This is a genomic window from Corallococcus sp. AB032C (assembly GCF_003668935.1).
Classification (GTDB): domain Bacteria; phylum Myxococcota; class Myxococcia; order Myxococcales; family Myxococcaceae; genus Corallococcus; species Corallococcus exiguus.
In genome coordinates this window covers 1-53,946 of record NZ_RAWP01000069.1, presented here as the reverse complement: position 1 = coordinate 53,946, position 53,946 = coordinate 1, and the positions used below count along the sequence as shown (strand labels likewise).

General features: G+C 68.9%; 44 protein-coding genes and 1 pseudogene. 22 read left to right on the top strand and 23 right to left on the bottom strand.

Going from position 1 to position 53,946, the window contains the following annotated elements; genetic code table 11:
• Nucleotides 1–564 precede the first annotated feature (564 nt).
• Both D7X99_RS26825 and D7X99_RS26820 read right to left on the bottom strand, forming a co-directional pair.
• A complete protein-coding gene (locus D7X99_RS26825) occupies nt 565–1,134 on the bottom strand; it encodes a DUF1629 domain-containing protein (protein ID WP_121780277.1) in 570 nt (189 codons plus the stop codon).
• Between the two features lie 19 nt (nt 1,135–1,153).
• A complete protein-coding gene (locus tag D7X99_RS26820) occupies nt 1,154–2,434 on the bottom strand; it encodes an AHH domain-containing protein (protein WP_368667801.1) in 1,281 nt (426 codons plus the stop codon).
• Between the two features lie 286 nt (nt 2,435–2,720).
• Here D7X99_RS26820 and D7X99_RS43935 point away from each other — a divergent pair, with 286 nt between their 5' ends.
• Nucleotides 2,721–3,077: a LysR family transcriptional regulator gene (locus D7X99_RS43935; RefSeq protein ID WP_233613759.1), complete on the top strand. Its 357-nt coding sequence runs from the start codon at nt 2,721–2,723 to the stop codon at nt 3,075–3,077.
• Nucleotides 3,078–3,611 carry a LysR family transcriptional regulator substrate-binding protein gene (locus D7X99_RS43930; protein ID WP_233613757.1) on the top strand — a complete coding sequence of 178 codons (534 nt, stop codon included), beginning with the start codon at nt 3,078–3,080 and terminating at the stop codon, nt 3,609–3,611.
• A 69-nt stretch (nt 3,612–3,680) separates the two neighbouring features.
• Here D7X99_RS43930 and D7X99_RS44715 read toward each other — a convergent pair whose 3' ends face one another.
• From D7X99_RS44715 to D7X99_RS26805, 3 genes and pseudogenes are all read right to left on the bottom strand, one after another.
• Nucleotides 3,681–4,001, bottom strand: a complete 321-nt coding sequence (locus D7X99_RS44715; protein ID WP_199756368.1) for an antibiotic biosynthesis monooxygenase — start codon at nt 3,999–4,001, stop codon at nt 3,681–3,683.
• Between the two features lie 3 nt (nt 4,002–4,004).
• Nucleotides 4,005–4,319 (bottom strand): annotated as a pseudogene (locus D7X99_RS44710) (putative quinol monooxygenase); the annotation flags it as partial.
• 305 nt (nt 4,320–4,624) lie between these two features.
• The gene (locus tag D7X99_RS26805; protein WP_121780275.1) at nt 4,625–5,434 is read right to left on the bottom strand and encodes an oxidoreductase; all 810 of its coding nucleotides are present in this window, start codon (nt 5,432–5,434) and stop codon (nt 4,625–4,627) included.
• A gap of 122 nt (nt 5,435–5,556) precedes the next feature.
• On the opposite strand from D7X99_RS26805, the gene D7X99_RS26800 reads away from it, so the two are divergent.
• Nucleotides 5,557–6,444, top strand: a complete 888-nt coding sequence (locus tag D7X99_RS26800) for a LysR family transcriptional regulator (RefSeq protein ID WP_121780274.1) — start codon at nt 5,557–5,559, stop codon at nt 6,442–6,444.
• Nucleotides 6,445–6,545: 101 nt separating this feature from the next.
• On the opposite strand, the gene D7X99_RS26795 is transcribed toward D7X99_RS26800, so the two are convergent.
• Entirely contained in the window at nt 6,546–8,417 is a 1,872-nt protein-coding gene (locus D7X99_RS26795; protein ID WP_121780273.1) for a M23 family metallopeptidase, read from the bottom strand.
• A gap of 230 nt (nt 8,418–8,647) precedes the next feature.
• Here D7X99_RS26795 and D7X99_RS26790 point away from each other — a divergent pair, with 230 nt between their 5' ends.
• The 3 genes from D7X99_RS26790 to D7X99_RS26780 all read left to right on the top strand — a co-directional run bounded on the left by D7X99_RS26790 (nt 8,648) and on the right by D7X99_RS26780 (nt 13,113).
• Nucleotides 8,648–11,197 (top strand): hypothetical protein, encoded by a 2,550-nt coding sequence (locus D7X99_RS26790; protein WP_121780272.1) that lies wholly within the window; start codon nt 8,648–8,650, stop codon nt 11,195–11,197.
• On the top strand, nt 11,194–12,030 hold the full coding sequence (locus tag D7X99_RS26785) for a hypothetical protein (protein WP_121780271.1): 837 nt from the start codon (nt 11,194–11,196) through the stop codon (nt 12,028–12,030). Before D7X99_RS26790 ends, D7X99_RS26785 begins: the two co-directional genes overlap by 4 nt.
• 378 nt (nt 12,031–12,408) lie before the next feature.
• Complete coding sequence (locus tag D7X99_RS26780) at nt 12,409–13,113, top strand: hypothetical protein (RefSeq protein WP_233613753.1); 705 nt, start codon at nt 12,409–12,411, stop codon at nt 13,111–13,113.
• A gap of 12 nt (nt 13,114–13,125) precedes the next feature.
• On the opposite strand, the gene D7X99_RS26775 is transcribed toward D7X99_RS26780, so the two are convergent.
• Complete coding sequence (locus D7X99_RS26775; protein ID WP_147476277.1) at nt 13,126–14,523, bottom strand: hypothetical protein; 1,398 nt, start codon at nt 14,521–14,523, stop codon at nt 13,126–13,128.
• Between D7X99_RS26775 and D7X99_RS26770 the strand changes: the two genes are divergently transcribed.
• From D7X99_RS26770 to D7X99_RS26760, 3 genes are all read left to right on the top strand, one after another.
• A complete protein-coding gene (locus tag D7X99_RS26770) occupies nt 14,513–14,695 on the top strand; it encodes a hypothetical protein (RefSeq protein WP_147454607.1) in 183 nt (60 codons plus the stop codon). The genes D7X99_RS26775 and D7X99_RS26770 overlap by 11 nt on opposite strands.
• Before the next feature lie 158 nt (nt 14,696–14,853).
• Nucleotides 14,854–15,735 (top strand): monofunctional biosynthetic peptidoglycan transglycosylase, encoded by an 882-nt coding sequence (gene mtgA, locus D7X99_RS26765; RefSeq protein ID WP_121780267.1) that lies wholly within the window; start codon nt 14,854–14,856, stop codon nt 15,733–15,735.
• 57 nt (nt 15,736–15,792) lie between these two features.
• Nucleotides 15,793–16,734 (top strand): hypothetical protein, encoded by a 942-nt coding sequence (locus tag D7X99_RS26760; RefSeq protein WP_121780266.1) that lies wholly within the window; start codon nt 15,793–15,795, stop codon nt 16,732–16,734.
• A 19-nt stretch (nt 16,735–16,753) separates the two neighbouring features.
• Here the strand turns inward: D7X99_RS26760 and D7X99_RS26755 are convergent, their stop codons facing one another.
• Nucleotides 16,754–18,121: a hypothetical protein gene (locus D7X99_RS26755; RefSeq protein ID WP_121780265.1), complete on the bottom strand. Its 1,368-nt coding sequence runs from the start codon at nt 18,119–18,121 to the stop codon at nt 16,754–16,756.
• A gap of 40 nt (nt 18,122–18,161) precedes the next feature.
• Nucleotides 18,162–19,160 carry a glutaminase A gene (gene glsA / locus D7X99_RS26750; RefSeq protein WP_121780264.1) on the bottom strand — a complete coding sequence of 333 codons (999 nt, stop codon included), beginning with the start codon at nt 19,158–19,160 and terminating at the stop codon, nt 18,162–18,164.
• Nucleotides 19,161–19,363: 203 nt separating this feature from the next.
• On the opposite strand from glsA, the gene D7X99_RS26745 reads away from it, so the two are divergent.
• A complete protein-coding gene (locus D7X99_RS26745; protein ID WP_121780263.1) occupies nt 19,364–19,789 on the top strand; it encodes a hypothetical protein in 426 nt (141 codons plus the stop codon).
• A 35-nt stretch (nt 19,790–19,824) separates the two neighbouring features.
• Here D7X99_RS26745 and D7X99_RS26740 read toward each other — a convergent pair whose 3' ends face one another.
• The 3 genes from D7X99_RS26740 to D7X99_RS26730 all read right to left on the bottom strand — a co-directional run bounded on the left by D7X99_RS26740 (nt 19,825) and on the right by D7X99_RS26730 (nt 21,695).
• Complete coding sequence (locus D7X99_RS26740) at nt 19,825–20,292, bottom strand: hypothetical protein (protein WP_121780262.1); 468 nt, start codon at nt 20,290–20,292, stop codon at nt 19,825–19,827.
• A 96-nt stretch (nt 20,293–20,388) separates the two neighbouring features.
• Nucleotides 20,389–20,877 carry a VOC family protein gene (locus tag D7X99_RS26735; RefSeq protein WP_121780261.1) on the bottom strand — a complete coding sequence of 163 codons (489 nt, stop codon included), beginning with the start codon at nt 20,875–20,877 and terminating at the stop codon, nt 20,389–20,391.
• A 17-nt stretch (nt 20,878–20,894) separates the two neighbouring features.
• Entirely contained in the window at nt 20,895–21,695 is an 801-nt protein-coding gene (locus tag D7X99_RS26730; RefSeq protein ID WP_121780260.1) for a VOC family protein, read from the bottom strand.
• Nucleotides 21,696–21,895: 200 nt separating this feature from the next.
• Here D7X99_RS26730 and D7X99_RS26725 point away from each other — a divergent pair, with 200 nt between their 5' ends.
• The gene (locus tag D7X99_RS26725) at nt 21,896–22,936 is read left to right on the top strand and encodes a peptidoglycan-binding protein (RefSeq protein ID WP_158627076.1); all 1,041 of its coding nucleotides are present in this window, start codon (nt 21,896–21,898) and stop codon (nt 22,934–22,936) included.
• Nucleotides 22,937–23,377: 441 nt separating this feature from the next.
• Complete coding sequence (locus tag D7X99_RS42420; RefSeq protein WP_147476276.1) at nt 23,378–23,602, top strand: hypothetical protein; 225 nt, start codon at nt 23,378–23,380, stop codon at nt 23,600–23,602.
• A 42-nt stretch (nt 23,603–23,644) separates the two neighbouring features.
• Here the strand turns inward: D7X99_RS42420 and D7X99_RS26715 are convergent, their stop codons facing one another.
• Entirely contained in the window at nt 23,645–24,880 is a 1,236-nt protein-coding gene (locus D7X99_RS26715) for a hypothetical protein (protein WP_121780257.1), read from the bottom strand.
• Between the two features lie 127 nt (nt 24,881–25,007).
• On the opposite strand from D7X99_RS26715, the gene D7X99_RS26710 reads away from it, so the two are divergent.
• From D7X99_RS26710 to D7X99_RS26670, 9 genes are all read left to right on the top strand, one after another.
• Nucleotides 25,008–26,492 carry an NAD(P)-binding domain-containing protein gene (locus D7X99_RS26710; protein WP_121780256.1) on the top strand — a complete coding sequence of 495 codons (1,485 nt, stop codon included), beginning with the start codon at nt 25,008–25,010 and terminating at the stop codon, nt 26,490–26,492.
• 93 nt (nt 26,493–26,585) lie between these two features.
• Nucleotides 26,586–26,780, top strand: coding sequence for a class I lanthipeptide (locus D7X99_RS26705; protein WP_121780255.1), 195 nt, complete (start codon nt 26,586–26,588; stop codon nt 26,778–26,780).
• Between the two features lie 117 nt (nt 26,781–26,897).
• Nucleotides 26,898–30,182: a lantibiotic dehydratase gene (locus D7X99_RS26700; RefSeq protein ID WP_233613752.1), complete on the top strand. Its 3,285-nt coding sequence runs from the start codon at nt 26,898–26,900 to the stop codon at nt 30,180–30,182.
• A complete protein-coding gene (locus D7X99_RS26695) occupies nt 30,179–31,492 on the top strand; it encodes a lanthionine synthetase C family protein (RefSeq protein ID WP_121780253.1) in 1,314 nt (437 codons plus the stop codon). The genes D7X99_RS26700 and D7X99_RS26695 overlap by 4 nt, the downstream gene beginning before the upstream one ends.
• Entirely contained in the window at nt 31,482–32,048 is a 567-nt protein-coding gene (locus D7X99_RS26690) for a hypothetical protein (RefSeq protein ID WP_121780252.1), read from the top strand. The genes D7X99_RS26695 and D7X99_RS26690 overlap by 11 nt, the downstream gene beginning before the upstream one ends.
• Nucleotides 32,049–32,051: 3 nt before the next feature.
• Entirely contained in the window at nt 32,052–34,241 is a 2,190-nt protein-coding gene (locus D7X99_RS26685; protein WP_121780251.1) for a peptidase domain-containing ABC transporter, read from the top strand.
• Nucleotides 34,242–34,504: 263 nt separating this feature from the next.
• Nucleotides 34,505–35,947, top strand: a complete 1,443-nt coding sequence (locus D7X99_RS26680; RefSeq protein ID WP_121780250.1) for a hypothetical protein — start codon at nt 34,505–34,507, stop codon at nt 35,945–35,947.
• Between the two features lie 207 nt (nt 35,948–36,154).
• On the top strand, nt 36,155–38,518 hold the full coding sequence (locus tag D7X99_RS26675) for a peptidoglycan-binding protein (protein ID WP_233613761.1): 2,364 nt from the start codon (nt 36,155–36,157) through the stop codon (nt 38,516–38,518).
• 207 nt (nt 38,519–38,725) lie between these two features.
• Nucleotides 38,726–40,018: an OprO/OprP family phosphate-selective porin gene (locus tag D7X99_RS26670; protein WP_121780248.1), complete on the top strand. Its 1,293-nt coding sequence runs from the start codon at nt 38,726–38,728 to the stop codon at nt 40,016–40,018.
• 36 nt (nt 40,019–40,054) lie between these two features.
• On the opposite strand, the gene D7X99_RS26665 is transcribed toward D7X99_RS26670, so the two are convergent.
• The 6 genes from D7X99_RS26665 to D7X99_RS26635 all read right to left on the bottom strand — a co-directional run bounded on the left by D7X99_RS26665 (nt 40,055) and on the right by D7X99_RS26635 (nt 48,251).
• Nucleotides 40,055–42,499: an Ig-like domain-containing protein gene (locus D7X99_RS26665; RefSeq protein WP_121780247.1), complete on the bottom strand. Its 2,445-nt coding sequence runs from the start codon at nt 42,497–42,499 to the stop codon at nt 40,055–40,057.
• A gap of 206 nt (nt 42,500–42,705) precedes the next feature.
• The gene (locus tag D7X99_RS26660; RefSeq protein ID WP_121780246.1) at nt 42,706–42,954 is read right to left on the bottom strand and encodes a hypothetical protein; all 249 of its coding nucleotides are present in this window, start codon (nt 42,952–42,954) and stop codon (nt 42,706–42,708) included.
• 27 nt (nt 42,955–42,981) lie between these two features.
• Nucleotides 42,982–43,611: a hypothetical protein gene (locus D7X99_RS26655; RefSeq protein ID WP_121780245.1), complete on the bottom strand. Its 630-nt coding sequence runs from the start codon at nt 43,609–43,611 to the stop codon at nt 42,982–42,984.
• Nucleotides 43,612–43,750: 139 nt separating this feature from the next.
• A complete protein-coding gene (locus tag D7X99_RS26650; RefSeq protein WP_121780244.1) occupies nt 43,751–45,094 on the bottom strand; it encodes a sigma-54 dependent transcriptional regulator in 1,344 nt (447 codons plus the stop codon).
• Entirely contained in the window at nt 45,091–47,223 is a 2,133-nt protein-coding gene (locus tag D7X99_RS26645; protein ID WP_121780243.1) for an ATP-binding protein, read from the bottom strand. The genes D7X99_RS26650 and D7X99_RS26645 overlap by 4 nt, the downstream gene beginning before the upstream one ends.
• 395 nt (nt 47,224–47,618) lie before the next feature.
• Nucleotides 47,619–48,251 (bottom strand): OsmC family protein, encoded by a 633-nt coding sequence (locus tag D7X99_RS26635; protein WP_121780242.1) that lies wholly within the window; start codon nt 48,249–48,251, stop codon nt 47,619–47,621.
• A 441-nt stretch (nt 48,252–48,692) separates the two neighbouring features.
• Here D7X99_RS26635 and D7X99_RS26630 point away from each other — a divergent pair, with 441 nt between their 5' ends.
• Nucleotides 48,693–49,196 (top strand): SRPBCC family protein, encoded by a 504-nt coding sequence (locus tag D7X99_RS26630; protein WP_158627075.1) that lies wholly within the window; start codon nt 48,693–48,695, stop codon nt 49,194–49,196.
• Between the two features lie 10 nt (nt 49,197–49,206).
• Here D7X99_RS26630 and D7X99_RS26625 read toward each other — a convergent pair whose 3' ends face one another.
• The 4 genes from D7X99_RS26625 to D7X99_RS26610 form a co-directional block, all read right to left on the bottom strand.
• Nucleotides 49,207–50,646 carry a cytochrome-c peroxidase gene (locus D7X99_RS26625; protein ID WP_121780240.1) on the bottom strand — a complete coding sequence of 480 codons (1,440 nt, stop codon included), beginning with the start codon at nt 50,644–50,646 and terminating at the stop codon, nt 49,207–49,209.
• Nucleotides 50,647–50,732: 86 nt separating this feature from the next.
• Nucleotides 50,733–50,933 (bottom strand): hypothetical protein, encoded by a 201-nt coding sequence (locus D7X99_RS26620; RefSeq protein ID WP_147476274.1) that lies wholly within the window; start codon nt 50,931–50,933, stop codon nt 50,733–50,735.
• 195 nt (nt 50,934–51,128) lie between these two features.
• The gene (locus tag D7X99_RS26615) at nt 51,129–53,174 is read right to left on the bottom strand and encodes an Ig-like domain-containing protein (RefSeq protein ID WP_121780238.1); all 2,046 of its coding nucleotides are present in this window, start codon (nt 53,172–53,174) and stop codon (nt 51,129–51,131) included.
• Between the two features lie 58 nt (nt 53,175–53,232).
• Nucleotides 53,233–53,946: OmpA family protein (locus D7X99_RS26610; RefSeq protein WP_147476273.1), on the bottom strand; the 714-nt coding region annotated here is incomplete at its 5' end.

Here is a 53,946-nt window from a genome sequence, read left to right as displayed (position 1 = left end):
CCCCTTGCGTGGGTGGGTTGCCGGGTTCGGCCGTCGCGGGGGGGGCGCTACCTTGACGGATCCGTTCATCCTGAGGACGCTCGACTGGCTGCGCGCGGAGCTGGGTACGGGCCCGTTCTTGCGCCGGTACCGGATGGATAGGAGATCCACCCGCTGACGCGCGAGCAGTTGGGGAACCTCCCACAGGCCTTCAGCCACCTGGGCCTCATCAGCGCCGCCGCGCGCATCGACCGCGCGCTCAGGCTCCGAGACGAAGGGCAGTCGGAGCCCCCGCACCTCCTGGAGCCCGAGCCGCCATCCATTGAGTGACCCTGTTCTTCCTCGACACAGAAGCCTCTGGCGGCACAGTTTCATCGGGCCCGCGCGGTTCTGGGGGTGCAATGACACGCCAACCCATGCCGGCCTGTCGCTTGATTCGACAGTCACTTGTGGAGGCGGTGGGAATCGAAGCCTCGTAGGCGGACTTGGTCCCTGCTCGGACCACCGGCCGCCCACCCGGCTCTCCCTCTGAGAAAGGGGGCGGATTCCTGGCCGAGCGCTACCTCGGAGCCATGGAGTCCGTCCCTAGACTTCTTCAAATTCCGTCCCTGTGGCCCCCATGCGTTCCAGGGCTTCTTTGATATCGTCCCGGACAATCAGCGCGATAGCCCAGCCCCGGGCGCGGAATATTTTGGCGTCACCTACCTGCGCCGGGTCGATCCGCATCCCTCGCACGTCCCGGTACTTCCCCAGCTTCTCGGGCCGCCCATCTTCTGGGGTCCATTTCCTGACGTGCCTTGATGTTCGTTCGTCAATGCACTGAATGAGTTGGGTCGCCACGAGAATGAAGAACGGCTCAGGGTGGCCCTCTATCTCCACGGGCAGGGTCTGCACTTCCTCGGGGGCTAGCTCCGTGAGTGCGGAAGCCACTCGGGCGTGGACCACCGGGGCCGCGAACGCCGCTTGTGAGAAGTCGAGCGCCCTGCCGGGTACATCCATGGGAAGTTTCAAGCGTCCCAGGTCTGGAAGTTGCTGGCCCCGATAGAACATCCAGGGGTCGTCCACCTCCCGGCCTTGAGCGTCGGTGGGAGTGCCGAGCACCCACCGGCCTGGAATGGTCATGTCGTCGCTCAGATCGAAATAGCGCCTTACCATGCGATCCATTGTCGTGATCCTAGGTGCCAGTGACCAGCCTGTTGAGGTCGGACCCGTGGGTGGCGATTTCCCCCGCCAAGTCACGCAATTCCGTAGTCAGCGCTTCGCGGCATTGCTGCATGGTGCGACACCCCTCCGTTGCGTCAGACAGGCGGCGGAGAATCGCCTTGTGGTACGCCTGCGGGTGAGGTCCCTTGTGGCCCTTGACGTGGACGATGTTGGCCGGATCGTCCAGCGACATGCCCGCCTTATCGAAGATCCTCTGGAACTTGGGAGACCACGGACCTTCATTGTTCGTGGACTTCCACCACTTGTTCGAGGCGATGTGGTGGTCATGGCCCTTCGCGTCTACCGGTGCGGCAGCCGCGCCCCCCATGGCCCGTGCCGTCATGGCCACCGCGTTGGGGGCCAGCGCCACGGTGACAGCCTCGCCCGTCACCGCCACCGCTCCCACTTCGCCCACGGCGGCAAGGCGGATACCCGCCCGGCCCCCGGCCAGCGCCGCCGCCTGGGCGGAACCGGGCAGCGTCGGCACCTTCGAGGCGAAGCCCGCGGCCGTGTTACCGACGGCCACTGTCGCCAGCAGCGCGAAGGCTCGCGCCGCGTTCCGGCCCATCACCTTGCCGTAGTGCTCACCCGCATCGCGTAGTTCGTCAAACGTGGTGGCCCGGTCCGCTTCCTCCACCAGCCGTTTGAAGCCTGCGATCAGCGTCCAGAAGGTGTCCACCCCGAGGTAGACAATGGCAGTCGCCGTCATAACGGCAGCCAGGCCCTTGCTCACGGGCTCGGGCACCGACCAGAGGACCAGGTAGAGGGTCATGGTCCACAGCGCAGCCGAGAGCGCCGCGTGCGGGTCGGCCATGCCTTTGAAGGCATCCAGCATCTCTTCCAGGACAACACCTTGAGCCATGGCCATGGCCAGCGCATAGCGCCCGTCTCCGGTGACGGTGGGGCTCTCCGCCAGCAAGCGCAGACAGTCGCCCTTGCGCCCGGTGCGCTCACACCAACGCAGATATGCCCGCGTCAGGTCCATCTCCGCTTGCGGCATGTCGGAGGCCAGCGCAGCCCCCTCCAGTGGCGTCATCCGCCGGGTGCGCGGATCGAAGAGGTACGTGCCGCCTCGGGCGTCCACGCCCATCAGGCGCCGTGCGGCCTGCTCGGGATTGGCCGGGAGCCTCACGCCCAGCGCCAGCCTCGCCACGGCCGCTTTGAACTCGCGCCGCTCCACCTCCACCGGCCCCGCTTCGTCGTTGTGCGGAGTGAAGACGACTGGCGGCCCCTGGCCCGTTTCCAATCGCACCACGCGCCCTGAGGCACAGCCTGTCAGCCAAACCAGCAGGAGTAGCGCGACAGCGCGGTGAACACTCATCAAGTCCCCCAGCGGGAAAGTGCTTCATCCTCCAGGGCGAGGCAGGGCCACGACCAGAACCCATCGGATCGGGCCGCCCCGAGCGCCACCGCAGGGCGTGGCATCCGCGAGGTGCACAGCGGCGGCCTTGCCGATTGCCGCCGTCGCCTTGCGTGAAACTCCCACGGGAAGCCCGCGTGGGTTGCCTGTCCACCGGCAACGGGCGAGCCTGCGTCGCATGGAGATGCATCAGGTCCGGTACTTCCTGGCGGTGTCGGAGACGCACAGCTTCACGCGTGCCGCGGAGCGCTGCCACGTGTCGCAGCCCACGCTGACCGCCGCCATCAAGAAGCTGGAGGCGGAGCTGGGCGGACTGCTGCTCCTGCGAGACCGGAGTGGCGCGAAGCTCACGCCCCTGGGCCGGTTGGTGTTGCCCCGGCTCCAGCGCATCGACGATGAGAGCCGGAGCGTGGCGCTCATCGCGGAGAACCACCGCCGCCTGAAGCAGGTGCCCCTGCGCATCGGGGTGCTGTGCACCATCGGTCCCGCACGTCTGTCCGGCTACCTGGCGGCGTTCCGCGCCGTGGCACCCTGAGTGGAGGTAGAGCTTCAGGTCGGCACGCGCGACAAGGTGCTGCGGCAACTGGAGGAAGCGGAGGTGGACCTCGTCATCACCCACGCCGTGGCGCCCACGCCCGACTGGTGCGTCGTCACCCCAGTCTATGAGGAGCGCTACCTGGTCGTGCTTCCCCCCGGACATCGCCTGGCGGCGCAGGACACCGTGCGGCTGGCGGAATTGTCCGACGAGCCCTACATCGACCGGCTCTCCTGCGAGATGCGCGAACAGGTCGGGGCGCTGTGCACGTCTCGAAAGGTGGAGCTGTACGCCAGCTATCGCACCGAACGTGAGGAGTGGGTCCAGAGCCTGGTCGCCGCGGGCGTAGGCTTCGCCTTCATGCCCGAGCACTCGCTGATGCCGGGCGCCACCACCGCGCGGCCCCGCGTCGAACCGTCGCTCCAGCGCACCGTGTCCCTGCTGCGCTCGGGGGACCGCACCGCGCCACCGGCCGCGAAGCTCTTCTGGCGCACCCTCCTGGAGAGCGCGGGCCGGCCACGTCCCGGCGCCTGAAAGCAGACGGCGCGAGGCCCACCCCGTGAGGTGCGCCCCGCGCCCGGAACCCGGATGAAGCGGTGACGTTCAGCGCTTCACGGCGAGCACGTCCACCTGCTCGATGACTGGCGGCTTCGCGAGCAGCTCCGGCGCCTGCGCCATCAGCGCCGCGGCCACCTTGCCGCCCAGGTGCGCCTTGCGGCCCGCCTCGTCAGGGAACGTGTCCACGATGCCGAACGTGGTCGGCGACAGGCGAATCGCGTACCAGTGCAGGGTGGCCGGCTCGTCGCGCACGATGGGCAGCCCGCCTTCCAGGAACTTCCGCACGTCGCCTTCCTTGCCCGGCTTCGCCTCCAGTATGACGACCAGCGCCTTCGAGTCGGTCACCTCCGGAGTGCCCGGCGCCATGACGGCGAGCAGCTCCACGGCTTGGATGGACGGGGCCGTGGACAGCAGCTCCGGCGCCTGCGCCATCAGCGCCGCGGCCACCTTGCCACCCAGGTGCGCCTGACGGCCCGCCTCGTCGGCGAAGGTGTCGAAGATGCCGAACGAGGTCGGACCGAAGCGCAGCGCGAACCACTGCGCCGTCGCCGGTTCCTCGTGGACCAGGGGCAGGCCCCCCTCCAGGAACTTCTGCACGTCGCCTTCCTTGCCCGGCTTCGCCTCCAGGCGCACCAGCAGGCCCACGTGCACAGCCTCTGCCTTCTGCGATTGCGTCGTCGTCATGGTCTCACCCGTCGTGCTCTTGGAGGAAGCCGCGCAGCCCCATCCCACCAGGGAGGTGGCCAGCGCGAGGAAGGCTATTCGGTACGGATTCAGAAAGGCATACATGGAAGGCTCCAGGGGCCAGGGGGAGTCGGGTGGCGCACAGGTGCGTCAACGCGACCGCGACGTGGACACATATAGATGTCGCTTCCCTCCACCGTGAGAGCCCGGCGCCAATGGATCGATCGTTCCCACCCCGCCCGTTCCCTCAGCTCCCGGGAAACAGACGCCGGGCCTCAGGCCGCTGAGGGCAAGAGGCACAACGCTCAGGTGAAGTCCGTGGAGAGCGAGAGGGCACGGTGGGCCTCCAGCTCGCGGGCCACGAAGGCGTTCTTGTCCTCGAGGGCCTTCACTGTGTCGCTGCCCAGGGCCAGCCGCAGCGGAGGCTGCTCCAGCTTCACCAGTTCAATCATCGCGGTCGCGAGCTTCGCCGGGTCGCCCGGCTGCTGGTGGTTGAGCTCGACCGCGCGAGACCGCATCGCGCCGGACGTCTGCGCGTAGTCGGGGATGATCCGCTCCGCGCGGGTGAGTGACGCCGCGTCCAGGAAGTCGGTGCGGAAGTAGCCGGGCTCCACCACCGTGACGTGGATGCCCAGCGGGGCCAGTTCATCATGGAGCGCCTCGCTCAGGCCCTCCACGGCGAACTTCGTGGAGCAGTACACGCCCCATCCCGCGGACGAGCGGTAGCCGCCAATGGAGGACAGGTTGATGACGTGTCCGGAGCGTTGCTGCCTCATGACGGGCAGCACCGCGCGGGTGACGGCGAGCAGACCGAAGACATTGGTGCGGTAGAGCTTCTCGATTTCGGCGGCGCTCGACTCCTCCACGCCGCCGAGCAGTCCGAAGCCCGCGTTGTTGACGAGCACGTCGATGCGGCCCGCCTCCGCCACGACGCGCTGGGCCTCGGCCTCGTCGGTGACGTCCAGCTTCGCGGCCACCAGCCTCGGGTGGGCCGCCAGGGGAATGCTCTGGGGATTGCGCGCGGTGGCGATGACACGGTCTCCCGCGTCGAGCGCCGCCTGGGCGATGAGGACTCCGAAACCGCGGGATGCGCCAGTGATGAGCCAGGTCTTCATGTGCGTGCTCCTCGTCAGGGGTTGGCTACAAGCGAAGAGATAGACCTGGACCATCCATGAGAGAATGCGCACGGAAGACACAAGACCGTTGAATCCGGCTCAACAGCGGAAAGGGAGTCCCCATGCAGGCCGACGTCCGCGAGCTGACGGTGTTCCTGGAGATCGCCCGGCACCTGAACTTCCGCCGCGCGGCGGGGGCCCTGGGCGTGACGCCGTCCGCGCTGAGCCACAGTCTGCGGGGGCTGGAGGAGAAGCTGGGCCTGCGGTTGGTGCACCGCACCACCCGGAGCGTGGCGCTCACCGCGGCGGGCGAGCGGCTCGCCGAGCGGCTGCGGCCGGCGTTCCGGGACATCGACGACGCACTCGATGACCTGAACACGTTCCGTGAGGCCCCCGTGGGAAAGCTGCGCATCAGCGCGGCCCGGGTGGCGATCCGGTTGGCCTTGCTGCCGGTGCTGGGCCCGTTCCTGGAGGCGCATCCCGGCATCGAGGTGGAGGTCGTCGACGGCGCCGCGTTCGTGGACATCGTGAAGGAGGGGTTCGACGCGGGCGTGCGCTTTCACGAGCGCGTGGCCGCGGACATGGTGGCGATTGCGCTGGGCCCCCGGCTGCGTTCGGCCATCGTCGCCACGCCCGCGTACTTCGCGAAACATCCGCCGCCCAAGGCGCCCGGGGATCTGGCCGCGCATGACTGCATCCAGTTCCGGTTCTCCAATGGCTCACGCTACGCGTGGGAGCTGGAGCGCGACGGCAAGGCCCTGGAGGTGGAGACGCGAGGCTCCCTGGCGCTCAGCGACCAGGTGGAGATCCTCGAAGCCGCGCTCGCGGGCCTGGGGCTGGCGTATGTCTTCGAGTCGCAGGTGGAGTCACTGCTCCGGCAGCGACGGCTGGTTCGCGTGCTGGAGGACTGGTGCCCGTCCTACCCGGGCTTCTTCCTCTACTACCCGAGCCGCAGGCACCTGCCCCCCGTGCTCAAGGCCTTCGTGGACTTCGTGCGGGCCCGGACGTGAGTCCTCAGTGGCGGAGGTGATGCCCGCCGTGGCCGCTCCGCCGAACCGCACCTCGAAGGCTCGCAGGTGCGGTCCGTCCACTCATGGCCGTGCCGGGACGCTCAGGGCTGGACGACGTTGACGCGGGAGGAGCCGAAGGCCTCCTTCTTCCAGACGCCGTTGTCCAGGCCGCGCACGTACGGGGTGCCCTGGAACAGGGTGAGATCATAAGCGCGGATGCCGCCCGGGTGCTCGGCCCACGTGCTGCCGCTCGTGGAGAACCAGAGGCCGTCATTGGCCCCGATGCCCCACAGCATGCCGGTGGCGCCGTCCACCGCCAGCCGCTTCAGCGTCGTGGTGGCGGGCAGCTGCACGAAGGAGGATCCGTTGTGTTTCCAGACGCGGTCATCCATGCCGATGAGGTAGGGGATGCCCTGCGCGACCGCGATGTCCTTGCCCGTCGCGGACGTCGGAGTCTGCGCGCTCCACACGAGGGTGGCCGGGTTGAAGGAGTAGACCTTGTCGTCCAGGCCAATGACCCAGACCTTGCCGGTGGACTCATCCACCGTGAGGCGCTTCGCCGTCTGCGACGTCTGGATCCACCCCGAGCTGGTGCCACGGTAGACGAAGTCGTTCATCCCAATCAGATACGGAATCGTGGCGGTGACGGCGATGGCCTTCGCGCTGCCGCCCGGGTTCACGTCCAGGTAGACACCGGTGTTGTAGGGGACACTCAGGCGGTCGTGGGTGGTGAGGACCGCGCCCGTGCTGCTGCCCACGGTCCACAGCTGACCATTGGAGCCCAGCGCGAAGTCGTTGACCACGGAGTTGCTCAGCACCACCGGCGCGCTCGCCGCGGGCCAGAGGAGCGAGTTGATGTGATTGGGCGCCGCTCCGCTGGGAATGCCCACGCCGTTCATCGGGGACCAGGGCGCGAGCTGCTCCATCCCGAACCAGGGGGTCAGCACCGCCTGGTCGATGGCGTACGCGCTGTTGAGCGGGACGGGGCGCAGCGGGCCTCCGCACTGGGGGGACCACAGCGTCGACGATGCGTCCGACTTGATCGCTCCGATGTGGAGGTGCGGCTTCGAGGAGCTGCCCGAGTTGCCCAGCAGGCCCAGGAAGTCACCCTCGTGGACCACCGCGCCCACGGTCAGCAGGCTGGGGTTGAGCGTGCCGGCCTGCATGTGGGCGTACCCGACCAGATACGTGCCGTTGTCGATGGTGAAGCTGTTGCCGCCGCCGTGCGACGCCGGGTTGACGGAGCCCACCGGGAAGTTGGTCGCGTCGGTGTTGACGAAGTCCGTCACCGTGCCCCCGGTGACCGCGTAGATGGGCTTGCCCCACTGCCGGTAGTGCTCGTTCTGCGAACCGTCGGTGCCCGGAAGCACGTCGGACCAGCCGGAGCCCGTCCAACCATAGACACCCACGTCATAAGCGAAGAGCTGGCAGCCCTGGACGCTCGCGCCGTGCACCGCGCCCATGCCCTGCCAGTATTCGTGGGGACGCAGGTCGCCCACACGGCCCCAGAAGCGGTTGCTGCCGGACGGCGTGGGCGCCTGGTAGGCGGCGAGCGTGAACGTCTCCGTCACCGGGGTCGCATAGCCCGTGAAGAAGAGCCGCATGCGGATGCTGTTCGGCGCCGGGTTCGGCAGGATGATGTTCTGGGCGGCGCTGAACGACCAGTTGCGGACCGCGTTCGCGGGCACGACGAGGCTGGTGGACATGCCCGTCAGCACCGTCGTGCCGGGAAAGTCGATCAGGATCTGGGTCAACGTGACAGACGTCGCCTCGTTGTTGCGCAACGCCAGCGCGAGCGACACCTGGTGGCTGGGGCCCGACCCGCCGAGGGAAGGGGACGCCATGGTGAGATAGCGGATGGCGCCTCCCTCCATGGGTTCGTAATAGGTCGTGACAGCCGGTGCCTGGGCGAGCGCGAGCTGCCCCCACAGGAGACTGGGCAACAACAGCAGCAGGGTGCGGAGCTTCATCATGGGTGCGGGGGTCCTTTGCTTGGAAGCAGGCCCTCCCCAAAGCAACAGGTGTACCAAGACACGCTCCCCCGGAAGCGTCCTCGCTCGGGGGCCCGGGGCAGGCGGGGGGCGGCAAGGCCCGCATGCAAGTCCTGCACGACCACGGCAATCCTTGCCGTCGTCCTCGCTGCCTCCCAGGGAGAGCCCCACGGCATGAGCGGTGCAGTCCGGCTGCTCGACCCGGAGGCATCATGCAACGCGTTCCACTCTTGTTGGCCCTCGCCAGCCTCATCCCCACGGGGGCCCTGGCGGCGCCTCACGTCACGAAGCTCCTCCCCCAGGACGCGGGGGTCCACTGCAGCCCCGCGACTCCGTGCCTCCAGCCCACGGCGGACGGCGTGGTCTCCGCCCTGGAGTACGCCGACGGCAAGAAGTTCCCGCTGCAGGATTACGTGAACGGAGGTCCCAACGGAGACCTGTTCCTCTCCGTCTCCGACAACGCCAGCTACACCGCGGACGAGTGCAACGTGGGGAAGCCCCAGAATCCCTGCCACGTGCAGTCCCTGTTCATCGGCATGCGCCTGCCCAAGCCCAGGAATGCCAGCGGGAACTTCGTGGGCCTGGAGGGCACCGTCAGCGTCTGGCTCGATGCGAAGCGCGGCGAAACCCTCCAGCTGGCCTCCGGCGCGCACGTGCCTCGTGACGAGGACCGGCGCATCACGTTGAACTACTCCACCGTCAAGGGCTTCGCGGACACCCGCCAGAGCAAGGGCACCCTCAGCGGCACGAATGGCTGGGGCGCGCTCGCGGCCCCCACCGAGGCCTGGGACACCACCGTGGTGGTGTCGAGCCCGGCCTCGGACCCGGCCCACGTCCACATCGAGTTCGAGATCAAGCTGGCGCCGGGCCTCCCCGTCGGAGGCGCGAGCGAGCCGCTCCTGGCCACGGTGCGCAAGCTGGGACTCGGCATCGAACACATTCCCGTCCCGACGACCTCCGCGCAGACGGTGGGTGGCGGCCGGTTCCCCAACCGCGCGGGCCTGTCGTCCGGCGGCACCCTGACGGGCAACTGGGAAACGCTCGAGTTCTCAAGCCCGACACCGATTCCGCTCAGCTTCACCACGTGGAACGTGGGGCAGATGCCTGACGTGACCGCCTGGGTCGACGATGGCGGCTCGGGGGAAATCGATACCGTCGCCCAGCGGATCTTCCGCAAGGAGGTCGCCTGCATCTCCGAGATCTGGATGGCGCATGAGCGCGGCGAGCTCATCGAGAAGGTCAACGCGCTGCGCGCGGGAGCGCTGCTGCCGCCCATGCAGGCCGTCACCGAGCTGAATGACAACATCCTCCAGCCATCCCTGTTCAGCACGGGACTGGTGTTGCTGTCCTCGCGGCAGATCCTCGAGGGCGGGGTGCACCACTTCCCCGTCGGCATGTGCACTGGCAGCGACTGCGCCCAGGCCAAGGGCGTGCTCTGGGCGCGCATCGCCACGCCGGCCGCGACCGCCCCTGTCTTCGTCGATGAACACGACACCCCCACGCTCGCCAAGGGGACCGACTACTCCGAGTTCGTCGACGTGTTCTGCACCCACGTCAACGCGGGAGAAAACACGGCGGGGCCCGACACCACCGCGCGCGAGAACCAGTTCTCCAACATCAAGGCCTACGTCCAGCAGGTGCGCCAGGGCGGACCCCTGACCGACACGGTCTTTCCCTTTGACGTCCATGACGCCTTTCCCCAGGGCACCTGGCCGAGCGGCCTGGACCGCCCCGCCTTCCTGCTGGGGGACCTGAACACCGTGGGGCCCAAGGGCGTGCAGACCAACGTCGCCTTCGACCAGTACGCCGACATGGTGGGCCCTGGCCTCCTGGACATCAGCACGCTGAGCGCGTTCGACATGGCCAACACCCAGTTCTCCGAGATGCGGGACCTGGCCCGGGTGGTCTCCGGTCCGAACTCGATGGCGGGCGGGACGTGGCTGTCCAGCGTCTGCACCGACAACGTGGTGAACGAGCTGGATGCCAAGAAGCGCCTCGACTACGTCCTGGTGTTCCCGGCCCAGGACACCTTGGACTTCCCCGCGTTCGCGTTGCTCAACGGCACCACGGCGAGCGTCAACCCCCACTTCGATCCCACCTCCGGCAGCGAGGACTCCGAGGGGAACCTCGTCCAGCAATGCCTGTCGGATCACGCCATGGTGGATGTCACCGTGCAGCTGGCGCGGGTGAAGGACGTCGTGAAGTACAACCCGATGAAGAAACACCGGGTCGAGTACGCCGTGAAGCAGGTCACCGACCTGGAGACCGCGAGCGGCTGCTGCGCGGACTGGTTCTCGCCGCGCGTGCTGATGATCGCCAATGGCTTCACGAAGCTGAACACCTTCCTGAACATCAACGAGGGCCAGACCATCTACCCGAACTGGCGAGTGCACACGGGCGCCGACAGCCTCCTCCCGGACCTGCCGGTCGGTTTCTCGGGGGCGGTGAACATGACGTCGGCCATCTGGGAGTCGGACTCCGGCCCGAACGACCACTACGACTCCACGCCTGAGAGCAGCGCCATCCTGGAGGCGGACGACAAGGACGCGCACCTCACCTTCTTCGCGAACAGCGGCGTGCTCCGCCGGGTGAAGGGCGAGTTGACGGCCATTGACTGGCTCGCCGGGGTGGAACTCCTGGGGAGCTTCATGGACGGCTACGAGAACGGCATCACCGTGGAGACCGAAGGACACGACACGGCCACGGGCGACAACGCCCGCGTGCGGCACTACTTCAACGTGAAGGAAATGGAATCGCCATGAGCACGATGAACCTGAAGTGCGCGGTGTTTGCACTGGTGCTGGGGGGCACGGCCCAGGCAGTCGAACCGATGGTGCCCTACGACAACTTCAACCCGATGAAGTCCAACCCTCCACGCGCGACGAAGATCCGCGGCATCGACCCGGCCCGGTGGGTGGATGAGCAGACCGGAACGCGGCTGGACTCCCTCCGGGAGCTGGCCTTCACCCGCCTGCGGTTGATGAGTCGTTCGGACACGGGGACGGGCCGCTACGGCCTGCGCTTCTCCCAATCCTCGGCCGTGACGGCCATCGCGGCGAAGGTGCGCCTGAACAATGCCAGGAGCACGGGGTGCACGGCCCCTGCGGGAGCTCCGGCGGCCCGGAGCGCCGCCGAGCTCACGGGCCACTTCTTCAACACCCGGGGCGCGGTGGGAAGGAGCCTGCAGGACGACGTCACCGCGTCCATCCGCACCGTCTCGCGGTCCACGGACCCCGCCGGCTCCCAGGCGCTGCGGGTGGAGGCGGTCATCGAGCAATGCACGAACGCCTCGTGCTCGACCCGCACGCAGCTCTTCACTGCGGACCTGGGCCTGGTCCACCAGGGCGAGCAGGCGGCGCTGCGGCTCCAGTGGGACGTGGCGAATCACCGCTTCGTGTTCCAGCGCGACACGCAACCGGAGGTGTACGGGGCCTACACCGTGACGGACACCCACGCGCCCGGCAGCTCGAGCAAGGCACTGGTGGTGACCCATGACCTGCCCACCTGCGCCAGCAGCACCCCGGCGCCCCTGGGGTATGCGAACGCGTACTTCCACGACGTGTTCGTGAACGAGTCCGCGGCGCCCGCCCCCTGACGGCCCTGAGATGGAAACCATCGCGATTGGATGTTTGTCGTTGGTCAACGCTAGGGGAGTCATGGGCTTGCATTGCGTGGGTCACGACAGCCACAGTCGGCATGACGCTTCCCCTGTCTGTTGATGGAGCCCCCCATGCCCAGCAAACTGCGGCCGACCTCTTTCTCCAGCCCCAGCCCCAGCCCCAGCAGGAGTTCCAGTCCTGTCAGTGGCAGTGCTACGCCGACGCGCAGCCCGTCGCTTCCGCCCCAGACGCAGACCTCTGCTTCCTCCTCGACGAAGCGCCCCCGGGATGATGCGGATACGTTCGACGCGGGCACTTCGAAGCGGCCCAAGCGGGCCGCGGCAACTGGCGAAACGCCCCCCTCGGCCGCCGAGTTGTACAAGCAGCAGAACGCGGTGGGCCTGCAGGACACCCACTCCGCCCGCACCGGCGACATGTCGTCCCTGCGCACCACGCAGGACACACCTCAGGACGGACTCAACCTGCTGGCCCACGTCGGCAGTCAGGCGAAGGACAAGAAGGGCCTCTTCTACGAAGGCTCCGTGGAGCGCCGCGGGCTCGGGCCCCAGCAGGTCCTCACCGCGGTGCCGGACCGGGACAAGGGCGAGCACACCAACGTCTTCAAGGGCATGACCGGGGGCGAGCCCAGCTCCACGAAGTACCAGAAGAACCTGGGCACCGCCGACGGGGACACCCCCTACGAAATCCTCCACGGCATGGGCCATGGCGAAGGCGGCAAGAAGACGCAGTCGGCGCAGAACCTGGCCTCGGCCTCTCACGGCGCCAACACGGCCATGATTCCCGCGGACAAGGCCATTGCCGGCAACCCGGACATCCTCGTGGACACGCGCTTCAACGTCCGTCCTGGCACCCACCGCGCTGAATCCGTGGACCAGACCTTCTTCCACAAGGACCGCCCCACGGAGCCCATCTTCCAGCAGCGCATCGACGGCGACCTGCCCAAGGTCACCACGAGCCAGTACAAACAACTCCAGAAGGACGCGGAGTTCCTCAAGGACCGCGAGCGCCTCTCCGCCGCCGTCGACCTGCTGAACCTCAAGGACGGCGGCAAGGGCTGAGCCTTCGCGAGGTCAGCCCTCCGAGAGGGTGAGCGACCCTGGCATCTGTCCTCCGCCGTTGTTGAACTGGAAGACGCTGAGCTTGGACACGCGCTCCGCCACCACGTCGGTGAAGTTGTTCGCCTCCGGCGTCAGCAGCAGGGCCATGGCCTCTTCAGGGGTCGCCGCGTTGGCGACACCCACCGCCCAGTTCTCCGGCGTGTTGCCCGCGTATCCGGGCTGGCCCTGCTCGATGGCGGTCAGCCAGTCCTTCGCGAGCTGCTGGACCTGCTGTGCCTCCGCGTGGGTGAAGGACACGGAGGCCGTGGTGCCAGTCCCCGTCGCGTTCGGGTAGACGTCCTGGAGCCCGTTCGCGGTCCCGGGGGCCAGGTCCGGCAGGGTGGCCGCGTAGGTGTACGTGGACGGGTCCTCGGGATCCTTCCATTCGCCACTGACCGAGAAGCTGACGGGGCCCTTGGTGCCCGTGTACTGGAACTCCGTCGGGCCACCCGCGTCGTAGGTCGTGGCGACGTACACGTTGCTGTCGATCACGGCCGCGCCCAGGTCGATGGCGAAGGTGACCTCCCGCGTGAGCGTGTCGGAGGCAATCTGCACTGTCGCCGCGTTCGACGTGCCGTTCGCCGGGTCGTTCTTCGGCAGCTCGCCCGTGGCGAGGAATTGGTTGTAGGCCGCCTGTCCCGCCGGCGTGGAGATGTCGAAGTCCACCTGCCGCGAGCTCAACTGCCCCTCCACGCGCCGCGTGTCCGTCGCTCCGAACGCGATATCGAACACGCCCAGCTTTCCCTCGAGGGTGCGCGACACCGCCTCCGTGGGGCCGGCGGTGACCCGGACGGTCTTGTCGTCCAGCCGGGTGACGGCGAGGGACATGCCGCTGGCCTTCTCCGTGCTCATCCCCCCGATGGCGCCGAAGATGCCGGAGATGTTCTTGAACACCACCTCCATCCCCGTGCCCACGAAGGACTCGCCGTTGAGCGTCACGGTGGCGCCCACCGGCAGGTTCTGGGGCAGGGACGGGTTGAGCTGCTGGGCGGCCTGTTCGGGCGAGGTGATGCCCGCAGCGGCCGCGGTCGGCAGCGTCACCTGGTAGCTGCCACGCACGCCCGCCTGGGCGGTGCCGGTGACGGTGACGTGCGTCGTGTGCGCCTGGAGCTCTCCCTTCACGCCGACCTCGGCCTCCACGCTGAAGGTCGTCATCTCCGCGTCCCGGCTGAAGCTCGCGCCCAGCTCGGTGTACCCGGCCACCTTCATGGAGAAGATGCCCGCATCCACCTTCACCCCGGCCTCGAGGCTCGCGCTCCCGGAGATGCCATTGGGGCCCAGCATCACCGAGTCACTGGCGGCAAAGTCCTTGGCGGCGGTCGGCTTCGCGAGAATCGGCGTGTCGGTGGGGGAGGGCGCGGTGTCCGGCACGTTCAGCGGGTTGCGCTTCGAAGTCCCCGGCGTGCTCCCGCTGAAGCTGTCGGTGGACACGCCTCCCCAGGACGACGTGCCGCTCGACGGCCGCGGCGGACCTGCCGGCGCCTGCTGCGGTGCGCTCACGGCTCCGCTGCTCGACGGCTTCACGGTGTTGATGAACGGCTGAAAGCTCCGAATCGGCCACTGCATGTGGACTTCCCCCTCTGCGACAGTCAGAGGGGTTGTCGCGCGAACCGCCGCAGCGGACGAATTAAGCCGGGTTAAATCCGCGTCCGGCCGCGTTCTGGACAGCGGGTGCTGGTCGGGGCAGATGTAGGCGTACAGATGACATCCCGTCCGCCCCCTGCGCGCCCCTCCACTGTCCGGATGCAGAAGACGAAGCAGCCCTCCTCTGGAGCCCGGCGACCCGCGGGGAAGCCCTCCGGAGGCCCGGCCTGGCGTCGCTGGGCGCTCGGCGGGTGGCTGATGCTGGCCCTCTGGTTCGGCGTGGAGGCCGCGCGGCTGCCCGACGTGGGCGCCCTGCGGACGCAGAACCCGCGCACCACCGCGCTCATGGCGCAGCGAGCCGAAGAGGCGCTGGAGGCGGGCACGAAGCCCCGCGTGCGCCAGGCCTGGGTGCCGCTCGGAGCGGTGGCCCCGCACGCCGTGGACGCCGTGTTGTGCTCCGAGGACGCGCGCTTCTACCGGCACGAGGGCGTGGACTGGACCGAGGTGGAGAACGCCTTCGAGCAGTCAGTGCGCGAGGCACGCCTGGGGCGCGGCGCCTCCACCCTCACGCAGCAGCTGGCGAAGAACCTCTACCTCTCCACGGACCGCAGCCTGCTGCGCAAGGGGAAGGAGCTGTTGCTCGCGCGCCAGTTGGAGTCACACCTGTCCAAGCAGCGCATCCTCGCGCTGTACCTGAACGTCGTGGAGTGGGGAGAGGGCGTCTACGGAATCGAGGCGGCGGCGCGCGAGCACTTCGGCGTCTCGGCGCGGTCGCTCAGCGTGGCGCAGGGCGCGATGCTCGCGGCCATGCTGCCCGCCCCGCGTCGCTGGCTGCCGGCGCAGCGGCCCGAGACCCTGCGCACCCGTGCTGGCGTCATCATCGGGAGGCTGGAGCGCGAGGGGCGCATCAGCGCGGCGCAAGCCCGCGAGGCCCAGGCCGAGCTCTCGCGCTTCTTCGGTGGACCGGCTGCGCCCGGCCTGGTGGCGGACGCCAGCTGAAGAACTTTTCGCGGGGCCGTGCGTGGAAGGTGCCACGTCCTTTTCGTCGAGGTTCTCGTGCGTGCCCTCCGTCCGCTGTTCTGCTGCATTGCCTTCGTCCTGTCGTCCACTCCCGCCCTCGCGCAGTACAACAAGGCGGCGGGCCAAAACGCTCCCATGGAGAGCGTCAGCCGGGTGGTGACACGCAATGACGGCTCGCAGGAGCTGCGCGAAACGGTGCGCCCCGCGCCCCGCGACGGCTTTGGCAACGCGAAGGGCAACCAGAACGACCTCGCGGTGGACGGCGCCTTCGAGGGGCAGACGGTGGCGGTGCTCCAGTTCTACACGCAGGACTTCGACTTCTCGCTGCCGAAGGCCGCGCTGAAGGAGAAGGGCTTCTCCGTGTACCGCTGGGTCAACAGCGCGCCAGACCCCAAGGAGCTGCGCAAGGCGCTCCAGAAGGCGTGTCAGCTGTGGATCATCTCGGACGAGACGCAGCACCTGACGCCCGAGCACGTGAAGGTCATCAAGGAGTTCTTCGACGCGGGACACGGCGTGTACATCTGGGGCGACAACTCGCCCTACTACGCGGACGCCAACGTGGTGGGCCAGGCGCTGCTGGGCACGGTCATGGTGGGCAACATCATCGGCGACCAGACGGTCGGCCTGCGCAAGGACGGGGAGGGCCCGGGGCTGCTGCGCCGGCACCTGCTCACCACTGGCCTGGAGTACCTCTACGAGGGCATCACCATCGCCACCATCCAGCCGAGCCAGCAGCTCACGCCGCTGCTTCATGGCTCCGCGGGCAACCTGGTGGCGGCCTTCCATGACAACGGCGGCAAGCGGGCCATCTTCGACGGTGGCTTCACGCGCCTCTACAACAAGTGGGACACGGCGGGCACCGCGCGCTACGTGAAGAACGCGGCGGCCTGGCTGACCAACGTGGAGCGCTTCGGCAACGCCGTGGTGCGCGCGGACCTGCGCACCACCCAGGACCCGAAGCCCGCGCCGAAGCAGTGACCCTGCTGGGCAAGCCCCTTCACCAGTAGCCGGCGGGAATGGCGCGCAGGAACTGCGCGTCCTTCCAATCCCAGACGCGCGAAGGATCCTTGTCCACGTCCGCCGGAAAAGAATTCCAGTTGTGGACGTCGTAGGAGTTGGACGCCCGCCAGTGGATGAACACGCTGAACACGGCCGTCACGACCAGCGCGCCCGCGAGGACGCGGTTCCGTGAGGGAGCCTCCAGCACCGTCTGCACGGGGAACGCGAGGAAGTAGACGAGGTAGGGCAGCACGTCGGTGAAGAAGCGCGGGCCAATGGAGTGCCCGGCCCACCAGATGAAGAAGGAGGAGATGGCCGCCCAGTGCAGGACCAGGATGAGGGCGAAGACGACCTCGTAGGGCTCCAGGCTCCGGCTGCGCCATCGCTGGACGAAGCCCACGACGCCCAGCACGAGGAACGGTGAGAAGGTGAAGAGGCCTCGCGAGGGACTGACGAGGTTTGCGGCCAGGGCCATGAAGAACCGGCCGGCGAGTGGATCCAGCGAGTGACGGTAGTAGGGCGAGAACACCGAGCCGTAGACAGACAGGTGGTACGCGCAGAAGGGAATCGCGACGAGCGCCGCGCCCGCGAAGTAGGCCGGCAGCTGGCGGCGGAAGCGCAGGGCCATGAACCCGGTGACCACCAGGACGGTGAGGGAGTGCGTGGGCCGGCAGGCGTAGGCGGCCGCGACCCAGAGGCCCAGCAGGAACGCGGTGCGCGCGGTCTGCGCGGGCCGGGCCAGCAACAGCATGACGCAGGCGATGGCGAGGAGCCCGGGGCCGTGCTGCCAGAGCACCCGGCTCGCGGTGGAGTACGCCGTGGTGCCCAGCCCGAAAAGCAGCACGGTGACGAGCGCCGCCCCCGGGGACACCCGCCTGCGCAGGGTGACGAGGAGCACCGCCGCGGCGGCGCAGACGTAGAAAGAGGCGATGAGCTGCTCGGTGAGGGCGAACGAGCCCAGGTACTCCCTCCCTGTGTGCCGGAACAGCACCCGCCAGGCCAGCGCCTCGGCACCGAACCTCCCCAGGCGGGGCAGCACTGGCTCCATCAGGGAGATGAGTCCTTCGGCGGCGGCCAGGAGCGGGAGCGCGGACACCATCACGCCCGGCGGGTACACGTAGTACGTGTGGCCACCGGCCTCGTTGCGCGCATAGGCGGTCCCCGGGAAGAACGAGTGCCGGAACTCGTCCAGGTCGGTGTTGCCCTCGTGGAGGATGCTGGCCGCGGAAGGGATGGACCACAGCGAGTCCGTCTGCAACCGCGCCTCGCTTGTGGTGTAGATGCCGAACAAGGCCAGACACATCAGCCAGAGCGCGAGCGTGGAGGAGGCGAAGCCACCGCGCGATGAGAGGGATGGGGTCGGCACGGAGGGGGTTCTATCGAATCCGACAGAAGAACCCCAAGCCTCACCGCGTCGTGTCAGGCTGAGGGCGTGACATGAACAGACTCAAGCCAAGCCGTGGAGCCAGGAACCGCGCGACGAGCTGACCCTTGACGCTGTTGCCCGCCGTGTCGAGCAGCGGGGCGAAGGTGCCCAGCCCGCCCTTGCCCGGCGCGACGGCGACGATGCCGCCGCCAATGCCACTCTTGCCCGGGACCCCCACGTCGTAGAGCCAGTCCCCGGAGGTCTCATACATCCCCGCCGTGGCCATCACCGCGAGCGTGTGATGACAGACCTCTTCGTCGACGACGCGCGCCCCGGTGAGCGGGTTGACGCCTCCGTCCGCCAGGGTCGCTCCCATCACGGCGAGCTCCCTGGCGGTCACCGCCAATGAACACTGGCGCGTGTAGAGCCCGGTCGTCAGGACCGGATCCGCCTCCAGGCGGCCCAGACCGTGGAGCAGGAAGGCGAGCCCCTGGTTGCGGTGGTGGGTCTCCATCGCTGAGGCATACACCTCTTCGTCGAGCGCGAGCGGGTGTCCGGCGAAGCGCGACAGCCCCTCATGGATGAACCGCCACCGGGCCTCGGGACTGCTGCCTGGAACGAGCCCCGTGGTCGCCAGCGCTCCCGAGTTCACCATGGGGTTGGTGCGTCCGTCCGGGCTCAGGTCAAGGGCCATGGCCGAGTTGAACGGCAGGCCCGTGCCATTGACCCCCAGCTTGCGCCGCACCTCTTCGGGCCCCAGGGACTGACAGACGAGCGCGAAGACGAACGGCTTGGAGACGCTCATGATGGAGAAGGGATGGTCCACGTCCCCGGCCCCATGGCTGCTGCCGTTGATGCCCACCACGCACGCGCCGAAGAGCCGGGGATCCACCCTGGCGAGCGCCGGGTAGACCTGGGAGCACTGTCCCTCGGTGTTCCCCTGATGGCGCTGGTAGGCCTCGTCCACCAACGCCCGGACCTGCTCCGCCGCGGGGAGCTGCCCGGTGGAGATGAAGGGGGGTTCGCCTGTCGTATCCATGCGTGAAGGCGCTCGGCTTCCTGGAAGCAGGGGAGAAGCGCAGCTTCCTGTCTGGAAAGTTCGTCGCGCCCGGATGCGTGTCAACGTCACAGGGACATCTGATTTGTTGCAGATTTCTTGTGTTGCAGGTTTCGGTGCTCTGTCGCGCTGATTCGCGGGTGGTGTATGTTTCACTGAAACCGCCGGTTGAGACATCTCCCTCCATGTACACCCTCGACGAATCGCTCTGGCCCCTGGCCATTGTCCAGCGTGGCGACACCACGACGGACAGCGAGATGGAAAGCATCCTCCGGAGCCTTTCCAAGCTCATCCACCGGCGCGAGCCCTATGTCTTGATCATCGACTTCTCGCGGTCCCGTCCGCTGACGCATTCACAGCGGATGCTGCTGGCGGATCATCAGGCCGAGATCGCCGACCTGGCTCGCGAGTACTGCAAGGGGTTCTTCGTGGTGATCAACTCGACCACCGCGAGACTCGCGAGGGCCGTCACCAGCTTCGTCCGTCCCGGCGCGGATCAACACGAGGAGGTCCCGTCGTTGACCGAGGCGCTCGCGCGCGCCGCGCTCTGCTTCGAGCAGGCAGGTGTGACGAGGGGGGCCATCATTGCCCGCGCCCAGGCGCGCCGTTAGAGGCGCGGTCCTGGCACGAGCCGCTCACGCCGCGGCTACAGAATCTCCTCGAGGGCGCTCTTCCAGCTGTAGTTCCCGGGCTCCTTGCCCGCGATGGAGCTCTTCGCCGGGTCGATGTGGATGGTCAGCACGCTCCCGTCGAGCGAGACCTTGGTTCCCTCCGTCGACAGCTTGCAGACCGTCTTGGTGACGGCCTCCTTCACCGCCGCCTTGCCATCCGGGGTGCCACAAACCTCGACCAGGGTGCCCACGGCGGACTGGCAGGCGCTCTGGGTCCGGTCCTTCATCGGGTCGAAGGCGGGGTAGGTCGACCTGTCGTAGCTGCTCTTCAAGGACGACCCGCAGGCCTTGTTGACCGCGTCCTCCTTCTTCTTCAGCTCCGTGTCGTAGGTGGCCCAGCCGTTCTTCTGGGCCACGGTGAGCCGCGCGGGCTTGGAGGCGGACTCGTCGGCGATGGCGAGCGAGGCGAAGAGGCAGAGGCACAGGGACGGAATCCGGAACATGAAGGCTCCTGGTGGAAGCGGCTCGCGGGAGCGCGAACCGCCGTTCCTCCAGGGAAGGACCCCCCGGAATTCTTTTGCATTCTTCGCTCGCGGGCATCAGCCCTTGCGCGCCGCGTTGATCGCCGCGATGTCGATCTTCTGCATCTCCATCATCGCGGCGAACACCCGCTTGCGCACGGCCGGATCCGGATCGCTCATGCCGTCCGTCAGGGCGGCAGGGGTGATCTGCCACGAGATTCCCCACTTGTCCTTGCACCACCCGCACTGACTTTCCTGACCGCCGTTGCCGACGATGGCCTTCCAGTAGCGGTCCGTCTCCTCCTGGTCCTTCGTGCTGATCTGGAACGAGAAGGCTTCACTGTGCTTGAAGGCGGGACCGCCATTGAGGCCGATGCACGGAATGCCCAGCACGGTGAACTCCACCGTGAGGGCATCCCCCTCCTTGCCGTCCGGGTAGTCGCCAGGTGCGCGGTGCGTGGCGCCAACGGAGCTGCCGGGGAAGGTGCGGGCGTAGAACGCAGCCGCTTCTTCGGCATTGCGTTCGTACCAGAGGCAGATGAGGGCCTTGTTCACGGGGTTCGTCATGGTTGCGCTCCTTGGGCTCACTCGCCCTTGCGTCCTACAACACCAAATGCGGCACCCGCGGGGTCCGTTGCAACGACAATCCAGTCGCCGCCGGGCACCTCGTGCGGACCTTGCAGCACCTTGCCACCGTTGGCGGTGATGGCGCGCTGCGCCTCGGCTACCGAGGGGACGCCGAAGTAGAACAGCCAGGTGCCAGTGGGGCCGGGGCCCTCGGCGGGCTTCTGCATGATGGCGCCGAGCCGAACGCCGTCGTGGTCGATGAAGCAGTAGTCGCCCATCGGACCCATGGGCATCACGTCGTTGAACTGGAAGTGGAAGTGCTTCGCGTAGAACGTCCTGGCGCGCGTGAGGTCGGGGCTGGCCAGCTCGTTCCAGCGGATGCGCTGCGACTCCTTCACGTCGAAGACGTCGCTCTTCGCCTCGGGTTTGCCGGGCGGTGGAATCGGCGCCATCACGTAGAAGGGCGTGCCCATCGGGTCGGCGACCATCGCGATCTTTCCGACGGGAAGATCCATGCGCGGCATCACCACCCTGGCGCCATCGGCGACCATGGCCTGGAGGGACGCGTCGACATCGGCCACGTGCAGATAGCCGAGCCAGCAGGGCTGTGCGCCATGCTGCACCATGTCTTTTGAAAGGCGCAGCACGCCGCCGGCAGAGCCGCCATCGCCGCGCATGATCATGCGGTAGTCCTGTCCGTTCGGCATGGACTCGGACGGGGCCGAGATCTTCCAGCCAACGACGGCGCCATAGAACTTCGCGGCGGCGTCGGGGTCGTGGGTCATCAGCTCGTACCAGATGAAGCTTCCAGTGCTCATCGTGTCATTCCCTTCGCGAACGGATGGAACTCTGCTCCGGACCGATGTGGAGGGTCCGCGCGCCCGCGTCGAGCAAGACCTTCGTTCCTTTGCATGCTTCCTGACGAAGCCGGGTCGCCATTGTGCAGTGCGGCAAGCCCTGCCGAGTCGGCGCGAACAGAAGAAACATTTCCTCTCGATGGGCGAGAATCATGGAAATCATGCGAACCACTCCCCACCACCGCCCCCTCCACGTCGGCTCCACTGGCAACCGCGTCCAGAAGGTCGAGGAGCGCCTGAAGTCGGCCGGTTGCTTCAAGGGTGCCGCCGACGACCGCTTCGACGCCAAGACCGCCAAGGCGGTGGTCGCCTACAAGCGCGACAACGGCTGGGAAGGGAAGCCGCAGGGGGTCGTCGGCGAGCGGATGGACCAATCGCTGAAGCGCATCAGCGCCACCGCCACCCCCGGGACTGAAGGCAGCACCACCGCCCAGGCCAGTGCGACCGGTGGCAGCGACAGCAAGGGCAAGACCCCGTCGCAGCTCAAGGGCGCGACCTACAACGTCGAGCGCGACCGCAATCCCAAGGACGTGCAGAAGTGGCTGGGCGACTTCGCCAAGAAGAACAAACTCGACTTCGTTCAGCTCCAGGAGATCAACGGCTACCACAAGGCCCTGGAGAACATCCCCGGCTACCACCTGGTGACCTTCCCCGGAGCCAAGGACCATGGCGAGACGGGTATCCTCGTGAAGGACAGCCTGCTCCAGGGGCAGAAGACGTCCATCCAGGGCGAGGGCGGCGGCTGGACCACCGTGCGTGGTGGCCATGCTCCGCCGCGAGCGGCCACCGCGGTCAAGCTCGCGGGCTGGCTGCAGGTGGTCTCGGCCCACCAGCCGCCCTCGGTCGACTGGAAGGGTGGGGAGCCCGTCGGGCCGAAGAACCGCGTGAGTACCTACAAGTCGCTCTCCGAGAAGCTGCTCGGCTTCGCGCAGCGGAAGATCGAGAAGAACCCTGACGAGGGCCTGCTCATCGGCGGCGACTGGAACGAACCGGCGTCGACGAAGGGGAAGTGGTCGCCCGGCTGGATTGCCCAGCAGGCGGGCATGGCCACTCATGGCGGCGTGGAGAGCCACGGTCACGGCAAGATTGACTATGCGATGTCCTACGGGTGCAAGGTCTCGAACGTGAGGGCCGGCCCGACTGGCGGCTCGGACCACAACATCGTCATGTACACCGTGAGCCGCCCGAAGGGTAAGGGCTGAAACAGCCTCGGGATCCCGCCTGAGCGGACGACCTGATCGTCATCTTGGGTTTGATTTGAATTCTTGGCTGAGGTCGAACCCGGGCTGCTCGTTGATGCGCGAGTCGTCGAGCACGACGAAGGTCGCACCGCCTGGGTATGCGCACCAAGTGGCGCTACAGTGGGCGGGCAGATGTCCGAACCCACGTCACGGCGCTCCCGAGCACGGCGTCTTCTCCCGAAGGCACTCCTGGTGCTGGCCTTGGCCTTGACGGCCGTCTGGTACCTCAGCCCCTGGTACTCTTTCTCGGTGGGCAGGACCTCCGCCCAGCCGCTGCGGTCTCCCTTCATCCACGGCCGTTCATGGTGGGTGGGCTGGACCGACGCGCGATTGATCCGGCTTCATATCGCCAGCGCCACCGGGATCGGCCCCACGCAACCCGGGCCGACCTCGGATTGGGAGGTGAAGTTCCTCAGTCGCCGCCACTCCACCAGCTGGACCTACCAGCTGCCCTGGAAGCGCCAGCTGAGCTTCTCCTTGGACCCCCACCCCGAGCGTGGCAGTGCCGATGCGACGCGGCTCATCGTGGAGTTTCCGGCACTGCTGCTGGTCCTGCTCGCGTGGGTCGCGGTCGTCCGCGCCAGCAAGCAACCCGACGCGCAGGCGTATCCGGAGTCCGAAGCGTAGCGGCGCGACCTTGAAGTGAATGAGAAGGGAGCCCGCGCCCGCTCAGCCCCGGAAGAGGGGACGGAACAGCGCAGACTCGCGCAGGGAGGCCGCCAGCGCGGCGATGTCGTCCGACTGGCCGTCCACCTCCTCGGCGTCGAAGGTCTCCTTCAGGCGGGCCATCACCTCCGCGTGGCCGCGGGAATGGAGCAGCTCGCGGAAGACGATGAGGGCGGACTCGTCCAGCGGCACCCCGAGCGAGTCGCGCGCCCGGCCCCCGCCTTCCGCCGGCTGCGTCAGCGCGGTGACCCACTTCATGATCAGGTTCACCGGGTCCCGGTCCGGGAAGCGCTGGTGCACGAGCTGCTGGATGTGCTCGCCCCGCTCGACGTTCAAGAGGAGCGCGAGGAAGTAGCGGTGCTCCGGGTCCTTCACCTGACCTCGCCGGTCGATGAGCAACGCCTGGCGCATGTACTCCTTGAACACCGGGCGGAGTTCCTTCGCCAGCGCGCCATGCGTGCGCACCGCCACGTCCCAATACGGGTCCAGCGCCTCCAGCTTCTTGTGCAACTGGAGCAGCCGCTCGAAGACGAGGAAGCACGTCAGGAGGTCCGAGCGCTCGATGAGGCCGGAGATGAGCCTCGTGCGCTCCGGTGGGTTCAGCTCCGCCAGCAGTGACAGGGACTGGAGCACCTTGCTGGTGTGCGCGTCCTCGACGCCCGGGTAGTAGGCCAGGTGCGGCTTCTTGTACGAGTACTGGAAGCCCCCTTCCGGCGAGTGCAGCGTGCGCACCACGCACGTCACCGAGGGCCGATCCAGGTGGAAGAGGGAATGGATGTACCGGTCCCCTCCGTGGATGCGGTGGATGTCGCCCGTGCGCAGCCCCGTCACGGACAGCAGCTCCATGTCACCGAGCGCGAGGCGGCTGTTCACCTTGTGCCGCTCGTGCCAGCGGTAGTGCCCGTGGATGCTGCTGCCCTGGAGCACCTGGAAGGCGCCACAGAAGCCGTGCTGGTGGATGTCGGTGGTGCCGTCCACCCAGTTGTACAGGTCGATGAGCAGGCGGGAGTCGGAGAACACCGTCAGCGCGGGCTGGCCGAAGCCCGGACGCGTGGTGAGCTGCTTCGGGAAGTCGCGCGTCCCGTAGAGCCACTCCAGGGGCTCCAGCGTCTTGAACGCCTGATGCGGGGCCAGCTCCCGCAGGACCTCGGCCGCGATGTCGGGAAAGGCCTCCTCGCTGTGCTGGACCTTCAGCCACCGCTCCTGGAGGAGCCTCCCCATGTCCTGGAAGATGCGCATGCGCTTTCCCCGCTCACCGGCGTGTCCGCATCCCATACGAAATGAGGCGGCAATCCTGGCTCGATTCCTTTCAAAAAAAGCCCTCATCGCGCTTGGGCAGCCGAACCGTGTATAGGCTGGCGCGCGCATGACGACCCTCACGACGAAGCTGTGTGTCATTGGCGGCGGCCCCACCGCGGTGGCTGCCCTCTTCGAAGCCCGGGCGCGTGGCATTCCCGCCCTGGCCCTGGAGGCCGGCGCCACCCCGCTGGCCTCGCTGCATGCCCATATCGAGGGCCTCGTCTACCTGTCGCCCGCCTCGCACTGGGAGGTGGGCGGCCTGCCGCTGGACTGCCGCGACTCGCTGGAGTGCGAGCGCGAGGACGTGCTGCACTACTACGCACGCGTCATCCAGATGGGGCGCCTGGACATCCGCTGCCGCCACCGCTGCGTGGGCCTGCGCCCCGACGCGGACGGCGTGACGGTGGAGGTGGAGACGCCCGAGGGCCGCATCGAGGTGCGCGCCGAAGAGGTTCTCGTCACCGCCTGGTATGAGCGGCGGCCCCTGCCTCCAGACTCAGTGGAGCCCGGCTCGCGCGTGGAGGTGCGGGAGGGGCTGCGCTCCGCGGCGGAGATGGCCGGCCGGCGCGTGGCGGTGCTGGGCGGTGGCATCTCCGGCTTCGAGCAGGCCGGGGCGCTGATGATGGCGGGCCAGCCGGTGACGCTGCTGATGCGCGGCGCGCCACGGGGCATGCACCGGTTGCCGCACTTCGCGCGGCTGGTGGAGGCGACGGGCTCGCGGCTGGTGCCGAACGCCAGCGCGGTGCGCGTCACCCGCGACGGCGTCACGTACCACGAGGGCGGCGAGGCGCGTCATCTGCCATGCGATGTGCTGGTGGCCGCGTGCGGCGCGCGCCTGTCCCCGCACGTGCTGGAGTTGCTCACGCGCGCGCGCGTGCTGACGGCGGACGAGGTGCGTGGGCTGAGGGAGTCCGTCAGCCTGGAGGAGGCGAAGCAGGCGCACCCGGATTGGACCGCGGCGGAGCAGGAGCGCCTGGCGGTGGAGTCCCGGCCGGACCTGTGGCCGCTCGTCTTCGAGGGTCGCCGCCGCGTGCGGCTCGCCGGGGGGCCCCTGCACGTGGGTGCCTCCAACGCGGGGGTGATGGTGTCCATCGCCACGGCCGTGTTCGCGGTGCGCGCGATGGCGGGCGCGCGGGTGCCCGCGGGCATGGCGCCGCCGCTGGCGAGGGCCCTGCTCAACCTGGAGGCTCTCCTTCAGGTGTTGCGCGACGACGTGCCGCCTGAGCGCGTGGAGTCGCTGCGCCCGCTGGCGGTGGGCTCCTGGAGCCGCGCGTGGGTGCACCCTCATCTCCTGGAGCGCCCCACGGCGCAGAGTGTGGAGCGCACCACCGGCCTGGATCCGACCCGCTTCCTGCTGCCCCCCGGGCTCGGCGCCAGCGACATGGAGCGGGAACTGCTCGGGCTCGCGGATGGCACCACCAGCATTGCTGAGATTGCCGACGCCAACGAGATGACGGATCCCGTGGAGCGCGCGAAGCTTGTCGCCACCTTCCGCAATCTGTGGTCGCGCAACGTGCTCACGTGGCTGCCTCCACAGGACGCGGAACGCTGATAAGTGATTGGGGCAACGACCAGGAATTCCAGGTGGCTTCGTAATTCGTTTCGACCGCGCAACTCCGTGCGGCCTTACATCGAGAAACGAATCATGAAGAAGCCCACCAAGAAGCTGACGCTGTCGAAGGACACCCTGCGCGCGCTGAACGACACCGAGATGAAGCAGGTTGCCGGTGGCGCCCCGCCCTCCGTCGTCGCCTGCACTGGCACGGAGCCGACCGAGGCCACCGTCTGCTACACGAACGTGCTCTGCTCGACGGGCGAGTTCTACGGCTGCTGCTTCTGATGCGTGCGCCATGCGCTCGGAGGTGAGGTCCGCTTCCGAGCCATGGTGAGCGATTGTCCCGGGCCGGTGCTCGCCGGCCCGGGGCGTTTCCCGCACCCGGTTCCGAGGTCCGCCGCGATGTCCCAGCCCCGCCGCCGCGCTCCCGAGAGGCAGCGCACGACTCCCGCCGAATCCGTGATGGAACCGGCGGACTTCTTCGTCCTGCGCACTCCGCTCCTGCCCTTCGACGCAATGGAGCACTGGAACTCGCGGCTCACCGCGCCGCACGCCACCGAATCGCTCGCGAAGGCGCTGGACGCGGATCGCGCGCTGTTGCGCACGAGGCTGCGCGCGTACGTGGAGCGGCCGGAGGTGCGTGAGGCCCTCTTCGTCGCGTCGCCTTCGCTGGAGGAGGAGCTGCCGCTCTGGTTCCAGGCGCCGGACAGCGAGTACGGCCTCAAGGTGGAGCAGGCCCTGGTGCGCTACTTCCTGCGCATGGCGGGGCGCTGCACGCCCTTCGGCCTCTTCGCGTCGTGCTCCGTGGGGCGCCTGGGAGCGCGCACGCACCTGGCGGTGGCGGACGTGCGCGAGTGCCAGCGCGACACCCGTCTGGACATGGACTACCTCACGCGACTGGTGGAGGCGCTGGTGCGCCACCCGGCCCTGCGCGAGGTGCTCCGCTACCGCCCCAATGGCAGCCTGTACCGCGCGGCCGGGCGGCTTCGCTACGTGGAGACGCGGCACGTGGACGCGGCGCGCCGGCACCACCTGTCCTCGGTGCGGCCGGATGCGTACCTGGAAGCGGTGCTGGAGCACGCGCGCGCAGGGGCCCGGCCGGAGCAGTTGGTGCGGACGTTGGTCGCGCTGGACGCGGAGGTGGATGCACAGGAGGCCGCCGGGTACGTGCGCACGCTCGTGGACAACGACCTGCTGGTGCCGGAGCTGGCCGTGCCCGTCACCGGGCCGGAGCCGCTCCCGTACCTGGTGGCGCGGCTGCGCGTGCTGGCGCATGAGGCGGGTCCCGGCGAGGCCGCGCAGGTGGCGCTGGAGGCGGCCACATGTCTGGAGGACGTCGGAGATCAGCTGGCGAGACTGGATGCGGAGGGTCCCGGCCGGTCGAAAGAGGCCTACCTCTCCATCGCCACTCGGCTCGAGTCGCTTCCCGTGAAGGTGGAGCTCCCGCGCCTCTTCCAGGTGGACCTCTACCGTCCGGCGCCCGGCGCCACGTTGGGACCGGAGGTGCTGGCGGAGGTGACGCGCGCGGTGGAACTCGTCCGGCGCATGGGGCCCCAGGCGGGCCGCTCGCCGCTGAGCGCGTTCTGCGAGGCCTTCACGCGCCGCTACGAGGGCCGCGAGGTGCCGCTGATGGAGGCGCTCGACGAGGAGTCCGGCGTGGGCTTCCAGGTGTCCAACGCGCCCGCCGCGGATGGGGCGCCGCTGTTGCTCGGGCTGGCCTTCCCCTCCTCGACGGATGCAGGGGGGACGTTCGGTGCGCGCGAGCTGCACCTGATGCGTCGGCTGACCGCCAGCCCGGGCGCCCGCGTGCTGACGCTGGGCGAGGAGGACCTGAAAGCGCTGTCCTCGGAGAAGCCCGTGCCGCCGCCAGACGCCATCTCCGTGGGCTTCAGCGTGTTGGCCGCATCGGACGAGTCCTTCGCGAGCGGGGACTTCTCGCTGGTGCTGCGCGGCGCGGCAGGACCCTCTGGCGCCAACACCCTGGGCCGCTTCTGTCATGGGGACCCGGCGCTGCGCGACGCGGTGGAGCGGCACCTGCGCGCCGAGGAGGCGCTCCGCCCGGACGCCGTCTTCGCGGAGGTGGTGCACCTGCCGGAGGGACGCATTGGCAACGTGCTGCTGCGGCCCCAGTTGCGCGGGCACGAGATTCCCTTCCTGGGGGCCTCTGGCGCGCCCGACGCGCAGCAGCTCCCGGTGGAGGACCTGCGGGTGTCGGTGGTGGATGGGCGCGTGGTGTTGCGCTCGAAGCGGCTGGGCCGCGAGGTGCTGCCGCGACTCACGACCGCGCACAACTTCGCCCGAGGCCTGGGCGTCTACCGCTTCCTGGGCATGCTCCAGCACGAGGGGCGCGCGGTGGGCCTGTCGTGGAGCTGGGGCGTGCTGGAGGGCCTGGACTTCCTGCCGCGGGTGGTGTCCGGCCGGGTGGTGCTGTCGCTGGCGAGGTGGCGGCTGGGGCCGGACGTGCTGAAGCCGCTGGGCGCGGCGCGCGGCGAGGAGTGCTTCCGGGCCGTGCAAGCGCTTCGCGAGCGGCTGGGCCTGCCGCGCCACGTGGCCTTGGTGAATGGCGACAACGTGCTGCCGTTGGACCTGGACAACGTCCTGTGCGTGGAGACGCTCGCGTCGCTGGTGAAGGACAGCGCCCGCGCCGTGCTGCGTGAGCAGCTCGTCGGGCCGGACTCGCTGTGCACTCACGGTCCGGAGGGGAGATTCGTCCATGAGCTGTTCCTCCCCATGGTGCGGCGCCAGGAGCCCACGGCTTCCGTGCCTGCCCCGCGCAGTGGTCCTTCCGCCGGTGTCCCCCGGCACTTCGCGCCGGGCTCGGAGTGGCTCTACGCGAAGCTGTACGCGGGCACCGCTGGCGCGGATGACGTGCTGTGCGACGCGGTGACGCCGCTGGCGGAGCGGCTCGTCCGCGAGGGCGTGGTGGACCGCTGGTTCTTCATCCGCTTCGAGGATCCGGACTGGCACGTGCGCCTGCGGCTGCACGGGGATCCGGGCCGCCTTCACCGCGACGCACTGCCGGCGCTCTCCGCCGCGGTGGCACCGCTGGCGCGGGCCGGCGTGGTGTGGAAGGTGCAACTCGACACGTACGAGCGTGAGCTGGAGCGCTACGGCGGTCCGGAGGGCATGGCCCTGGCCGAGGAGCTGTTCCACGCGGACAGCGAGGCGGTGCTGAAGCTGATGGCACTGTTGGATGGGGACGCGGGCGCGGAGGCCCGGTGGCAGCTCACCCTGCGGGGCATGGCTCTGCTGCTGGAGGACCTGGGCCTGGATGCGCGCGCGAAGCTGACGGTGGCCGAGCGTTCCCGCGACTTCTTCGGGCGGGAGTTCCGCATGGACACGGCCTTCACGCACCAGCTCGGTGCCCGCTACCGTCAGGCCCGCGCCGCATTGGAGGCGGCCTGGGCGCCGGACGCGGAAAGCAGCCCGCTGCTCAGTGAGGGGCTCGCCGTGCTGCGCGAGCGCTCGGAGCGGCTTGTCCCCGTGCGGCGGCGCCTGGAGGTGGCCTTGCGCGAGGGCCGGCTCGGCGTGTCCCTGCCCACGGTGGCCGGCATCCACCTGCACATGCACGCCAACCGGATGCTGCGCTCCGCGGCGCGCGCGCAGGAGCTGGTGCTCTACGACTTCCTCGCCCGGACCTACCAGTCCCAGCTCGCGCGCGCCCGCGCGCAGGAGCCACGCCCATGATTGCCCATTCCATCCGTCCCACCCAGGAGGCCCCCCGGTGGTGGCCGCTGCTCACTGGATCGCTGGCGGATCAGGCCGCGGAGACGGTGCGTGCCATCACCACTGAGCTGCACAAGCCCTTCACTCACAAGGGCATGCGCATCGCGGAGCGTTTATCGAGTCAGGCGCTGCTGCACGGCTACCTGGCGCGCGTGTGGCCCGGAGGAGATGATCCGGAGCACGCGGCGCGCTTCCTGGACGGGGCGCTGGAGGAGGTGGGGCGCCAGTGGATGCGCCCGGCGCTGCATGGCGGCTTCGTCCAGGTGTCGTGGGTGATGCAGCACCTGGGCGCGCACCTGCTGCCGGACCAGTTGGGCGCGCAGGAAGATCCGCTGGAGGACGTGGAGGCGGCGCTGGAGGACGCCCTGGGCGTCGAGCATTGGGTGCAGCACTACGATCTCATCGCCGGGCTGGTGGGGCTGGGCGTCTTCGCGCTGGAGCGGCTTCCGGGGGCCCGGGCGCGCCGGTGCCTGGAGCGCGTCGTCCACCACCTGCTGGCCGTGTCGGAGTTGGGGCCGCGGGGACGGGCGTGGCGGACCCCTCCGGAGCTCATCCCCACGACCACCCGCAAGAAGCAGCAGGATGGCGGCTACAACCTGGGCGTGGCCCACGGCAACCCGGGCGTGGTGGGCCTGCTGGCGGCCGCGTGGGCGCACGGCGTCGACCGGGCGCGGGTGGGGCCCGCGCTGGAGGAGGCGGTGCGGTGGCTGCTCGCGCAGCGGCAGCCCGCGAGTTCGCTGTCCGCCTTCGCCTACTACGCGGACAACGAGGTGCGGCGCTCCCAGGTGTCGCGGGGGGCGTGGTGCTACGGGGATCCGGGTGTGGCCTCGACGCTGCTGATGGCCGCGCGTGCGGTGGGCAACGCGGAGTGGGAGCGGGTGGCGGTGGAGACGGGCCTGCGCGCGGTGCGCCGGCCCGAGGAGACGCGCGATGTGATGGATGGCGGGCTGTGCCACGGCGAGGCGGGGCTGGCGCACCTGTTCCACCGCATGTACCGGCTGACGGGGGAGGAGGCCTTCGGCCGCGAGGCGCGCGAGTGCTTCGCGCGGCTCGTGGCGCGGCGCGTGCCCGGCGAGGGCGTCGGTGGCTACGCGGTGTGGTTTCCTCGCGAAATCTACCCGGACCGGGTGGAGGACAACGCCAGCTTCCTGACGGGCTCGGTGGGCATCGCGCTCGCGCTGCTGGCGGCCATCAGCGACGAGGAGCCGGCGTGGGACCGGATGCTGCTCGCGTCCTTCCGCACGCCGCTGGAGTCGCGACATGGCCGCTGAGAAAGGGAATACGCCCTTCAGGCGCGAGGCCCTGGAGCGCCATGCGCGCGGGCCCGCCGCGGAGCCGGTGCGGCTGGAGCACCCGAGCTGGGTGCGCTGGCTGCCGCTGCCGTTGGAGGTCGCGATCGCGCTCCTGGGCTTCTTCGCGACGCGCGTGCCGGTGGCCCGCGTGGTGAGCGTCCCCGGAGTGGTGGAGGTGTTGTCCCAGGGCGCTCACATGGACCCGTCGCTAGCGACGCAGCCCGAGGGCGAAACGCGGACGCGGCTGTTCTTCTCCGTGCCCGATCAACACCAGGGCTCGCTGCATCCGGGGCTGCGAGTGCGAGCACGGACGGCGCAGGGCATGCGCGATTACGAGGTGGAATGGGTGGACACGGGGACGCGAGGGCCGGAGGCGTTGAGCGGGAGGCTGGCGCCGGGCGTGCTCGTCCGGGCGCACGACGTTTCGTCGGCGGGTGGCGATGCGCCGGGCACCCCGAGCACGGTCGAAGTGCAGGTGGGCACGGAGTCGCTGGCGGCCGCGCTGTGGGCGCAGGCGCGCGGCGGGCGGAGGTGAGGCATGGGCGCGTGGCGTGAGCTGAAGCGGCGGTGGCGCCGGGTGCCGCTCCTCCAGCAGTTCACCGCGGCGGACTGCGGCCCCACGTGCCTGGCCATGGTGCTGGCGTACCATGGCGCCCCGGCGCGGCCGGCGGAGGTGCGCGGAGCGGTGGGGGCCGGGCGCGGAGGCGCGCACGCGCTGGCGCTGGTGGAGGCAGCGAAGCGCTTCGGTCTGGACGCGCGTGGAGTGAGCCTGGGCATGGACGAACTGCCCGCGCTGGACCGCGGCTCCATCCTCCACTGGGAGTTCAACCACTACGTCGTCTTCGACGGGCTGTGGCGGGGCGGAGTGGCCGTGGTGGATCCGGCGCTGGGGCGGCGGCGGTTGTCCTGGGACGAGTTCCGCGACGCCTTCACCGGCGTGGCGCTGCTGTTCGAGCCCACGTCCGCGCTCCGCGGTGGCCACACGCGGCCTGCCCTGCTGCGCCGCCTGCCAGCGCTGCTGCGCGGGCACGCAGGCAACTGGACGCGCATCTTCGCGGTGTCGCTGGTGCTGCAGGGGCTGTCCCTGGTGCTGCCCTTCCTCACGGGCATGGCGGTGGACCGGGTGGTGCCACGGCAGGACACGAGCCTGCTGGCGGCGCTGGGAGTCGGCGTGGGGCTGGTGCTGGTGTGCCACGTCCTGGCCACGTCACTGCGCTCGGCCCTGCTGGTGCGGCTGCGCGTGGAGCTGGACGTGGGCATGGCGGGCCAGCTGGTGCGGCACCTGCTGTCACTGCCGTATGCCTTCCTCCAGCAGCGCTCGTCGGGCGACCTGATGATGCGCATCAACAGCCTGGCCATCATCCGCGAGGCGTTGGGCGCGGCCACGCTGGCGGTGATGCTGGACGGGCTGCTCATCCTGTCCTCGGTGGGGATGCTGGCGGGCCTGAGCCGGCCGCTGCTCCTGGCTGTAGGGGCCGTGGCGGCGGCGCAGGTGCTGGTGCTGCTCTCGACGCGGCGGCGGCGCGAGGAGCTGCTCGCCAGCGAGATGCACGCGCAGGCCAAGTCCCAGGACTTCACGGTGGAGATGCTGTCCGGCCTGGAGGTCCTGAAGTCCTCCGGCGCGCAGGGACAGGCGGTGGGGCACTGGGAGGAGCTCTACACGCGGCAGCTCAATGCCTCCTCGCGCAAGCGCTACTACCAGGGCGTGGTGGAAGCGCTGGCGGCGGGACTCCTGGTGGGCGCGCCGTCGGTGTTGCTGGGCACGGGGCTGTGGCAGGTGCTGCGCGGCGAGCTGACGCTGGGGGCGATGCTGACGGCGCAGGCGTTGGCGCTGGGCGCGCTGGCCCCCCTGGCCTCCCTGGTCGCGGTGGGCGGGCAGGTGCAGCTCGCTGGCGGCTACCTGGAGCGCATCGACGACCTGCTGGAGACGGCCCCGGAGCAGGACGCACGAAAGGTGCGGCCCGCGCCGAAGCTGGCCGGTGGCATTACCGTGGAGGGCGTCCGTTTCCGCTACGGCGCGCTGGAGTCACCGTCCCTGCAGGACGTGTCGCTGAGAATCGCACCGGGGCAATGGGCGGCCATCGTCGGCCCCTCCGGCGGAGGCAAGTCCACGCTGGCGCGCGTGCTCCTGGGGTTGTACCGGCCGGAGGCGGGGCGGGTGCTCTTCGACGGGATGGACCTGACGGAGCTGGAGAGCGACTCGGTGCGCCAGCAACTGGGCATCGTCGTGCAGGACACGCGGCTGTTCAACGCGTCGGTGCGCAGCAACATCGCCTTCGCGGATCCGTCCATCCCGCTGGCGGCGGTGGTGGACGCGGCGACGCGCGCGGGCATCCATGAGGACATCCTCGCGCTGCCGCTGGGCTACGACACGCCACTGGGAGATCAGGGGGCCAGTCTTTCCGGAGGGCAGCGGCAGCGGCTGGCCCTGGCGCGCGCGCTGGTGCGTCGGCCCTCGGTGCTGTTGTTGGACGAAGCGACGAGCGCGCTGGACGCCGTCACCGAGCGGCGCGTGCAGCAGGCACTGCAATCCCTCTCTTGTACTCGCGTCACCATCGCCCACCGGCTGAGCACCGTGGCCGGCGCGGACATCCTCTTCGTCCTGGAGAAGGGCCGCATCGTGGAGCAGGGCACGCACGCGGAGTTGCTCGCGCGCGGCGGGGCCTACTCGCGGCTCGTGGAGGCCCAGCTCGAACTGCCTTCACGCACCAGGGCCCGCGCGGGCTAGGGGCGGGGCATCAGGACGACGGCAAACGAGGAGACGCGAAGTCCCGCTTTGTCATTGGCACGAAGCGCCTGGAGTCGTGGAACGACCTGATTGGTCAGGAATGGCTTCGACAGCCTGAAACTGAATGGGTTGTGGGGAGGGCAGGGCCGTGGCGCAGGGGGGATTGGCGCCGTGGCGGGGTCACTCCCAACACCGTGCGCGTCCTCTATCCATGGACACTCCTCCATGCCAGAGTCCGCCAGTCTTATCGCAGGAGCACGCATATGTTCCGCCAACTTGGCACCACCTGCTTCCTTGCCGCCGCGCTCGCCACGAGCGCGTGCAAGTCGAAGACCCAGGACCCCGTGTCGGCTCCCACGCCGCCCGCGTCCCCTCCGGCGCAAGCAAGCCCCGCCGCTGCTCCGCCTCCGGTCAGCGATGACACGCTTTCCTTTGCCCAGTTGGAGGGTGACACGTGCAGGTGGGTGCGTTTCGAAGGTAGACGCAACACCCGCCGGACCCTCTTCACCTTCCCGGGGGGCTGTGATCTCGCACAGTTCTCCTGGAGCCTCGATGGCCGCAAGGGGACCGTCCTCCAGTCCTTCAAGGATCAGCGCGTCCCACGTGCCTGGCTGGTGGATCTCGTCGCCGGACAGGGCACTCCGCTGCCGCTGCCCGGCGTGGGGCGTACCGACGAACTCGGGTTCGACCCGGAGGGTCGGCCTGTCGCGCTCGTCGCTCACTATGACAGCCCTCCCATGAAGCCTCCCGAGCGCGCTGAAAGAGAGGGCCAGCGCGTCCTGGTTTTCGAAGGCGCGCAATACCCCGTCGACTCAGAGGGGGAGTCCGGTCTGGCACACGCCTATCGCCTCTCCGGGGACAAGTGGACGCGCGTGGAGACGCGGGTGGCGGAGTATGGCTCGGACCTCTCCGAGGGGACGCAGGTGCTCGAGCTCGCCCGAAAGCTCGGCCCCAGCACGAAGCGCGCATCGAATGATGACCTGCGTCCGGAAGCCGTCTCCGACGAGGAGCAAACGGCCCTGGATGCCTCCGCGGAAATGGACCTCATCGGGCCCCGTGGCGAGGACCTCCTGGGGGAGAGCAACTGGGTTCGTAGCAACCTCTCGGGAGGGGCCATCTACTACCGGGCGGAGCCGGTCGAAGTCGCGAATGCTTCCTCCCCCCTGCGCTGGAATGCAGGCGGCAAGTTCGTTGAACCCGAGAAGCTCACGCTGCCCGGCGGCACCGACCTCTCGCTGATGTCCCGCGGTGGCGTGCTGCTGGTCACTGCCGGGAAGACCGTGCGTCTCTATGACGTGAATCAGAGAAAACTCCTCGGCTCACTGGATGGAGTGTCCCTGACATCCTTCTGGCCCCGCGCGGAGAAGCCCGGCACGCAACGCCTGAAGCTTGATGACTCGCGGGTGGCGCTCGACTTCATTGAGAAGTCTGGCATGGCGCTGGCGGCAACCGGTGAGTCCTGTTCCCAGTTGAAGGAGGCCGGGACGCTCGGTGCGCTCGTGAAGAAGGCTCGCGTTGACTACAGGGAATGGTTCGTCCAGTGCGACACGCACGACGGGCCCCAGACCTGGTCCTGTCAGGCGCGATTCATGACGCCAGGGGATGAAGAGAATCCGGATGGGCCGGCCATGCGGCTGGAGTACCGGGTCCAGGATGCCACGCAATCCATCCTGTCTGAATCACTCGTCTGCCAATTGGCGGGTTGAGCAGGACTTCAGGATTTTATTTGCCTGTGTGTTTTTGATATTCACAGGGCGTGAGTTCAGAATAGGCTTTTCCAGACGTGCCGTGACACTCCTTTGCCAGAGGGACTCATGCCACAGAAGCAAGCCTTGAATTCGCCCTTCGCGCCGTTCGTGCCATCCGTGGAGGCCCCCCAGGACTTCCTCCGATTGGGGAGTCAGGGCTTGCAGGTGAGCGCCCTGCAATCGCGGCTGAAGACGCTTCACCCAGAGGTCGGCGAGGTGGACGGCCACTTCGGACCGAAGACCTTCGCGGCGGTGACAGCGTTTCAACGGAGCAGGGGACTGGTTCCCGATGGGGTGGTGGGTCCCAAGACGGCGGGAGCGCTCGGGCTCCACCTCTCTTCTCCCCGCACCCCATCGGCGCCGGTGGCCAACAAGGCCTCCGCGAACGACGTGGAGGCGTTGGTCGAGAAGTTCTCATCGAGGTGGTCCACGGACGAGAAGGGGCTCGCCCAAGCGCTTTACAACCGAGGGGCTGACGCGCACTTCGTCATCGCCGCGTTCCGGCTGCTCGACGCGGAATACACCTCGGACTCCGACGACGTGGCGTTGCAGTACGTCGCGCTTGTCAGGTCCCGCCAGGGCCCGGCCCTTGAGATGCTGAAGAAGGAGCGCGCGCTCCGGAACCTGCTGATCGACTGTCTCGCCGCCGGTGTCGTCTTCCCGGACGAGGACGCGCAAATCCAATTTCTGCGTGGGCTCGCCGGGCCCACCCCTGTCCCATCGGGGGGATCCCAACCCCACCCAGGCATCGAAATCATGGTGCAGGCCGCGCTGGCGCAGAAGGGGAAGAAGTACGTGTATGGCGCGGAGGTGGCGGCCACGAACCGCGATGCCAAGGCCTTTGACTGCTCCGAGCTCGTGGAGTGGGCCGCGGCGCAGGCGGGCGCCAAGGTGCCAGACGGTTCGCAGAACCAGCGGGCACACTGCCGCGAAAAGAAAACCATCATCCCCGTGGAGGAGGCCATCCGGACACGTGGAGCGTTGCTCTTCACGAAAGGACATGTGGCCATCAGCCTCGGGAACGGGATGACGATCGAGGCCGCCAACAAGGAGAAAGGTGTCTGCAGCCAGAAGGCCACGGACCGAGGTTGGGTGGAGGCGGGGCTCGTCCCCGATTTCTACAAGGGAGGCGTGTCGAGCAGGACGCCCCAGCGGGTCTCCTCGGCGAAGGCCGTCCCCACGCCAAAGACGGCGCTGGCATCCAACAAGGTGGCATCCGCCGCGACAGGTGACGGAACCTCGGGCAACGTCATCAATGGCTACGTCCTCTACCCGAACGAAGTGCGCGGCGAAGGCACCATCGCCTGGCGCAACAACAATCCGGGAAACATCCGCAATGGCTCCTTCGCGAATGCGCATGGTGCATTCAAGGGAAAGCACAACCGCCATTTCGCCATCTTTCCGAACCACGCCACGGGCTTCGCCGCGCTCATCGAGCTGCTCAAGACCCAGCAATATCAGACGCTCTCCGTGACGGCGGCGATGAAGCGCTACGCGCCCGCCTCCGATGACAACGATCCGGTGGCCTACGCCCGCACGTTGTCGAAGAAGACCGGAGTCGATGTGAACAGGCTCCTCTCGAGCCTGAGCAGCGCGGAGTTACAGAAGTTCGCGGCGGCCATCCAGCAGGTGGAGGGTTGGAAGGCCGGGGTTGTCTACTCCCGGAGGGATCCGAGACTCGCCGGGCTGGGGATCCAGTCCGCGGACGTCAGCGCGCCGTCCGTCGCGGCGACCACGCCCGCATCCCAGGGGACGAAGCAGACCTCCTCCAGCCAGACCGCCGTCAGGGGCTCATCTGCTCCCGCGTTGAAGCTCCCCGCGACGGCCCATCAGGAAACGCTCCGGAAGCTGGGACAGCAGGCCCGGGAGCGGATGCACAAGAAGAACCTGGGGCTCTGTGCCAAGGGCGTCTGCGAGATGCTGAGTGCAGTGGGGTATGGCTACGGTTTGGACCGCCCCTATGTCTCGAGTGGCATCGTCGGCAAGGTCTATGATTACGGCACCGGCCAGTGGATCGCCGCCTCGACCAAAGGCTATTACGTGTCGAAGCACAGTCACCTGGACAAGAAGACGGAGTTGGTCACGGACGACTCCCATGTGAAGTGTGCGGCTGCCTCGGACAGCGCCAGGTTCATGAAGCACACCTTGGAGTTGCTGAAGTTCATTGAGTGCACGGCGCTCCTCCGGGGCCACGGCAGTCTGGGGGCACCTCCCCAGCAGAGCGTCGAGACGCTCCGCTCACTCCCCGAAGGAGCCATCGTCGTCTTCGGTCCGGCGCTGTCTCGCAGCGTGTTGAAGCAAGCGGGCAAGTCGTACAAGCAGGGAGGCGCCGGACACGCGGGGCATGTCGGGGTGTTGCTGCGAGAGGGGAACGAGGTGCTGGTGGTGGCGGATGGGCTGTTGACCAGCAATGGAGGCAAGTACACGGTCGAGATGTGCCTTTCCAGCTATGCCTGGGCTGTTGGCTTCATACCGACAACGGCACCGTTCAAGGCATCCTCGAAGGACCGTGTGCAATCCATCGTCTGAGCGCGCGGTGTGGGAATGGCCCGGCTCGGGGTAGCACGCGAGCGGGCCGCCCTGGGACACACCTCAGTTTGAGCGCAAGCTCAGGGGGATGTGGGGCGCCAGCGCGACACCGGCGAAAAGGTCGCTTGACAGCATTACTTTCACGCGGGGAGGGTGCGCGCCCGGCATCCCCTCCAGCCCTGGCGCCCCTCGCCTGAAAGGTCCCGCGTGTCCGCCTTCTCCGCCGCCCACCTCGCCACCCTGGGGGTGCTGTTGCTTGTCGCGCCCCCGGCCCGCGCCCAGGCGACCGAGCCCGAAAAGCCCCCGGAGCCTCCCAGCGTCCAGCTCTCCGAGGAGGGCTACATCTTCTCCACCGCCGACAAGGCCTTCGTGCTGAAGATCCGCGGACAGCTCCAGGGGGACGGCCGCTTCTATGTGGCGGACTCGGACCGGAGCGCCAACAACACGTTCCTCATCCGGCGCCTGCGCCCCTTCCTGGACGGGACGCTGTTCGGCTTCGTGGACTTCCGGCTCATGCCGGACTTCGGCGTCAATCAGCCGCTCATCCAGGACGCGTATATCGACCTGCGCCCCGTCGAGTGGCTCCGCCTGCGCGCCGGCCGCTTCAAGACGCCCTTCGGGCTGGAGTTGCTCCAGGCCAACACGGACGTCCCCTTCATCGAACGCTCGCTCACCTTCGACCTGGTCCCCATCCGCGACGCGGGCCTGCAACTATACGGCGACATCGCCGGAGGGCGCCTCTCGTATGCGTTCGCGGTGGTCAACGGCGATCCCGACGGCGCCAGCATCGACGTCAACACCGACGACAGCTTCGACCTGGTGGCCCGCGTCTTCGCCCAGCCCTTCAAGGGCGATCCGGACTCCGCGCTCCAGGGCCTGGGCCTGGGCGTCGCCGTCTCCCGGGGCCTCCAGTTCGGCACGCCCTCCGCCAACACCTCCACGACCGCCCTGGCGCCGCAGCGCAGCACCGGCCAGGAGATCATCTTCAGCTTCCTGAACAACGGGACTACCGGACCGACCGTCGTCGCGGACGGAGAGCACGTGCGTCTGTCGCCCCAGGGCTACTTCTACTGGGGCCCGGTGGGGCTCCTCGCGGAGTACGTCCTGTCGTCACAAGAGGTGAGCATCGGTGACCAGCGCGCGCGCCTGCGCCACCACGCGTGGCAGGCGTATGCGTCGTATGTGCTGGGCGGGGACGCGTCCTTCACGGGCCCCAAGCCGCACCGCCCCTTCAACCCCAAGACAGGCAAGGGCGGCGCGCTGGAGATCTCCGTGCGCTACCAGGGCCTGGACATGGACGACGACGCGTTCCCCGTCTTCGCGGACCCCACCCGCTCCGTGAGCCAGGCCCGGGGCTTCGGCGTCGCCACCCTCTTCGCCTTCAACCGGCGCGTGCGCTTCGCGTTGAACTACCACCACACGGACTACGTGGGCGGGGCTCCGGAAGGTGACAGGGAAGCCGAGAACGTCGTGATGTCCCGGTTCCAGGTCGCGTTCTGAGACACGGGTGGGGGCTCCCGCGGGAGCCCCCACGACTCAGGGCTCCATCTGCGGCTGCAGCGTCCAGGTGAAGGTGGCGTCCGCGTAGGGGAACGTCCCGGACAGCTCACCATTGGGCTTCGCGAGCGGCGGTGAACCCAAGTCCATGAGAAGGATGTTCCCGGGGGCATCCTTCGCTGGACCCCGGCAGTCCGGGCCGCCGCTGACGGCGAGATCCACGAGGCGTCCATCCGCGAGCGCCGATGTGTACGAGCGCGAGGCGTGCGACAGCCAGGACTGGGTGTCGGGATCCGGTGACTTCAACTCGTTGAAGGGGTTCATCAACAGCACCCCGCCCGATGCGACCATCGCGTACTTCGTGGGCCCGTGCGTGTACCGGCAGCCTCCGGAGGTGTAGTCGACGTCGAGCGTGTAGTCGCCGCTGGTCGGCATGATCATGAAGGCCCCCAGCCGCTTCGTGTGCGGGAGGTTCGGATGATCGTAGTCCTGGGCCGCGAAGACTCCCAGCACCTGGAACTCCACGTTCGCGTCGAGGATCTTCCCCCGGCCCGACCAGCCCGCCCCCTTCAGGACCGCGTTCGAGGTGCCCTTGTACTTCCAGCAGCCCACGTTGCTGCGCTTGAGATAGGGCGTCTTCGCCGCCTTCAGGCTCCCGCCGCCACCGGGCTCGAACTTCGCGTTGCTGGTGATGATGATCAGGTCCTGTGCCCGCTGCGACTTCAGGTCGCGGCAGAGGCCCACGTACTCGTATTCGCTCCAGTCCTCCTCGTGCCACAGCCCGTTCGCGTCGTTCCAGAGCGCGAGCACCTTTACCGGCTCCTTCGAGTCGGTGATGTTCTTGAACCACCCGTTGTGGAAGAGCAGGGAGCGCGTGTTCGGGTCGCTGAACGTGAAGTGCTCGTAGTGGTTGGACAGGTTCTTCAGCTCGTCGTGGAGCTCTTCCTTGTGCTCGGGCGCGCCGGCCAGGTCGCCGTTGAGCGCGTGGGGTTTCACCTTCTCCGTGAGCTGGTCCCACTTCGTGAAGGACTCCGCCTTGGCGTCGATGGGCGCCTGATTCCAGAGCACCTTCGCGAACTCCGGCCAGGTCTTCTCCAGCTTGCCGGGGACGGCGGAGTCCACCGCGGTGAGGCTGGAGGTCTCCGTGGTCAGCTTCTCCAGCGCCGCCACCACGACGTTCGGGCCGTGCTTCTTCGCCAGGAATTGGAAGAACAGGTAGGCGCCGTAGTCCCGTGCCGCCAGCGGGCCCGCCGCCGGCGACTTGCAGTGGCCCGGGGAGCGGTCCTCCAGGGACAGGTCCGGGGTGCTCATGAAGCAATCGGCGTAGTCGTGCTCGAGCTGCGGCGCTTGTCCATACACCTGGTCGATGGCCCAGTTCGCGGTCGCGTCGCGGATCCACCCGTAGCTGCCCTGCGGGCCCTTCGTCTTGTAGGACCACTGGATGGCGTGCATCAGCTCGTGGGTCGCCGCACCCTTGAGCTCGTCATCGCCAAGCCCATCCCACAGCAGGATGTAGGTGGCGGCCTGCGTGTTGTCCAAGCCTTCCGGGAGGGTCAATCCCCGGCCGTTCATGTTGCGGGACAGGTAGATGTCGAGCTGGGGGCTTCCTCCGTTGCAGCTGGCGGAGGACTGGTCGGTGAGTGGCTCCTTGAGCCCCAGCGCCATCAGCTTCGGCCAGATCTCTTCCTCAATCGCCTTGTCGAGGAGAACGGCCTGCTCGCGCTGACCCGCGATGGCGAACTCGAACCAGACGTTCACCTTCGCGTAGGACTTCGAAAGGGAGTACCAGCCGTCGGAGTGGGGCTTGCAGGAGGGTCGCTTCATGCTGCTCAGCCGGGCGTCGGGCAGGGGCGTGTTGAGCCAGCTCCCCGGGTCAGCCGGGCGCAGCAGGTACATCCCGAGCGCGTCCTGCATCGGCGCGGAGAGGTCGTCGAAGCGCGCGTGAAGCTCCTCGAGCGGGGTGACGTCGAAGGCCGGCTCGACGCGGGCCTTGTACTGGAGGGGCAGCCGGGGATCGCTGAACGCGGCGTACACCCGGTAGGCCAGCAGCTCTTCGTCGTTGATGAGGCCTGCCTCATGCGCGGACGCCAGGACCTCGTCGCTGGACGGACGGGACGCGTCGTCCGGCATCACGATCACCGTCAGGGTCGTGCTCACCGAGCCCACCTTGGCCGTGATGACCGTGCCGCCCGGAGCCACGCCTGTCACCCGGCCGCCGGCCACCGTGGCGTACGCGGGCAGCTGGGAGGACCAGGTCACCTGGACGTTCTGGAGCGCGTGGCCGCTGTCGTCGAGCGCCTGGGCGGCCAGGGTCAGCGATTCGCCCACCAGGAGCGTCGCCCCGTTCGGCGAGAGGGTGAGCGCGGCGACCTTGTCGCTGTCGTCGTCCTCCCCAGGCTTCGGATCGGGTTCGGTGGAACCGCAGGCGAGGACGAACGTGAGCAGGCACAACGCGAGCCGGCGGGCTCCATGAAACACAGGCATTTCCAGGCCTCGAAGTGTCGAGCCGCGGAGTGCGGACTACAACAAGTCTTTATCGCCATGGATCCAGGCGAAGTTTCTTCAGGGCATGGATTGACGTCTGTCGTTGCCTGGGAGGCCACAGTTGCCTGACAGGCAACAACGGGCGTTGCGGGGTTGGCGGTTGCGGCACGCTCGTCGTCCACATCCGCAGCGGCCTTGCGGAGGGCCTAACAGGAGGTGCGGATGTCGTAGATGCTCGAAATCTGCCCCCAGTGGATCCAGTCCCCGCAGTCGCACCCGCGCTCGCCAATGACCCAGTTGTTGGCGTCGTAGTAGGTCCTGATGTTGGTCGGGCTGGTGGCGCAGTCCGGGAGCGGCGCCTCCTGCGAGGTCAGGTTCGGCTCCTCCTCCTGCTCCATGGGACCGCCACAGCCCACAGCCATCGCCAGCAGACCGCCAATCAGGAACGTGCGCATGCGTCCTCCGTGAAGGTTGCCGCGCAATCATACCCAGATGCATCTGTCTTTGGAATGCTCGGCGTCTGATTCTGGTGTCGCTGTCGAGGAGCGTGTCTGGTTGTGAAAGATTGCAGGGGGCGTGGACAGTTCCTCGGCGAGCGCCGCCAGCACGCGGGCGCCGGTCCGGTCCGTGAACTGGAAGCGGGACTTCGGCAGGGCGAAGACGCGCGCATACACCGAGCGCTCGTGCCGCGTGTAGACGAGGCACCGGTCAACGCCCCGGTACGCGAGCCGCGACAGCCACTTGCGGAGCCCCCGGTACTCATGGCCGCAGTTGAAGTACCAGATGACGTGCGGGGTGCGCACGAAGGTCAGCAGGTTCACCAGCCCCACGGTGAAGCCCACCTGCGGGAAGGCCGTGACGATGAGATCCTGGGGATGCCGGGCCAGCTCCCGCCGGGCCTTCAGCGCCAGGCGGAAGAACTGCCTCCACTTCTTCCAGGGCGTGCGCTTCTGGGTCGAGTCGACACGCTCCTCCAGGCCCACGTAGGAGCACTCGAAGCGCTCTGGCGGGAGGAACGCTCCCAGCCACCGCCGGTCCTCGCTCAGAAACCAGGCAACGAAGAGGACCCGCACCTTCGCCGGGTCCTTCGTGCCGTCCTGGAAGTGATTCATGCGGTGCGCCCCGGGCTGGATTTCACCGGAGGCGAGAGCACGAACCGCGCCGTCGCCGCGAGCACGAAGCCGGGCCGCGAGCGCGTCTCGGCTGTCTCAAGTTGAGATGAAAAGCGTCTCGAAAACGGAAGCGCGGACGTCAGTTCCCCTTGTGCTGCCAACCCTTGAGCTTCGCGTAGAGCGAGCTGCGGGAGATGCCCAGCTTCGTCGCCGCGCGCTCCACGTGGCCGCCCTCGCGCGCCAGCACGCGCTCGATGTGGCGGTGCTCCAGCTCCTCCAGCGTGAGGTCCTCGCCCAGCGGCTCCTCCGTAGGGAGCAGGGACTCGAAGCGCAGGGCGCTGCGCGACAGTCGCGACGTACCGGACAAGAGCACCGCGCGCTCCAGCACGTTGCGCAGCTCGCGGATGTTGCCCGGCCAGCTGTAGGCCATGAGGGCTCGCTCCGCGTCGGGCTCCAGCTCCACCTGGCCGCGGCCCCGGTGCGCGCCCATCTCCGCCAGGAAGTGGCTCGCGAGCACCAACACGTCCTCCGCGCGCTCACGCAGTGGCGGCACGTGGAGGATGAGTGTGCTGATGCGGAAGTACAGGTCGCTTCGGAAGCGCTTCTCACGCGCGGCCACCTGAAGGTCCTGGTGCGTGGCGGCCACGAGCCTCACGTCCACGCGCCGGTCCTTCACGTCGCCCAGGCGCCGGAAGCGCTTCTCCTCCAGCACCTTGAGCAGCTTGGGCTGGACGGCCACGTCCATGTCGCCCACTTCATCCAGGAACAGCGTGCCCCGGTCCGCCACCTCCAGCAGGCCCGGCTTCGCGGCCACCGCGCTGGTGAAGGCGCCCTTTTCGTGGCCGAACAACTCCGAGTCCAGCAGGTCCTTGGACAGCGCCGCGCAGTTCAGGTCCACGAAGGGGGACTCCTTGCGCGGCCCGCCTTCATGCAGCCAGCGCGCGAGCACGCTCTTTCCGCTGCCCGTCTCGCCCGTGACGAGCACCGGGCTGTCGCTCTCGCGCACGCGCTCCGCCTGGTCGCGCAGCGCGCGGATGGCGAGGCTGTTGCCCAGGAAGGGGTCCACCTGCGTGCGCACCGCGCGCGAGCGGTCCGCCAGCAGCCGCTGCCGCTCGCGGCGCTGGGCCACGAGCCGCTCCAGCACCACCTTGAGCACCGCCAGCTCCAGCGGCTTGGTGAGGAATTGTTCGGCGCCTTCCTTCACGGCCTGCACCGCCAATTCGATGGAGCCGTGCCCGGTCAGCACCACCAGGGGCACCGCCGCGTCCAGCTCCTTGAGCCGGGGCAGCAGCTCCAACGCCGTGCCGTCCGGCAGGCGGTAGTCGATGACGGCCACGTCGGGCCGGTGCGCGCGGAAGCCCTCCTGGGCCTCGGCGACGCTGGTGGCTTCATCCACGTCGAAGCCATGCTGGGTGAGGTAGCCCTTCATACCCAGACGGACGCCGGGCTCGTCGTCCACGAGCAGGATGCGGGTGCGGGTCATGACACCTGAGACTGCGGAGTTGGGCCGGTGTGAACGGCGGGGGGAAGGGCGGGCAGCAGGATGGTCACCTCTGCGCCACCCTGGGGGTGATTGGACAGGCGAATGCGCCCCTGGTGCTCTTCCAGGATGCGCTGGACGATGGACAGCCCCAACCCGGTCCCTCCCCGGCGCTTGCTGAAGAAGGGCTCGAAGACGTGGGGCAGGTCCTCGCTCCTGAAACCGGGCCCTCCGTCGTGGACGGTGCAGCGCACCCAGGGGCGCCCCGCCTCCTCCACGGCTTCCGCGGTCACGTGAACGGTAGTGCCCTGGGGGGAGTGCTGCACGGCATTCTCCACCACGTTGCGGAAGACATGGAACAGGCGGCGCGCGTCCATGCGCACGGGGGGCAGAGCGTCCGCCAGCTCTCGCTCGAGCGTCACGGCCGCCTTGTCGCTGGTGAGCGTGCAGGCGGACAGGGCGTCGGAGACCACCGAGCCCACGGCGCCGTCCGTCCACTCGCCCCGCGTGGGGCGGCCGTACTCGAACAGCTCCTGGGTGAGGTGCGTGAGGCGGCGCACCTCGCCGCGCAGCACTTCCAGGTAGGGCTTCAACTCCGGCTGGGCGCCATAGGTGGCCTCCACCGCGTCCACGACGGCGGAGATGGAGAAGAGGGGGTTGCGCACCTCGTGGGCCACGCCCGCGACGATGGCGCCCATGGCGGCCATCGTTTCACTGCGGCGCACGTGGGCCTGAAGCTCCAGCAGCCGGGTGACTTCGCTGGCCACCAGGATGATGCGAGGGTCCTCGCTGGCCTTCTCGTCCACCCATGAGGCCGAGACCTCCCAGGTGCGCCCGGACTCCGCGTCGTGCACCTCGCGGCGGGTCCTGCCGTGCGTCGCGCGCAGCTCCTCCACCAGCGGTCCCGCGCTGGACCAGGGCGGCGCCTTGGCGGTCGCGGAGAGCGGCTGGCCGGAGGGGTCCGCCTCCTGGAAGAGCACGCGGGCCGCGTCATTGAGCCGATGGATGAAGCCCTCCGCGCTCAGCACCAGCAGCGGCGAGGACACCGCGTCGAAGGTGCGGCGCCACTCCGTCGCGGAGCGGCGGAAGCTGTCGTTCAATCGCTGGCGCAGGTCGTCCGCGAGCCGCCGGTCGGTGACGTCCGTGACGACGCAGCCCAAGTGTACGCCACCCCGGTCGTCCAGGCCAGAGGCCGCGGCGCGACTGCGCACCCAGCGGACGCGTCCGTCCGCGCAGATGATGCGGTGTTCGATCTCCACCTCGGTGCTCGGGGCCAGGGCCAGCGACTCGATGCACTCGCGGTAGCGCGTCCGGTCCTCCGGGTAGATCATCTCCGCCCACAGCGGCGAGGGCGTGCCTTCGGGGCCGCCGCCGGTGAAGGCGCTGGCTGGATAGCCGGTGGTGCGCTCCACGACGGGCGTGCAGTAGAAGTCACGCAACACGCCGTCCCGCAGCTTCCCACCCCACAGGTAGTCCGGCAGCGACCGGGTGAGCACGTCCAGGCGCCCCTCGTGCTCCTGGAGGGACGCCTCCGCGCGCATCCGCTCGGTGACCTCCGAAAGGGACGCGATGACGCCCAACACCGCGCCGCCCGAGCCGCGCACGCGCGAGTAGCTCCCGAACCAGAAGCGCGTCTCGCCGGGCGCGGCGGGCGTCTCCACCTGGAGACCCAGGTCCTGCAGGGGCGCGTCCGACTCCAGCGCGCGGGCGAGCCGGGGCGCGAGCACCGTGCCCAGCTCCGGCAGCACCTCCGAGACGTGGCGGCCCAGGTGCGCCGCCACCGGCAGGCCGTTCATCGCGGCGAGCGCGGCATTGACGTGCACGTAGCGCAGGTCGCGGTCGTAGAACGCGAAGCCCACCGGCGTGATGTCCATCACCGCGTCGCGCAGCGCCCGCGCGTCATCCGCCTTGTCGAGCAGCCGGGCGCAGTCGCGCTCACTCCGGGCCACCGCGCGAAAAGCCACCACCGCGCCCGCCGCCGCCAGCACGAAGGCGCTCGCCGCCAGCAGGGCGATGCGGACACCCGTTGCCTGGCTTTCGCTCCAGGCCGCGACCAGGCCCATGAGCACCGCGCAGGCGGTGGCGATGGCGGCGATCCGGAGCGGTGTGGATGTCGAAGGGAGCGTGGACATGGCGCGCGGCGAACGCACATCAGTCTACGGTTTTCTGCATCCTGAACGCATTGTTTGCGTTGCTTCCTGGAACCGTCCAGCGCAGACGTTGGACGAAGGTCCAGGACGGGGTGCAAGCCATTCTCTTCAAGTGAACAGGAGTGGACTGCCGGTATGTCAGTGTTGTGGAGGTCCACGAGGCGGGCGGGCGCTCTCCCGCCTCGCCGTACGGGTCAGCACGGGCTGGCGGTCACGCGATGATGGTCGGCGGCCCCGGATGGTTGGGGTCATGCGCCGGTGGGTCCTGGATGCCCGGCTCCACCTCCGGGTCCTGTAGGGGCGGAGGGGGTTCCCGGCGTTTGGGCTCGCCCGGAGGTGGATCCTTCTCCGGCACGGGCGGCCGGGGCGGATCAATCTCAGGCGTGGGCTTCGGTTCCGGCTCCTTCACCGGCTTCGTGGGCGGATTCGTCTGTGGATTCGTCGGCATGTGCTTCCACACTGCGCATGCCGCTCCCCCAGGGAACCGCCGCGTCCGCCTCTCCCGGAGCGGGTGCCTGGTTTTCGACAGGTGCGGTGGCGTCCTCGCGACGGGCGTGGGCCCACACCTCCACCACCGGCTCGATGCGCGGGGTGAGCTGGAGCATGGAGCTGGGGAAGCACCGCGCCGGCAACCGGGCGAAGAGTTGGCGCGCGTCCTCCGCCTCCCGTTGACTGCCCACGGCCACGTGCGGCCGGACGATGAGGTCGGTGAAGTGGGCGGCCTCTTCAGGGCTCCCGCTCACCAGCCGGGCCGTGGCGGAGCTCTGGTAGAAGAGCACGCCCACGCCCGCCTCCCGGGCCGCGTCCAGGAACGCGTGCAGCGTGCGACCCTCCACCGCGCCCACGAGCAGTGCCTCCGGGTCCCACCGTCCGTCCACGGGCCCGTCTTGCTGGCCGCACAGCGGGCGGCCAATCGGAACGGGGGGCGCATGGTCGCTCGTCAGCACCGCGCCCCGGTCCCCCTGCCAGTAGAGGCGCGTTTCGTACTCGGTGATGGAAGCGGAGGTCATCGGGCATCTCCTCGGCGAAGGGGGGCATGCACCATGCGCCTTCAACAGCCATGCCCGGGCAATGCTTCACATCCCGCCAGACCCTGCCCCGCGGGGCGAGTCCCCCCAGGTGGGCCGGTGATCGCGGGGCCACACGCAGACTGACCCGGGATGCGGAGCGCTTACAACAGCCCTTTCGGACGATTCCGACTCCGCTGCCGTTGCTCCACATCACGCGCCTCAATGCCTGACATGGGGGGCGGCATGAATGCGATGCGACGCGGTGGGGGACCAGGTCCGTTGACTGTATGGCTTTACGAGGGCTTCCAGGGCCGTACGGCCTGAGGGGAGCGCGCTCTCCCCGAGGGGCACGCCCTGCGCCTGGAGGCCCGCCCGTGGACGGTGGGACGCCCTCCGGTCGCATGGCCGCCCTGGGGGCGGAGCCCCTTCTTGAGCATGTCCATGCACGAACGACCTGAGGCACTGATGGCCGAGGCCTATGCGAGTCAGCTCATCCAGGCACCCGCGGACGTGGTCTGGGACCGCGTGGGAGGCTTTGACAGCCTTCCCCGCTGGCACCCGGGCGTCGTCACCAGCGAGCGGGTGACGCGCCCCGACTCCGGCCCCTTGCGCCGGCTCACCACGCGCGACGGCGAGGTGTACCTGGAGGCGCGGTTGGCCTACGACCCGCATGCGCGCAGCTATGCGTACGAGATGGTGGAGGGCCCGCTGCCCGTGCGCGACTTCGTGGCGAAGCTGCGGGTGACGCCGGTGACGGCGACCGGGCAGACCTTCGTGGAGTGGCACGCGACCTTCAGGCTGGCGCCGGGGCACGAGGGCGAGGCGGCGGCGCTGAGCCAGTGGATCCGCGAGGAGTTCTTCGCGCGGGGCCTGCGGGGACTGGCGCATACCTTCCTGCCGCCTCCGCCCCGGGTGTCGGCGCCGGAGCTGGAGTGGCGGCGCTGAGCGGCGGCGCTCACAGCCGCTGGAGGAAGCGCAGCAGATCCTTCTTCTGCGCGGGGCCGAGGGACTCCGGCGGCCCGCCCGGGAACTCGGGCGGGTGCACCGGCAGCGCGCCCACGGAAGGGATGCCCGGGAGGATGAAGCGGCTGTAGGTGTCCACCGTCTCCGCGAGCGTGGCGTGGCTGTTGTCGTGGAAGTACGGCGCGGTGCGGGCGATGCCGCGCAGGGACGGCACGTCGAAGGACTCGAACTCCGCGGGGTCTCCGCTGATCAGCGCGCGCCCGGGGTCGGTGGAGTACCACTGCGCCGCGAGCGCGGGGCCCACGATGGGCGCGCCATTCTCATCCAGCGCGGGGTTGATGTCGTCCGGGTCGCCGCTCGCGGTGACGGGGATGGGCGGCAGGTCCGTGACGGCGTGCTGGCGCGTGCCGTCCGTGTAGAAGCGGAAGCGGTACTGGGGGAATTCGACGGACGTGTTGTAGAGGGGCACGACGCCGCGCTGACCCAGGTAGGTCATGTATGCGTAGCCGGCGTTGAGGAACTCGCTGTGCGGGCGGGGTACGCGCACGGGTTCGGCCGTGCCTCCGGGCGTGACGGTGTACTGGATGTTGCCGTCGGGCTTGAGCGCGTAGAAGAGCGCGTCGTGCGTGGCGCGGTTCACGACGCGGTTGCGCGTGCGGTCGCCGTGGCAGGCCTCGCAGGCCAGGTTGTAGACGTCGCGGCCGCGCCGCTCGGATGCGTCGAGCAGGAGCAGGGCGTCCGGATCCGGGATGGCGCTCAAGGGCCAGCCGCGCTCCAGCAACTCCGACACGAAGCGGGCGCGAGGGGAGCTGAACACGCCGCGCTCGAACGCGGCGATGCGCTGGAGCACGGCCGGAGCCACCGTGCCGCCCTGGCTGTGGCTGGTGACGGCGCTCTGGGCCTGGGTGACCAGGTCGGTTTCGCGGCCGTCGAACTGGAAGGGGCCGGAGAAGCCGGTGTCGGCGATGCTCGGCACGGCGCGCCAGACGGACACCTTGCGGTCCGGGGCGGTGATGACGTTCCCCTGAACGTCGATGACGTCCATGTTCGCGGGGAGGGGGAGCACCACGCGCACCAGGCCCTTCTTCAGGTGCTCGTAGGTGGGCACGGGGGCGGCCGGGTCATCCGCGTCGATGCGATTGAACAGCGGATCCGCGGGGCTCCGGGCCCAGAGCGCCTCCACGTGCGCGGGCTTGAGCGCGGTGTCGTCCGCGAACACGTGGCACGTCGCGCAGGAGCGCCCGTTGGTGCCGGGCAGGGCCTCCTGGAAGTGCTTCCTGCCGGCGGCCGCCTGGGCCACGGACGCCAACTCCGCCTGGGACGTCACGGGCCCGGCGGTGGCTTCCACGTTGGCCGCGGTGTCGGTGCAGCCCGCGAGTCCGGCGAGCGCGAAGGCGCCCAGGGTGCTCGCGATGAATCGATGACCTGCCATGTGTTCCCCTCCCGGTTGCTGCGATGGGAGGGGAACACCGCGCGCCCCGTTTCGTGTCACCGCGAAGGCGCGCGGGGGGAATGCCGTCAGTCCTTCCGGAGCCAATTCGGCCGGTGCTCGAGCGTCCGCAAGTGGAGCCCCCGGAGCAGATGCTTGAAGACGTCCTCCCAGGCAGTGAAGGCCCGGAAGAAGACGCACGTCAGGCAGAAGACGAAGGGCGTGCGCACGGCCGCGCGGATCAACATCAGCTTCGTGGGGGAGCTATCCGCGGGGATGTGCTCCGTCACCCGAAACGCGACCCACAAGAAGCCAACGAGAACCGGGACGAGCAGGGTGGCGACGAAAGCGTCAACGAGATGCGCGCGAAAGCGGAGGCCGGTAGAGAGAGGCATGCGGCTCACACGCAGGTTGGAGTGAAGGCAGGCACCGGGCGGCACGACTGACCGCCCCGTGCGGTTTGGCTGTCAAAGCGGGGGGGAAGCTCAGGACTTGCGGCGGCGGGCGCGCGCCATCAGGCCCGCGAGCAGCGCGCCGACCCACATGGCCGGAGCAGGGGACGTGGCGCCGCATCCCAGTCCGCCGCCGAGCATCTCGTCGTCGGGCGTGCCGCCAATCACTCCGGGGTCGTTCGGATTCTGACCACCGCCGGTGCCCGGGCCCGGGTCCGTGGTGCCGCCGCCATCGGTGTTGCCGCCGTTGCCGGTGCCGCCATCGGTGTTGCCGCCGGTGCCGCCGTCGGAGTTGCCGCCGGTGCCGCCGTCGGAGTTGCCGCCGGTGCCGCCGTCAGTGCCCGTGCCGCCGTCAGTGCCACCGCCGGCCGGGGTCATCTCCCACGTGTAGGTCGCCGCGGCGCCGACGTTGCCGGCTGCGTCCACCGCGCGGACCTGGAGGGTGTGCGTCCCGGGAGCCAGGTTCTCCAGCGTGATGTTCGCCAGGCAGTCCTGGAACTCCAGCCCGTCCACGCTGCACTGGAACGTGGCCAGCACCTCATTCGCCTCGAAGCCGAAGGAGGCCACGGTTCCGGCCAGCACCGGCGGCGGCGACGTCACCACTGAAGCCACCGGCGCCACCGTGTCCACCCTCCAGGTGTGCACGGCCGGCGTCAGGTCCGGCACCCCGTTGGGCGCGACGGCGAACACGCTGAACACGTGCACGCCATCCGCCAGGCCCTGATACGCCGCCGGGTTGGTGCAGGGCGTCGCGAACAGCGCGTCCAGGTTGCACCGGAAGGTGGCGCCCGCGTGCTCCGACGTGAAGGCGAAGTTGGCGCTGCTGCTCGGGCTGAACAGCGGCGGGCCCGCCACGATGCGCGTGTCCGCACCCGTGCTGTCCAGCGTGAAGGAGACGGTCACGGGCAGGCTGGAGTTGCCCGCCGCGTCCGTGGCCGACGCCGTCAGGAAGTGCACCCCGTCCACCAGCGTGCCCGGCACCGCGACCGTCCACTGGCCCGCGACATCCACCTCCGCCGTGCCCACCAGGACGCCGTCGATCATCAGGCGCACCACCGACCCGGGCTCACCCCGGCCGCTCACCTCCGAAGGCGAGACGGCCACCGTCGCCCCCGGCGTCACCGACGTCACCCGTGGAATCGCCGGCGCCACCGTGTCCACCGTCCAGGAGTAGGTCGTGGCCTCCGTCTCCTGGTTGCCCGCGGCGTCCCGGGCGCGAACCGCCAGCGTGTGCGGCCCGTCCGCCAGCAGGAGCGTCAGGTACGGCGAAGCGCACGGCAGGGCCAGGCCGCTGTCCAGCGCGCAGGTGAACGTGGAGTTCGGCTCCGAGGACTTGAAGGCGAACGTCGAAATCAGGGCGTTGGTGAAGGCCGGCGGCGTGGAGGTGAAGGTCGTCTTCGGCGGCGTGAGGTCGATCGTCCACGAGTAGGTCGCCGGCGTGGGGTCCGTCAGCAGCCCGAGCAGGTCCTTGGAGCGCACCAGGAACTGGTGCGGGCCCTCGGCCAGGTTCGTGAAGTCGCGAGGCGTGTCACACGCCACGAAGTTGTCGTTGTCCAGCGCGCACTGGTACGACACCAGCAGCGCCGACGAGCCGAACGTGAAGCGCGCCGTCTTCTGCACGGTGGAGAGCGCCGGGCCGCTGAAGATGACCGTCTCCGGCCCCAGGGCCAGGATGCTGAACTGCACGCTCGCCGCGGGGCCCGTCTGGCCCGCGAGGTTGGTGCTCACCGCCACCAGCGAGTGCACCCCGTTGGACAGGAACTCCAGCAGGGACGGCGTGTAGCTCCAGCGGCCATTCAGATCCGCCGTCACCGTCGCGGCGATCTTCCCATCCAGGGTGAGCGTCACCTTCGCGCCGACCTCCGCGGTGCCGCTGTAGAACGGCAGCGCGGTGGACAGCAGCACCCCCAGCGTAGGGGTCAGGATGACGGGCGCCGCGGGGGGCGCGTCAGGAAGCGCCGCGGCCAGCTTGCCCGGCGACACGGCGGTGGTGAGAGGCGACGCCTCGGCGGTCGCACGCGCATTCAGGCAAAGCGCGGCCAGGGCCCCCACGAGGAGGCGATAGGAAGAGGTAGTCATTGGATTTCCCTAAGAGAAGGATGCTGTGAGAGAGTTGTGAAAGGGATTGGACCGCGGATCAGTCGCGCGAGACGTGGCCGGAGGTGGGCTCCGACTCGATGTGGAACTCCACGCGGCGATTGAGCTCACGGCCGGACGAGGTGTCATTGGACGCGACGGGAGCGTCCGGGCCACGGCCGGCGGCCATCAGCCGGTCCGCCGGGACACCGCGCATCGCCAGGCACTGGACGACCGCGGAGGCGCGTTGCTGGGACAGCGTCCGGTTGGTCTCCGGACGGCCGCGCGAATCCGTGTGGCCCTCCACCAGGATGTGTTTCAGCTCCGGGTGGCTGATGAGCACCTTCGCCACCTGGTCCAGCAGGTTGAACGAACGCGGCAGCACGCGCGCCTTGCCAGAGGCGAAGTAGACCTTCTCGCGGATCTCCAGCCGGTCCTGGGTGATGATCACCAGCTGCTTCTGCTTCGCCGGGCAGCCCTGGTTCGACGCGGGACCGGCCACCATCGGGCAGTTGTCCACCACGTCCGCCACGGCGTCGCCGTCGTTGTCCGCCTCCGGGCAGCCATCATCGTCGAGGAAGCCGTCGCGGTCCTCGGGGTCCACCGGGCAGTGGTCCTTGGCGTTGGCCACGCCGTCGTTGTCGTCATCCAGGTCCGGGCACTGCTCCAGCGAATGGCTCTGGTTCGGGGCGCACACGTCCACCACCGCCACCGGCGGGGCCACCGGAGCCGGCTCTGGAGCTTCGGTGACCACCACCGGGGCGGGGGCGGGCGT

What these genes read in the sequence shown, in the direction of transcription:
- D7X99_RS26825 (WP_121780277.1), bottom strand. Translation starts at nt 1,134, where the DNA reads ATGGTAAGGCGCTATTTCGATCTGAGCGACGACATGACCATTCCAGGC.
- D7X99_RS43935 (WP_233613759.1), top strand. Translation starts at nt 2,721, where the DNA reads ATGGAGATGCATCAGGTCCGGTACTTCCTGGCGGTGTCGGAGACGCAC.
- D7X99_RS44715 (WP_199756368.1), bottom strand. Translation starts at nt 4,001, where the DNA reads ATGGCGCCGGGCACTCCGGAGGTGACCGACTCGAAGGCGCTGGTCGTC.
- D7X99_RS26805 (WP_121780275.1), bottom strand. Translation starts at nt 5,434, where the DNA reads ATGAAGACCTGGCTCATCACTGGCGCATCCCGCGGTTTCGGAGTCCTC.
- D7X99_RS26800 (WP_121780274.1), top strand. Translation starts at nt 5,557, where the DNA reads ATGCAGGCCGACGTCCGCGAGCTGACGGTGTTCCTGGAGATCGCCCGG.
- D7X99_RS26795 (WP_121780273.1), bottom strand. Translation starts at nt 8,417, where the DNA reads ATGATGAAGCTCCGCACCCTGCTGCTGTTGTTGCCCAGTCTCCTGTGG.
- D7X99_RS26790 (WP_121780272.1), top strand. Translation starts at nt 8,648, where the DNA reads ATGCAACGCGTTCCACTCTTGTTGGCCCTCGCCAGCCTCATCCCCACG.
- D7X99_RS26785 (WP_121780271.1), top strand. Translation starts at nt 11,194, where the DNA reads ATGAGCACGATGAACCTGAAGTGCGCGGTGTTTGCACTGGTGCTGGGG.
- mtgA (WP_121780267.1), top strand. Translation starts at nt 14,854, where the DNA reads ATGACATCCCGTCCGCCCCCTGCGCGCCCCTCCACTGTCCGGATGCAG.
- glsA (WP_121780264.1), bottom strand. Translation starts at nt 19,160, where the DNA reads ATGGATACGACAGGCGAACCCCCCTTCATCTCCACCGGGCAGCTCCCC.
- D7X99_RS26745 (WP_121780263.1), top strand. Translation starts at nt 19,364, where the DNA reads ATGTACACCCTCGACGAATCGCTCTGGCCCCTGGCCATTGTCCAGCGT.
- D7X99_RS26740 (WP_121780262.1), bottom strand. Translation starts at nt 20,292, where the DNA reads ATGTTCCGGATTCCGTCCCTGTGCCTCTGCCTCTTCGCCTCGCTCGCC.
- D7X99_RS26735 (WP_121780261.1), bottom strand. Translation starts at nt 20,877, where the DNA reads ATGACGAACCCCGTGAACAAGGCCCTCATCTGCCTCTGGTACGAACGC.
- D7X99_RS26730 (WP_121780260.1), bottom strand. Translation starts at nt 21,695, where the DNA reads ATGAGCACTGGAAGCTTCATCTGGTACGAGCTGATGACCCACGACCCC.
- D7X99_RS26725 (WP_158627076.1), top strand. Translation starts at nt 21,896, where the DNA reads ATGCGAACCACTCCCCACCACCGCCCCCTCCACGTCGGCTCCACTGGC.
- D7X99_RS26715 (WP_121780257.1), bottom strand. Translation starts at nt 24,880, where the DNA reads ATGCGCATCTTCCAGGACATGGGGAGGCTCCTCCAGGAGCGGTGGCTG.
- D7X99_RS26710 (WP_121780256.1), top strand. Translation starts at nt 25,008, where the DNA reads ATGACGACCCTCACGACGAAGCTGTGTGTCATTGGCGGCGGCCCCACC.
- D7X99_RS26705 (WP_121780255.1), top strand. Translation starts at nt 26,586, where the DNA reads ATGAAGAAGCCCACCAAGAAGCTGACGCTGTCGAAGGACACCCTGCGC.
- D7X99_RS26700 (WP_233613752.1), top strand. Translation starts at nt 26,898, where the DNA reads ATGTCCCAGCCCCGCCGCCGCGCTCCCGAGAGGCAGCGCACGACTCCC.
- D7X99_RS26695 (WP_121780253.1), top strand. Translation starts at nt 30,179, where the DNA reads ATGATTGCCCATTCCATCCGTCCCACCCAGGAGGCCCCCCGGTGGTGG.
- D7X99_RS26690 (WP_121780252.1), top strand. Translation starts at nt 31,482, where the DNA reads ATGGCCGCTGAGAAAGGGAATACGCCCTTCAGGCGCGAGGCCCTGGAG.
- D7X99_RS26685 (WP_121780251.1), top strand. Translation starts at nt 32,052, where the DNA reads ATGGGCGCGTGGCGTGAGCTGAAGCGGCGGTGGCGCCGGGTGCCGCTC.
- D7X99_RS26680 (WP_121780250.1), top strand. Translation starts at nt 34,505, where the DNA reads ATGTTCCGCCAACTTGGCACCACCTGCTTCCTTGCCGCCGCGCTCGCC.
- D7X99_RS26665 (WP_121780247.1), bottom strand. Translation starts at nt 42,499, where the DNA reads ATGCCTGTGTTTCATGGAGCCCGCCGGCTCGCGTTGTGCCTGCTCACG.
- D7X99_RS26660 (WP_121780246.1), bottom strand. Translation starts at nt 42,954, where the DNA reads ATGCGCACGTTCCTGATTGGCGGTCTGCTGGCGATGGCTGTGGGCTGT.
- D7X99_RS26655 (WP_121780245.1), bottom strand. Translation starts at nt 43,611, where the DNA reads ATGAATCACTTCCAGGACGGCACGAAGGACCCGGCGAAGGTGCGGGTC.
- D7X99_RS26650 (WP_121780244.1), bottom strand. Translation starts at nt 45,094, where the DNA reads ATGACCCGCACCCGCATCCTGCTCGTGGACGACGAGCCCGGCGTCCGT.
- D7X99_RS26645 (WP_121780243.1), bottom strand. Translation starts at nt 47,223, where the DNA reads ATGTCCACGCTCCCTTCGACATCCACACCGCTCCGGATCGCCGCCATC.
- D7X99_RS26635 (WP_121780242.1), bottom strand. Translation starts at nt 48,251, where the DNA reads ATGACCTCCGCTTCCATCACCGAGTACGAAACGCGCCTCTACTGGCAG.
- D7X99_RS26630 (WP_158627075.1), top strand. Translation starts at nt 48,693, where the DNA reads ATGCACGAACGACCTGAGGCACTGATGGCCGAGGCCTATGCGAGTCAG.
- D7X99_RS26625 (WP_121780240.1), bottom strand. Translation starts at nt 50,646, where the DNA reads ATGGCAGGTCATCGATTCATCGCGAGCACCCTGGGCGCCTTCGCGCTC.
- D7X99_RS26615 (WP_121780238.1), bottom strand. Translation starts at nt 53,174, where the DNA reads ATGACTACCTCTTCCTATCGCCTCCTCGTGGGGGCCCTGGCCGCGCTT.